Below are 55,668 nucleotides of genomic sequence, written 5' to 3' on the forward strand. Positions count from 1 at the left end.
GCAAAACCCTACCGGACTACTGGGTTATGCCTTCAACTGGTCGCCCGAGGGCGTGGTCAACGAATACCTCAACGATTGCGAGGTGATCGAGGAGGGCCAGCAAAAGACCGTCTCGGCAATGGAATGGCTTGAAACCGTCTATGTCAACGGCACCCGGCTTGAGGCCTTCACCACCTCTGGCGGGCTTGGCACCATGTGCGAAACCTATGCGGGCCGCATCGAGAACCTCGATTACAAGACCATGCGCTACCCCGGCCATGTCGAGCTGATGAACTTCTTCTTCCACGAACTCCTGATGCGCGAAAACCGCGCCGAGGCAGGCCGCATCCTCACCAACGCCAAGCCGCCGGTCGAGGATGATGTGGTTTACCTGCATGTCGCCGCCGAGGGTTGGCAGGCGGGGCAATTGCGCCGCAAGGAATATGTGCGCGCCTATCGCCCGATCTCCATCGGCGGCCGCGCGCGCACCGCGATAGCCTGGACCACATCAGCCTCGGTCGTCTCGGTGATCGAGATGGTGCGCGCAGGGGCTTTGCCGCAGCAGGGTTTCCTCAAGCAAGAGGAAATCCCCTTCGCGCCCTATCTGGCAACGCGCACCGGGGCTTTGTTCGCCTGATCGGCGCGCGCCAGCCAAAGCGCCCCCGCCAACGCATCGCCCAGCGGCTCTGCCCTTGGCCAGCGCCCGCCCAGGCGCGCGGCGAAGACCGGGCCGAGCCCGCCCATGAACACGACCGGCAGCGGCCCGGCAGGCGGCTGCAAAAGCCCGATCGCCGCAGCCACCTCGGTATCGGCCTCTCGCATCAGCGCCTGTGCGGCGGCATCATCGCTTTCCACCAGCCTTGGTGCCAGCGCCGCAAATTCGGCGGGGGTTGCCTGCGCGGCAAACTGCACCACGCCCGCTGAACTGCCAAATTCAGTCACTATTCCCGCCAAAAGCGGCGTCTGCGGTGTATGGCCATCCACCGCTCGCAGCGCGCGGGCCAATAGCGCCCGGCCCAACCACGCGCCACCACCTTCATCGCCCAGTATCAGCCCCCAACCACCTGCGGAGCGAATTTCGCCGCCCATCTGGCGCGCGAACACCGACCCGGTGCCGAGCACGGCAACGATGCCTGCGTCATCGTGAAACGCGCCCTTCACCGAGGTCAGAACATCGCTTTCAATGCGGACCCGGGCAAAGGGCAGCCGCGCTGCAAGGACTCCTGCCGCAACGTTTGCCCCCGCCAGCCCGAGAACCGCAACCACCTCGGCGGGCACGCAAACCCCCGCCATCGCTTGCGCTGACGCCACCAAAACATTGGCAAGCGCAGCCTCGGCATCGGTGCAGACATTAGCAGGCCCGGCGATGCCCCGGCCCAACACACGGCCAGACGCATCAGCCAGAACCGCGCGGCAGCCGCTGCCCCCGCCATCAATGCCCAGATAGAACAACGCGCACCTCCCCCTCACGATAGCAGCGGGCGCGCAAAAGGCTAGAGAACGCGGTTCCAGAGATTTTCGAGCCGCTCCTGCCTCCCGGACCGCGGCACCGGGTTCAGTCCCTCGGCCAGAACCCGCGCGTGGATGCTTTCAAGCGTGCCGCTTTTCAGCATCGCCTTGGCGGCGGGCGCATCCCAGCCCGCGTAGCGCGCGCGCCGGGCCGCCTCAAGCGCGTCGCCTTCCAGCATCGCCGCCGCTGCCTTGAGTGCCCGCGCGCAGACATCCATCGCGCCGACATGCGCCAATATCAGGTCTGCGGGATCAAGGCTCTGCCGCCTTATCTTGGCGTCAAAGTTGGTGCCGCCGCTGGCAAAGCCGCCCGCCCGCAATACCTCGTAATAGGCCATGGCGGTTTCGGGCACGTTGTTGGGGAACTGGTCGGTATCCCAGCCGCTCTGGTAATCGTTCCGGTTCATGTCGATCGAACCGAATATGCCAAGGCTCGCGGCGAGCGCGATTTCATGCTCGAACGAATGCCCCGCCAGAATCGCGTGGCCCTGCTCGATGTTCACCTTGACCTCTGCTTCAAGGCCGAAGCGGCGCAGAAAGCCGTAAACCGTGGCCACGTCATAGTCGTACTGGTGCTTGCTCGGCTCCTGCGGCTTCGGCTCGATCAGGATTGCGCCGTTGAAGCCGATCTTGTGCTTGTATTCCACCACCATCTGCAGGAACCGCCCCATCTGCTCCGCCTCGCGGCCAAGATCGGTGTTCAGCAGCGTTTCATAGCCCTCGCGCCCGCCCCAGAGCACATAGTTCGCCCCGCCAAGTTTCATCGTCGCGTCCATGCAGGTCTTCACCGTGGCCGCGGCATAGGCAAACACCTCGGGGTCGGGGTTGGTGGCGGCACCCGACATATAGCGGCGGTGGCTGAAAAGGTTGGCGGTGCCCCACAGAAGCCGGGTCTTTTGCCGCTCCATCTTGGCGGCGAAATATTCAACGATTTCTTCAAGATTGCGCGTCGATTCGGCGAAACTCGCGCCTTCCGGGCGCACGTCGGCATCGTGGAAACAAAAGAACGGCGCGCCGAGAATTTCGAACATCTCGAAAGCGACATCGGCCTTGCGCCTGGCGTGCTGCATCGTGTCGCCGAACCAGGGCCGCTCGAAGGTCTGCCCGCCAAAGGGGTCGCCGCCCGGCCAGGCGAAGCTGTGCCAATAGGCCACGGCAAAACGCAGATGATCTTCCATGCGCCTGCCCAGCACCACCTCGTCGGGGTTGTAGTGCCGGAATGCAAAATCGCTCTGGCTTTGCGGCCCCTCATAGCGGACCTGCGGGATACCATTGAAGAAGTCGGTCATGTCAGTCCCTTTATTGCGGCCTGCGCCGCGCGAAACCGCGCGTGGCCCTCATCAAACGCCTGAGCCAGTGCAAAAACAGGCTCTATTACATGCGAAATGGGTGGGCAGGTGGCAATTTCGGCACCCGCGCCGGTGGCGGCCATCAGCGCCAGACGGGCCGCGCCAAAGGCACCGCCAAAATCGCCCGCGACCGGCACCGAAACCGGCGTGCCAAGTGCCGTGGCAATCGCTGCAAGCCAGTAGTCCGACCGCGCACCGCCGCCCACCGCCAGAAGGCTCTCGATCCGCGTGCCGGTAGCGGCCAAGGCATCGCGGCAATCGCGCAGCGCGAAGCTCACGCCCTCCAGCACCGCCCGCGTCGCCGCCTCGCGGTTGGTCGCATGCTCAAGCCCGATGAAGGCACCGCGAATGGCAGCATCGTTCAAGGGCGTGCGCTCGCCGCCGAGATAGGGCAGAAACCGGGTCTTGCCCGGTGCCCGAAGCGGCCCGAGCGCCCCGGTCAACTGCGCCGCGTCGCTGCCGACAAAGGCCGCAAACCAGTTCAGCGCATCCGCCGCCGCCAGAATCACCCCCATCTGGTGCCACTTGCCCGGCAGGGCGTGGCAGAACGTGTGCACGGCGGTCGCCGGGTCGGGCTGATAGCTATCGTTCGCGGCGAAAAGCACGCCCGAAGTGCCGAGGCTGACAAAGGCCTGCCCCGCACGCACGACGCCAACGCCTACTGCCGAAGCGGCATTATCGCCGCCGCCGCCCGCCACAACCACGCCCGCGGGCAGGCCAAAGCGCATCGCCAGTTCGGGCCGCAAGGCAGCCGACACCGCCGAACCCTCCACCAGCCGCGGCATCTGTGCGCGGCTCATCCCGGTTGCGGCCAGCAACGTATCGGACCAGTCGCGCCCGGCGCAATCGAGCCAGCTTGTGCCCGCGGCATCCGACATATCCGCGACATGCTCGCCGGTCAGCCACAGCCTGAGATAATCCTTTGGAAGCAGCACTTTGGCGACGCGGGCAAATACTTCCGGCTCATGCCGCGCGACCCAGACGAGTTTCGGTGCGGTAAAGCCGGGAAATACGATATTGCCGGTAATCGCCCGAAAGCGCGGGTCGGCATCAAGCTCTGCCGCCTCGGCATGGGCGCGGGTGTCGTTCCAGAGGATGCAGGGCCTGAGCACATCATCCGACGCAGACAAAAGCGTTGCACCATGCATCTGGCCTGAAAGCCCGATGCCGCGCACGGCCCGCAACCCATGCGCCGAAAGCGCGCCGAGAACCGACTCCGCAGCCCCGATCCAGGATGCAGGCGATTGCTCCGACCAGCCCTCGGCAGGGCGCGAAACGCTCAGCGGCGCAGATGCCTCGGCCAGAACCCGCTGCGCATCGTCGATCAGCAGGCCCTTAAGCCCCGATGTGCCGAGATCCAGCCCGATATACATCAGCGCGCTCGATCCGGCATCTTGCCCAGAATGATCATGCCCAGAATGTCTTCGTCGGTCACATCGGCCACATTCACCGTGCCGACCAGCTGCCCGTTCTTCATCACGCTGGCGCGGTCGCAAAGTTTCATCACGTTGTGAATATCATGCTCGATAAGGAATATCCCGAGGCCCTGCGCCTTCAGTTCCTGAATGAGTTCTGCCACCATGTTCGTTTCCTGCGGGCCAAGCGCCGCAGTGGGCTCGTCCATGATCAGGATGCGCGCGTTGAAATAGACCGCCCGCGCAATGGCAACAGATTGCCGCTGCCCGCCCGAAAGCGCCTTTACCGGATCCTTGAACTTGCGGAAGTTGGGGTTTAGCCGCGCCATGATCTTGCGGGTCTCGGCCTCCATCTTCGCGTCATCGACAAAGCCCATCGGCGTCACCAGCTCGCGCCCGAGAAACAGGTTCGAGGCGGCATCGAGGTTATCCGCCAGCGCCAGTGTCTGGTAGATGGTCTCGATGTTGAACGCGCGGGCATCGCGCGGGTTATGGATCTCCACCATGTCGCCATCGATCAGAATCTCGCCGGCGTCGGCCTGATAGGCCCCCGACAGACATTTGATCAGCGTCGATTTGCCGGCGCCGTTATGGCCCAGAAGGCCGACAACCTCGCCTGCGTGCAGATCGACCGTGACGTGATCGACCGCCTTGATGCCGCCGAAGGCAATCGAGATGTCGCGCAGTTCGACAAGGGGCGCGTTCATATCTTTTCTCCCGTGCGCTTGCGATACTGGATGTCGATCCAGACCGCGAGAACCAGCACAAGGCCCACAATGATATTCTGGAAGGGCGCATCCACCCCCACCATCGCCATGCCCGATTGCAGGCTCTGCATGATCACGGCACCCAGAATGGCCCCGTAGATGGTGCCGATGCCGCCCGAAAGCGCGGTGCCACCAATCACTGCTGCCGCGATAACCCGCAATTCATCCAGCGTGCCGATGTCGTTGGTGTGGTTGGCCAGCCGTGCCTGCGCCACCACCGCCGAGAGCGCACACAAAAAGCCCATCAGCGCGAAAACCTTGACCGTGAGCATCCGGGTGTTGATGCCGGAAAGCTCGGCAGCATCAGGGTTGCCGCCGGCCGCAAAGATGTAGCGCCCAAACCGGGTGCGCCGCGCAATCACGGTCATCGCGATCGCGACCAGCACGAGGATCAGCACCGATATCGGCAGGCCAAAGGCCTCGCTGTAGCCTTCTGGCAGCGCCTCGCCGCGGGCCTCGAAGGTGCGCCGCAGGCGGCCTACAGGAATTTCGTAAGCGTTGACAACGGCCACAAAACCCATGATTGCGCTGATCGCAATTGCCGCCAGCGCAAATTCCGCCCAGACCGGCTTTACCGGAAACCCGTGCCTCAGCCTGTCGGCGCGCGCGCGCCAGAGCGCCCAGATCGCGCTTGCCACCGCCAGCCCGCCAAGCCCCCATGAGATGGTGTCGCCCAGGGTGCCTTCGACGCCCCCGAACAGCATGAATTTGTCATCAAGCGGCCCCAGCGTCTGGCCGCTCGTCAGATACCAGCCGACGTTACGCCAAACCAGCAGCCCGCCGAGCGTGACGATGAAGGCCGGAATGCGCTGATAACCGATCAGCCAGCCGTTGAAGGCACCAATCGCGGTGCCCGCCGCCAGCCCTGCCAGAATCGTGATCGGCGCGATCATCGGGTGGCCAATGCCAAGCCCCAGCGTCTTCGGCAACAGCCAGACCTGAAGCACGCCCATCACCGCCGAAGCCGTGGCCAGCACCGCGCCAACCGAAAGGTCGATGTGCCGGGTGACAATCACGAACACCATGCCGGTTGCCATGATCGCAACACTCGCGGTCTGGATCGACAGGTTGAAAAGGTTGCGCGGTGTCAGGAATCGCCCGTCCGCCAGCCAGGCCAAGGGGTTGAGCACGAATGTCGCCTGCGCGTCGCTGCCGGTCTTGAGCTGAAAGGTGAGGCAGATCACCACCAGCGCACCGATCATGCCCAAGAGCCGGGAATCGATCTCGATTTTCTGCAACAGATTGCGCTTGCCCTGCTGGGGGGCTGCGTTGGGGGCCGCGTCGGTCATAAAGCTATCCCGTTCAGTGCCGCACGGGCGGCATATGGCTGCGCCCCGGCATGAAAGCCGGGGCGCATTCTGAAACTCAAAGGATCAGTTGCAGGGTGCCGGGCCTGCGGTCACGCCCTGGCAGAGCGCTTCTTTGGTGATCCAGCCCGCATCGACAACCGCCGAAAGGTTGTCTTTTGTGATCGGCATCGGCGCGAGGAACAGCGAGTTCATCGTGGTGCCGGCCGGCGAGGTCCAGGCTGCCGCACCGGCTACGGTTGCGTTCTTGTCGCCCGCCAGTGCCACCGCAATTTCCGCGGCCGCGCGGCCAAGCTCACGCGCATCTTTCCAGACCGAAACCGTCTGGGTGCCAAGCGCCACACGGTTCAGCGCCGCATGATCGCCATCTTGCCCGGAAACCGGAACCACCATGCCCTGCGCGCTCAGCGCTGCGACCGAACCACCGGCGGTGCCGTCGTTCGAGGCAACCACGGCATCGACCTTGTTGTTCTGCGCGGTCAGGATCTGCTCCATGTTGCGCTGGGCGTTGGCGGGCAGCCAGCCATCGGTATAGGCTTCGCCGACAATCTTGATCGCGCCCGAATCGATTGCGGCTTGCAGCACTTCTTGCTGGCCGCCACGCAGGAAATCGGCGTTCGGGTCGGTCGGCGAACCTTTGATCATGACATAGTTGCCGGTCGGCGCGGCGGCCAGAACGGCGCGGGCCTGCATCCGGCCCACTTCGACGTTGTCGAAGGTAAGGTAGAAGGCGCGCGCGTCTTCGATCAGGCGGTCATAGGCAATGACCGGAATTCCTTCATCGGCGGCAGCGGTCACTGCCGGAACGATCGCCTGCGTATCTTGCGCGAGAATGATGAGCGCATCGACACCCTGCGCCATCAGGCTTTCGATGTCGGAAAGCTGCTTGGCCGAGGAAGACTGCGCGTCAGCCGAAACATAAACCGCACCCGCGGCGGCCAGCGCGGCCTTGATCGCGGCTTCGTCGGTTTTCCAGCGCTCTTCCTGGAAGTTCGACCACGAAACGCCGACGGTGATCTGCGCAAGGGCCGATGTGGTAAACCCGGCCGCAATGACTGCGGCCAGCAAAAGGGTCTTTTTCATGTCTTCCTCCCAAAGTAAGGCCATACAGGCCCCGCCCGGCGGATTCGCCGGAATAGGCGAATACTTGGAGGAATAATTTTAGTTGTCAAAATAAAAATGACAGGACACTGTGGAAATCTAGGCTCCAACGCCGGGATAATGCTGCGCAGCGGCTAAGGGCGGGCTGAGAACGTGCCGCAGGTGCATAGTTTTGTTAGGGGAGTGAACTAAAATGGCCAGCTTGTCGGTCGAGAGAAAGCGACTTGGCGGTGGCGCACCGGGGTGCGGGCCGCTGATTCCGCCACTTTCGGAAACCACGCGCCCGCTGCGCCAGCAGATATTCGATCGCGTCCGTGCCGCGGGGCTGATCGCCCGCGTGCAACTGGCCAAGGAGCTTTCGATCAGCCCGGCCTCGGTGACCACGCTCACTTCCGAGCTTATCGAGCGCGGATTTCTTGAGGAAGTGCAGGCGCGGCGCGAATCCGACACCGTGCGCGGCCGCCCGACGGTAGCGCTCGGGGTGCGGGCGGCGGCGCATTTTGTTGCGGGAATCAAGTTGTCCGACCGCGAACATACCGCCGTTGTAGTCGATTTCGCGGGTAACCTGATCGCAGGCGAGGCGATATCGCGCCAGCCGGGGGCGATGCTGCTTGCCGACATCGTCGGTGCCACCGAAACCCTGCTCGACCGGGTCTGCGCCAAGGCCGGTGTGCCGCGCGCCAACCTTTCGGCGGTGGGGCTCGGGGTGCCGGGTTTTGTCGATTGCCCGGCGGGCGTCGTGCACTGGTCGCCGGTGCTGACAGATCACCATGTGCCGCTTGCCGCGGCCGCGTCGCAGCGCCTCAACCTTCCGGTGCATATCGACAATGACGCGAACCTCGTCACGCTGGCGGAGCTTTGGTTTGGTGCCGGGCGGCGGCTTTCGGATTTTGCCGTGGTCACCATCGAGCATGGTGTCGGCATGGGTTTTGTCATCAACCACCGCATTTTTCGTGGCTCGCAGGGCATGGGCATGGAGCTTGGCCATACCAAGGTGCAGCTCGATGGCGCGCTGTGCCGCTGCGGCCAGCGCGGCTGTCTTGAAGCCTATGTCGCCGACTACGCGCTGGTGCGCGAGGCACAAACCGCGCTCAATCTGTCCCACCGCGAGAACCAGAGCGTTGGCGCGCTGCTCGAAAGCCTTTTCGACCATGCCAAGGCTGGCAACAGTGCCGCACGGTCGATCTTTCATCGCGCCGGGCGCTATCTGGCGCTGGGGCTGGCGAATGTGGTCAATCTGTTCGACCCCGAGCTCATCATCCTCTCGGGCGAGCGGATGCGGTACGATTATCTTTACGCCGAAGAAACGCTGGATGAGATGCGGGCAATGATGCTCAACACCGGCCGCCCGACCCCGCGGATCGAGACCCACGCCTGGGGCGATCTGCTCTGGGCACATGGTGCCGCCGCATTGGCGCTGCACGAGGTTTCCGACGGCCTGCTGTGCCCGCCTCGGGAAATGGCCGCACAATGAGGGCGCTTGCAGCAGTGCTTCTGGCGTTTCCGGCAGGCGCAGAGCCGCTTTTCGTCAACGATGCACCTCTTTCGCCCACCCACGTCTATGCCGGCGGATGGGAGCATTTCGTCGGTGGCGGCGTGGCGGTGTTCGACTGCAACGGCGATACGCGCCCCGACCTCTTCGTGGCGGGCGGCGAGAATCCGGCGACGCTGCTGGTCAACCTCTCAGAACCGGGGGCAAATCTGCGCTTCACTTCGGGTGAGATCGCGGCGATGACCGGCGTGACCGGTGCCTACCCGCTCGATATCGACAGCGACGGCCTGATCGATCTTGCGGTGCTGCGGGTCGGCCCGAACCTGCTGCTGCGCGGCGAGGGTGGTTGCCGATTTTCCGATGCCAGCGCTGAGTGGGGCCTTGCACCCCGTGATGCCTGGACCACGGCCTTTACCGCCACATGGGAAAATGGCGCGAAGCTGCCCACGCTGGTTTTCGGCAACTACGTTGACCGCAGCAACCCGAACGGCCCGTTCCAAGCCTGCGATGAGAACGAGGTTTATCGCCCCGAAGACCGCAAATATGGCGCGTCAGAGCCGCTTTCACCGGGATACTGCGCGCTCTCGATGCTGATTTCCGATTGGCAGCGCCGTGGCACTGCCGAGCTGCGCATCTCCAACGACCGACACTATTATGTGCGCGGCGGTTATGAGCAGATGTATCGCCTGAACCCACTGGCCGAGCGCGCCGACTGGCCGCATGTCTCGCTTTGGGGCATGGGCATAGCCAGCCGCGACATCACCGGCGATGGCCTGCCCGAAGTGATGATGACCTCGATGGGTGACCAGCTTTTGCAGTTCAATCGGGGTAGCGGATTCGAAAACGCACCCTATGCGCTGGGCACCTATGCGCAGCGCCCCTATCTGGGCGATGATGGTCGCCCCTCTACCGGCTGGCACGCCGAATTCGGCGACATCGACAATGACGGGCTTCAGGATCTGTTCATCGCCAAGGGCAACGTCGATCAGATGCCCTCGAATGCCATCCACGACCCCAACAACCTGCTGATGCAGGGACCGGACGGGATTTTCCGCGAACAGGGTGACGCGGCGGGTGTTGCCACAAGCGAGCGCTCGCGCGGCGGGGCGCTGGCCGATCTGAACGCCGACGGGCTGCTTGACCTTGTCGTGGTCAACCGCCGCGCAGCCTTGGAGATCTGGCGCAACACCAGCACAAATACCGGCAATTGGGCCGAAATAGAGCCTGTTATGGCTGGCACAAACCGCCGAGCCGTGGGTGCCTGGGTCGAGCTTCGCGCGGATGGAAAGGTGCAGGCCGCCGAGATCACGGTTGGCGGTGGCCACGCTGGCGGGCAGGCGTTGCCGGTCCATTTCGGTCTCGGCGCTGCCGCCAAGGCAGAGGCGCGGGTGATCTGGCCGGACGGAACCTTGGGCGATTGGCACGCCATCACCATGAACGCGGTCAATCGGTTGATGCGATAGCCGGGGTTTTACAGCCCCGTTTCGCCCCGAAGTGTCTTTCCACAGGGAAGCAACTAGCGGTCCACCGGCAGGCCGGAGGGAACCGACGCGGGGATGCCGAGGCGGCCCGCAATTGCCGCCGGGTCGGTCAGACTGTCGAGAAAGGCCAGAATCGAGCCGATTTCAGCGGTCGAGAGTGGTCGAAGCGGGGTTGCGGCGGCGGCGATTGCGGCAGTTTCCGTGGCGCTGTCCAGCACCGCCCAGTCGGGCTTGGAATCGGGCAGCGCGGGCAGCAGCGCGTTGCGGGCATAACCTGCAAGCGCCCCCGGCTGGCCATGGCTGGCGAGAAACTCAGCGAGTGTTCCATGCGCCCCGGCGTGCCCCCAGGGGCCGGTCCCGGTCACGTTGCGCAACGAGGGGGTGCGGAAGGCATAAAGGTCAGATGCCTGCCCGGTCACCCGAAACCTGCCCTCGTCGCGGCTGTGGCTCTCAAACCGCTCGGCCTTGCCGGGGCCGAGTTGCGGCGCGGCCATGGCGTGAAATCGGTGGTCTGTCTGGAACGGCCCGGAATGGCACTCGGCACAGCCCGCTGCGCCATAGAAAAGCTCCATCCCCGCTGCCGCCTCGACCGACAAATCCGCCGTGCCGCGCAAAAAGGCGTCAAACGGGCTTGAATCCGACCGCCACTCTTGCGCGACAAAGGCGGCGACGGCGTTCGAGATATCGGTAAAATCAATTGCGCGGCCAGCACCGATTTCGGCTGAAACAGAGCCGAATTTGGTGGCATATTCCGGGATTGCCGCAACCCGCGCCGCGATGATGTCCCATGCCCCGCCCGCGCCGGTGATGCGGCCCGAACGCACCGCCTTGGCCACATCGTTTTCGCTGTAGTGCCCGGCCATCTCATCGGATGAAAGCACCGGAAACATGGTCTGCGCCGACAGAACCGAGGCAAAGCCGGTTACCATCTCGTCATCCATCGGCGTACGAATGCCAGATCGGCGCGCCGGGTCCGCCTCGATGCGGCCATCATGAAAGAGCCGGGTGAATTCCAGCGCGCCGAGGTTGAAGAGCGCGGGCGAATTGCGCGGAATGCGCAGTTCGGGAATGTTCTCGGTGCCAATGTGGCGTTCCGGCCCAAGACCGGTCGCGCCCTCACCAAGCCCAAGCGGCAGACCGTCCGAGGTGGCAAAGCGCGGGTGGTGGCAGGTGGCGCAGGCGATATTGCGGTTGCCCGACAGGATCGGGTCGTAGAACAAAAGCCAGCCAAGCCGCGCCTCGGCGGGGTTCAGCGCGCCGTAATCGGCATCGCGCACGGGTTCAGGCAGCTCGGCAAGCGCCGGGGAGGCGAGCAGAAAAAGCGCCGCTGACCACTTCATGCCCGCTCCTCGGATGACTGTGCCCAGAGGTTGATCGCCTCGTCCTGCGCATGGCGGTCAATCTCCGCAAGCTCATCGTCGGTGAAATCGAGCCGCCCGAGCGCCCCCACACAATCGCGCACCTGTTCGGGCCGCGAGGCACCGATCAACGCCGAGGTGATGCCACCGCCGCGCAGCACCCAGGCCAGTGCCATTTGCGCCAGCGTCTGCCCGCGCGCCTCGGCAATCCGGTTCAGCGCCCGGACCTTTTCGATTGCCCTGGTCGAGAGCATGCGCTGATCGAGGCTCTTGCCCTGCGCCGCGCGGCTGTCTTCGGGCACGCCGCGCAGATATTTGCTGGTCAGTATCCCTTGCGCCAGCGGCGTGAACGCGATGGAGCCAACGCCAAGCTCGGCAAGAGTTTCGCGCAGCCCGTCGCGCTCGACCCAGCGGTTGATCATGTTGTAGCTCGGCTGGTGAATCAGCAAAGGCGTGCCAAGATCTTTCAGGATCGCCATCGCCTCCCGGGTTCGGGCGGAATTGTAGCTTGAAATCCCCGCGTAAAGCGCGCGCCCCGACCGCACGATCTGGTCAAGCGCGCCCATTGTCTCTTCCAGCGGGGTTTTCGGGTCGAAGCGGTGCGAATAGAAGATATCCACATAATCGAGCCCGAGGCGCTTCAGCGAGGCATCGCAGGACGCGATCAGGTATTTGCGGCTGCCCCATTCGCCGTAAGGCCCGTTCCACATCTGATAGCCCGCCTTGGACGAGATGATCAGCTCGTCGCGCAGCCCGGCAAAATCGGTGCGGAGAATCTCGCCAAAGGCCTCCTCGGCGCTACCGGGTGGCGGCCCGTAGTTGTTGGCAAGGTCGAAATGGGTAATGCCATGGTCAAAGGCAGTGCGGCAGATGGCCTGCTTGGTGGCGTGCGGCGTATCGTGGCCGAAGTTGTGCCAAAGCCCGAGCGAGATTGCGGGCAAGCGAAGGCCAGATGCCCCGCAGCGGTTGTAGATCATCGACTCATAACGGTTTTCGGCGGGAACGTAGCGCATCTGAACCTCCGGCTTGTTGGCGTTAGCAGACCACAGCCGCGCCGCCATCGCAAGTTGCGCCCGCGTCGCAAGCCGCTAAGCTGGCGTACGCACAGGATGGGGGCAGTTTTGCGCCGGGGCTGGGGTATTATCACGCGCATGGCGCGCCGCATCAGCGAAGCGCAGATGGGGTTGATCGCGGCCGGCGTGGCGTTTTACGCGATGTTCGCGGTGTTTCCGGCAATGACCGCGACCATCGCGCTCTGGAGCCTGGTTGCCGATCCGGCGGCGATTGCAGCCTATATGGGCGTGGCACAGGAGTTTGTGCCGCACGAAGCGTGGAAACTTCTTTCCGATCAGATCGCCGCACTTCTCGCGGGGCCTCGTGCCACAATCGGTTGGGCAAGCCTGGTGTCGCTGCTTATCGCCCTTTACGCGGCGCGCGCCGGGGTCGAGGCGCTGGTGCAGGGCCTCAATGTCATTCACGGCTCCGCCCAGCATTCAACGCTGCGAAGCTTTGCGCTCGGCTATGGGCTGACCATGGCGCTGGTCGCGGCAACATTGCTTGCCCTCGCCACCGTGGTTCTGGTGCCGCTGGCGCTGGCATTTCTGCCGTTCGGGCCGCTGCGCGCCTGGCTGCTTTCAGAGTTGCCCTGGGCGGCGGCGTTTCTGTTGGTGTTGAGCGCGCTCTGGGTGCTCTACCGCTTTGGCCCTTCGGGTGAGGCGCGCCGCGCGCGTTGGGTCAGCCCCGGCGCGGTTCTGGCGGCTCTGGCATGGTCTGGCGCGTCGCTGGCATTTTCCTATTACCTCGCGCATTTCGGAACCTACAACCGCATCTATGGATCGCTTGGGGCGGTCATCGCGCTGATGATGTGGTTCTACATCTCGGCCTATGCCGTGCTTTTGGGGGCCGCGCTCAACGCCGAAATGTCGCGGCGTCAGTAATCGCGCTCGAAATAAAGCCCAAGACCGCTGCTGCCGTCGGCACCAAGCGTGCCACGCGCGGTCAGGCTGGGGGTGAGATCGAGGTTCAGGTTCACCTCGGCCTTGCCGTCGCTGCCCAAGGTCACATCGGTATATAGGTTGTCCGAAAGATATTTGCCCAGCCGCAGTGCAGCCCCGCCCTCGGCATCGGTCGCAAGGTCAAGATCATCAAGCCCGAAGCTCTGGCGCAGGCGGCCCATCAGCCCCTCGCCGCCCTTGCCCGCAAGCTGCGCCACCGCTTGCGCCATCTGCACCGCCTGCAACGGCGAAAGCGTGTCTATTCCACGGGAAAACAGCAGCCGCGCCAGTACTTCGTCTTGCGGCAGATCGGAAGTTGAGCTGAGCCGCAGCACGGGTGCCGTCGCTTCGCCTTCAAGGGTGATCGTGGCGGTAATGCCCGCCGCTGCGGTGGTGGCGGAAAAGCGTATCCACGGGGACAGCGCGCCTTGCAACTGTACCTGCCCTTCGGTCAGCGTGAAGCGCCTGCCAAGAATGTCGAGCCTGCCCCGGATCAGGTCGAACTGCCCCGAAGTCTGTACCTCGGCACTGGTTCCGCCCATACGCAGTGCCCCGCCCAATTCTGCATCAAGCCCCCGGCCGCGCACGAAGATGCGCCGAGGTGCCGCAACCGCGATATCAAGCTGAAAGACCGCGTCACCGCCCCGCGCGCCACTGCCGCCAAGCAGCCCGGCGCGGCGGCGGGTGGTGTTGACCTCGGCGGGTGCGCCCAGATGCGTCACATCGGGCAGCGCCACCAGCGCGGCGGCCTCGGGCAGGCGCAATTCGGTCTGCGCCAGCGAAAGGGCACCTGAAATCAGCGCGCCTCCGGCCAAAGCGCCGCTGACCGAAAGATTGCCGTCAAGGCGGGTATCGTAAAGCTCGGGGTCGCGAAGTGGCACGCCTTGCAGCACCAGCGCGATCTCTGCAAGGAACGGCGGCCGAAGCGCCACCGGGCCGCTTGCCCGCAAGACCCCGCCGCCGATGGCACCGCTTGCCTCAATCTCGGCGCGCCCGGCCACCAGATCGGCAGTCAGGGCGATATCCTGCACCGCAAGCCCGGGGCCGGGGTCGGCAAAGCGCAACCCGCGCGCACTCACCCGCCCCGAGAGCGCGTTGAGCGAGGGCGTGCCGCGCAGATGCAGATCAAACCCGAGCGGACCTTGCAGGCTGCGCGGCGCAACCAAGCGGTTCAGCAGCGCCGCCTCGGCGCGCCCCGAAATCGCCAGATCGACGCTCGCAAGATCGGCGGCGACGGGCCCCGAGATTGTCGCGGCGCTGCCGCCCGGACCCTCGGCAGTAAGGATCAGCGCGTAGCCATCGGCGACCCGCTGCACCTGCCCGGAAACCGTGGCAGCCCCCGGAAATGCGGGCGCGAACAGCGCCATATCGGCAAGCCGGGCGCTCAGCCCGCGGGCCCCGCTGGTGTCGGTCGCACCAAGTTCCGCGGCAAACTGCGGGTTCGCAAGTTCGACCGCACCAAGCGCAAAGCCCGCATCACCCTCCAGCACGGTGAAGGCAAGTACGCTGTCGCCCGCCAGCAGCCGATCGGTCGTCGCGTCGCCGATGCCAAGCCCGCTGCCGACCCCCTCGACCGTCATCACCCGCGCGCCCGGGGCACCGGAAAGCCGCGCATCGGCGTTCAAGGCACCCTGCCAGCCGCGCCCGATCATGCCGAGATCGGGCATTGCAAAATGGGCGGTCGCTCTGGTCTCATGGCTTTGCAGCAAGGCCTCGGCCTGCGCCGAAAACCCGCGCGCATCAACGCCAAGCGCAAGCGTCATGCCGCCCGCATCGCGCTCTGCCACCACCCGCAGCCGCGAGCCGCCAGCCAGCAGCCGGTCAAGTTCCGCCGGCCCGGTCCTGAGGTCGATGCCCAACAGCGCGGTTTCCAGAAACAGGCTGCCATCCAGCGGCATGTACCAGCCCTCGACCACACCCTCGATCCGCCCGCCAAGCCTGCGCCCCGCCAGATCGGAAAACCGCGCCAGATCGGGGTGGCTTACGCGCGCTGAACCGCCCAGCCGGGTTTCCAGACCCGCCCCGGTCACCTCGGCAGACCCCGAAAGCACGGCCCCGCCCGCGTTCAGGCTAAGCACTGGCAGCATCAGCCCCGTACCCTGCCGCCACGAAAACTGAACCTGCCCGCGCAGCCCCTCGGCCAGCACCAGTGCAAGCGCCGGGTCGGCGGTGGCAATGCCGCTGGCGGCGAAATTGAAAGCGCCAGTGATTTCGGCAGCCGTCCCCTGCGCCACCCGCCCCGAGCCGGTCAGATCAAGCGTCGCAACCTGTCCTGCTGCGCGCCGCAGCCCGTTCAGCCTGCCCGCCGCCGACCAGGTTTCGCTTTTCTCGCGGTCATAGCCAAGCGTCAGCATGCCGCCCGCCACCCAGGTCTTTTCTCCAGCACTTGGCAGCAGCACTTCGGCCTCGTCGGGCAATCCCAGCGTCAGCACCAGTGCTGCGCGCGCGGGCAGACCGGAGGCTTGCAGATCAAGCGTGCCATCAAGCGCCAGCGCTGCCGATTGCAGGCTCAGCAGGGTCAGCCGCAAGCCGCCATCAGCACTGCGCTGGCCCTCGGCGCGAAGTTGCACATCGGGGCCGAAAAAGCCGCGGTAGTCCGGCGGCAGCAGCGGCGCAATATCGCCGCCAAGCCGGGCGGTGAAACCGCGCGTCTCTGCATCCGGGGCGGTCATGCCCACCCGCCCGGCCAACCGGCGGGCCCGGTCTGCGCTCAGCACCACATCGGCCGAGAACGTCTCAAGCGGCCCGGACCCGGCAATGGCAAGCGTCAGCGCCGGGCGGTCTGGCAGACCAAGCGCGGCGGCGGCAATGCCGCCCGCGGCTTCATCAAGCAGCAGATCAAGCATCAATTCGCGCGTTGCATTCACAAAGCTTGCGCGCAGCGCAAAGCTGCCCGCCTGCCCGTCGATCCGCTCGGCATTCAGCCGGGCACTGCCCTCGCCGCCCGCAAGGTTCAGCGTGCCTTGCAGCCGCAAAACCGCAGGCATGCCAAGCACCGATGCCGCCAGTTCTACCCGCTCCGCCGCGATCGTGCCGATTGTCACCGATACCGGAAGCTCGGGCAGCGCAAACGGCACCGCCTCGGGCACGGCGGTCTGCGATGTGGTCTGCGGCAGGCGCGCCAGCACGATTTCCTTTGCGGCCAGCTCGCCAATCTCGATCCGCCCGGACACCAGAGCCGCCCGGTTCCAGCTGATCGCGCCGCCGCTGATCCGCAGCCAGATGCCCTCGTCGTCGGCAATGGTCATTTCGCTGAAGGTCGCGCGCGAGGAAAGCGCCCCGGCGAAGCCTTCGATCCGCACCTCGCGCCCCGCGCCGGAAAGATTATCCTCCAGCAGGCGCTGAATCAGCCCCCGGTCACGCTCTGCCTCGGTCTGCGCCGCGATCGGGGCAGCAAGTGCGAGCAGCGCCAGCGCGAGGGGAAAGAGCAGCCGCCGCATCAAAACGCCTGCCCGATGCCAAGGTAAATCTGCAAGCCATCGCCCGTGCTGCCCGCCACCGGCATTGCCAGATCAAGCCGGATCGGCCCGATGCCGGTATCATAGCGCAGCCCGAGCCCGGCCCCCGCGTGCCAGCCGCCATCGGCAAAACCCCCGGTAAGGCCGACAAAACCGGCATCATAAAACGCGACCAGACCGATATTTTCGGTGATCCGGCCGCGCAATTCGCCGGAAAACGCCGCAAACGAGGCCCCGCCCATCGGCACCAGATCAAACCCGCGCAGCACCTCGACACCAAGCGACTGGTAGGGCTGCCCGCGCACGCTGCCACCGCCGCCTGAATGGAACAGGTATTCGCGCGGTGTCTCAAGTAGCGCCGAGCCTAGAACCGACCCGATCTGGGCGCGCCCCGCCAGCACCGCCCGGCCACCAAGCGCCCGGTAGCCGCGCGCCTCGCCGCGCAACTGCACCCCGGACCCGGTCGCGCCAAATCCCGCAAATGGCGTCACCCCAAGGTCGAGCCAATAGCCCCGCATCGGGTCTGCGGCGGAATCGCGGCGGTCGAAGGTCAGCGCCACAGGCAGCGAAAGCTGGCGAAAGGTCTCGGTTGCAAAGGCATCCGTCACCCGCGACCCGCTCAGCCGCAGCGCCACCGAGCCGGTAAGCGCATCGGAAAAATCATGCGCAAGCCCAAACCCGAGGCTGAGCGCCAGCGCGCGGTGGTCAACCTCATCCAGCCGCCCGATGCTGGCTTCGGCAAATGCTTGTGTGTCTGCGGTGAAGGTGGCGGGTCGATCGAGCCGCAGGCTGGCGCGCAGGTCGGCACCGCCCGCGCTGGTGCCGATGCCGGTGACCTCGCCTTCAACCCGCAGACGCTCGCCGCCGCCCCAAAGGTTGCGATGCAGCCAGAATGCAGAGACCCTGCCGCCATCGCGGGACGACAGTTCGGCACCAATGCCAAACCGGCGCAATGGTGCCTCGATCACCGCCAGCGTCATATCCATGCTGTCGCCCGGCCCCGGCAACGCGGCCTCACCTAGCACGGCGCTGCTGAAAATGCCGCTGCGCCGCAGCCGTGCCTGCACCCGCGCCACGGCGGCGGGGCTGAATACCTCGCCCGTGGGCAGACCGGCGATCTCCGCCAGCCTTTCCGGACGCAGCCTTTGCGTGCCGCTTGTGGCAAGCGCGCCAAAGCGCAGTTGCGGGCCGGGGCGGAGTGTTATTGCTGCGGCCAGCGTGGTGCTGCGGTGGTCGGCGACAATGCTTTGCGCCGCAACCTCGGCCTTGGCATGGCCCGCATCGCGCCATTCGCCGATCGCCGCGGCCGCAGCCGCGCCGATCACACCCGAAAACGCAGGCGCGCCGGGCGCAAAGCCCTCGGGCAGCGCGGTGCCGGGCGCAAGCGGTGCCACGCTTGCCGAGGAAAAGGCAAACCGCGCCCCCGGCCGCACGGTAATGCGCAGCGTATCCACCCGCCCTGGCGCATCAAGCAGCGCAATTGCCGCCGCCTCGCGCCCATCGAGCGTGATGCCGATGGTGCCGGCGTAATGGCCCTGTGCATAAAGCACCGCCAGAAGCCGCGCATAATCGGCGCGGGCGGCGGCAAGCAGGTCTTGCGGTGCGGTGCGCCCCTCGCGCTCGGCTTGCCGCGTCAGCGAAGCGGCCTCAAGCGCACGCGACAGCGCGGCACCGGCCCCCGGCACCTCGAAGACCAGATGCTCCAGCGCAGCCGCAGGCAGTCCGGCCAGCGCCAGGGCACCCGCCAGCCAGCAGCTCGTTTTCCAGCGCTTGGCAGCTTTCAACATCACCCGCCGAGTATGCCCTGCATCGCGCCGCAATGACCATAGCCATCGGCCCTCAAGGGCGGGGTTTTGCTGAACCGCTCAGGGCTGAATCAGCGCCGCCTGCCATTCCTCGAGAAACGCCCGGCGCTTCAGCACATCGAGATAGACAAGCAGCCCCGCATCAAGCCGTATCACCCGCAGATGCGGCTTTGCCGAAAGTGCCGCAGCATCAATCGGCGGCAGCCCGGCGGCGCTCGCAATCAGTTTGCGACCCTCGGCACCAAGCAGAAAATCGAGGAAAAGTGCACCGAGTTCTGGAGCGCGTGCGGTGATGGGCACCAGCGCGGTGCGCAAAAGGGTCAGCGTATGGTCCTCCAGCTCGACCATCACCAGCGCATCCGCCCCCGCAAGCCGAGGTGCCGCGTAGCTGCCGAGCACATTGTAGGCCAGCACCAGCCGCCCCGACTTGAGATCGGCAATCATTGGCGCGCTCGAATCATAAAGCTGCGGAGCCAGCCCGCCCATGACCTCGGCCAACCGCCAGAACGTATCCGAAAGCCGCGCATCCTGGGTGACAAACAGATAGCCCGCGCCCGAGGTTTCGGGGTCATAGGTGCCGATCCGGCCGATGAAGCGCTCGGGGTGGTCGCGCAAAAGCTGGGTCAGCTCGCGCCTGGTGCGCGGCACCGGCGCGCCATCAAGTGCTGCGCGCGCCATGATCAGCACCACCGGCTCCTGCGCAAAGGCAAAGAGCAGATCTTGCCAGCGCGCCCATTCCGGCAACAGGCCGGTCGCTTCGGACCGCAGCGGCAGCGCCAGCCCGTCGTTGGCGAGCTTCATCTGCAAATCCATCGCCGACGAGATGACCAGATCATAGGCCGCGCCGTCATCGTTGATCGCGGCAAAAACCTGCTGGCTGTTGGCAACCGTGTAGCGCAGGGCAATACCGGGGTTGCGGGCCTGAAATGCGGCGATCACCGGGCGCAGCACATCGGTATCGGTGGTGGAAAGCACCGAAAGCACGGCCTGCTCGGTCCCGCCGACCGCGGCAAAGCGCGTGTCCTCCTCGGTCTCGAACCCCGCCGCAGGCGCGGCAAGCGCCAGTATCAGCCCAAAGGCAACCAGAACCGCGCGCATGTGCCGCCCCCCTCGCGTTCCGTCAGTTCAAACCGCCCGCCATGCGCCGCCGCCACCTCTTCGACGATGGTCAGGCCCAGCCCCGATCCGACTACATCACCGACATTGGCACCGCGTGCGAACCGCCGTGTCAGCTCTGCCTTGGCGCTGCCGGAAAGCCCGCGGCCACGGTCGGCCACCTCAATGCAGGCCGCCTCCGCGCTGCGCGAAAGCCGCAGCGCGATGTCGGTATCGGCCGGCGAATACTTCACCGCATTGTCCAGAAGGTTGCGCAGCGCCGCCTCGATCAGCAGCCGGTCGCCCCGCACCTCGACCGCCGATTCGGTGCCAAGGGTCGCGATCTGCACATCCTTCAGCCCGGCCACCGGCCCGAAATTCTGCGCCAGCCCCTCGATCAGCCGCGCCAGATCGACCGTTTCGCGGGCCGGGCGGTCTGACCGGTACACCACCGTCGCGTGGTCCAGAAGCTGGCTGGCCGAACGCGCGCTTTCCTCAACCGCCCGGATCACCGTGCGCAGCGTTTCGCGCGCCTCCTCGGTTTCAGCCTTGCGCAAAGCGGTTTCCGCCCGCGCCCGCACCGTGGCAAGCGGTGTGCGAATGTGGTGCGCGGCTTCGGCAATGAAGGTCTCGGTGCGGGTCAACGCCGCGCGCAGCCGCGCGATCAGCCCGTTGAGCGATTCGAGCAGGGGCCGCAACTCTGCCGGGGTCGGATGATCGACGGCGCGCAGATCGCGCGGGCCACGGCGCGCCACCGCTTCGGCCAGCCGGTTGATCGGGCGCAGAACCGAGCCTGCGGTAAGGATCGACAGCGCCGCAGCCAGCGCGAACACCCCAAGCCCTATGCTCGCCGCCCGGTTTGCCACCCGCGCCGCAATTGCTGCCTGCCCCGACCGGGTCTGCGCGACCAGCACTGTTACCGGTGTTGCCAGCCTTCCCGCCAGCACCACCCGCTGCACCATCGCCACCCGCACCTCGGTATTGCGGAAAGGTGTGGTGTAGAATGTCGGCGCGGCTGGTGCGCCGGGGCCGCGCGCCGCTTCCGGCATCGGCAGGTCGGCATAGCCGGTGATCGTGGTGTCCTCGACGGCGATGCGGTAGAAGATCCGGTCTTCGCTGATCGAGCCGAGAATCGAAAAAGCCTCGTGCGGCAGATCGACCGTCACGCCATCTTCGCCACCGCGCAATTCGTCGGCGATGGCGAGGGTTGCCGCCCCCAGAACGCCGTCTAGCGTCTCCTCGGCGGCAGCGCCCGCCACCGTGCGCACCGCAACGAACAACAGCACCGCCAGCACCGCCGCCAGTACCAGCAGTTGCAGCACCAGCCGCGCCCGCAGGCTGAGGGCGGCGTTGCCGCTCATGCCGAAGTCAGCCGATAGCCAAGGCCGCGCACCGTATCGATATGCGCGCCCGAGCCTTCAAGCTTCTTGCGCAGTCGGGCCACATAGACCTCGATCGCATTGTCCGAGACGCTCTCGGCATAGGAAAACAGCCGGTCACAAAGCTGCGCCTTGGAGAAGATCCGGTCGGGTGCGGCAAGCAGAATCTCCAGCAGCCGCAACTCGCGGTTTCGCAACTCGCGCGGCTCGCCCGCGATCACCAATTGCGCGGTCAAGGGGTTGAAGGTGAAGCCCGCGAATCGCTGCACCGTCTCTGTTGCACCACCACGGCGGCGCAGAACCGCCCGGCAGCGCGCCTCCAGTTCCGCGAAATCGAAAGGCTTGGTCAGATAATCGTCGGCACCAAGGTCAAGCACATCGACCCGGTCGCTGACCGCCGCCCGCGCCGTCATCACGATGATCGGCACATCATGGCGGGCCCGGCGCTGCCGGGTCAGAAAATCGCGCCCGTCGCCATCGGGGAGTGAAAGATCCAGAAGAATCAGGTCGTAAGGCGCAGCGGAAAGGCAATCTTCCGCCTCTGAAAGGCTGCCTGCCCGGTCCACCGCATGACCATCAAGCCGAAGCCGCTCGGCCACCGACTGGGCAAGGTCTTCGCTGTCCTCGACCATCAGGAAACGCATGGCAGACCCTTTTGCAACGCATGACAGGTTGATGTCAGCTTTCGGCTGAATCGTCGCATCCTGCAAGAGGAGGATCGTACCCGCTGCGGTGCGCCTTGTCGGCAAGAACATATGTCTGGGAGGACAGCCATGAGAATGACGCTTCTGAAGGCGCTGGGCACCAGCGCCCTGATCAGCCTTGGTGCCACCACCGCGATGGCCACCGAATGCATCGCCCCCGCTGACGCCGGTGGCGGCTGGGATTTTACCTGCCGCCAGATCGGCAAACTGCTTTATGACCTGAAACTGGTTCCGAACCCGGTGCAGGTGACCAACATGGCCGGTGCCGGTGGCGGCCTCGCCTATGCCAACGTGGTGAACGAACGCAACACCGATGCCGATCTGATCGTGGCGGCCTCGTCGGCTACCACCACGCGGCTTGCGCAAAACGCCTACGGCGGTGCGACCGCCGATCAGGTCCGTTGGGTCGGCACCATCGGTGGCGATCCGGGCGTGATCGTGGTGGCCAAGGACAGCCCCTTCCAGACGCTTTCCGACCTTGTCGAAGCGATCAAGGCCGACCCGAGCAAGGTCACCTTCGCGGGCGGTTCGGCGGCGGGCGGGTTTGACCACCTCAAACCGCTGATGATAATGAAGGTCGCGGGCTTCACCGATGCCAGGTCGGTCAAGTACATCGGCCTCAACGGCGGTGCCGAAGCGATCACCCAAACGATCGGCGGCTTCACCCAGGCAATGACCGGCGACATTTCCGAAATCACCGGCTTCATCCGGTCGGGCGACGTGCGGGCGCTGGCGATTCTCACCCCCGAGCGGGTGGCGGGCTTCGAAGATATCCCGACCGCGAAAGAGCAGGGCTATGATGTGGTCGTGGTCAACTGGCGCGGCCTCTATGTGCCCAAGGGCATTTCCGACGATGCCTTCAACGCCTGGGCGACCAAACTTCAGGCGGTTGCTGACAGCGCCGAATGGAAAGCGGTGATGGAAGCGAACGGTCTCGCGCCCTTCACCCTCGTCGGTGCAGACTTCCAGGGCTGGATCGATGGCGTCGTGGCCGATACCACGGTTCTGTCGCGTGAAATCGGGGTCATTCAGTGATGTCCTCAGACCGGATCTTTGGTCTGGTCGTGCTTGGGGTGGCGCTGGCGTATATCGCCAGCGCCCTTCAGATCCAGACTTCGTTTCTGTCGGACCCGGTCGGACCCAAGGTGTTTCCGCTGATGATCGGTGGTGTTGCCGTGCTCGCCGCGCTGGTGCTGCTGCTGACCCCCGATGAAAACCCGGAATGGCCGAAGGGTGCCACCTGGCTGCATCTTGTCATCGCGCTGGTCGTGCTCATCGCCTACGCCTATTCGCTCAGGCCGATGGGCTTTCTGGTGCCCACCGCGATTGCCGCCGGGGTGGTAAGCTATCAGATCAGCCCAAATCTGAAAACCGCCGCGCTGACCGGAATCGGTCTTTCGGCCGGGCTGTTCGCCATATTCAAATACGCCCTCGGCCTCGGGCTCATCGCCCTGCCGCGCGCGATGATGGGCTGAGGGGAATACCGAATGGAAATCCTGTCGAACCTCGCGCTCGGGTTCAGCGTTGCGCTGAACCCTTTCACCCTGTTTCTGGCGGTGGTGGGTTGCTTTCTCGGCACCATCATCGGCGCGCTGCCGGGGCTTGGCCCATCGAATGGTGTCGCAATTCTGATCCCGCTGGCCTTCACCATGGGGCTTGATGCGACCTCGGCGCTGGTGCTGCTGACTTCGGTTTATTACGGAGCCATGTATGGCGGCCGCATCTCGTCGATCCTGCTCAACATCCCCGGCGATGAACCTGCCTTGATGACCACACTTGACGGCTACCCGATGGCCCGGCAGGGCCGCGCGGGCGATGCCCTCGTTATCTCGGGTGTGGCAAGCTTTGTCGGGGCCATGCTGGCCACCATCGGGCTTGTCATCTTCGCACCGATGCTGGCGCGGATAGCCTACAAGTTCGGCCCGGCAGAATACTTCGCGCTCTACCTGCTCGCCTTCGCCACGCTTGGCGGTGTCGGTTCCAAGAACCAGGCCAAGGCGGTAATCGCCACCTGCATCGGGCTGGGCATCGCGATGATCGGGCTCGACAACTCCACCGGCATGCCGCGTTTCACCTATGGCAATCTGCACATGATGGACGGGATTGACTTCCTTGTCGCCATCGTCGGCCTGTTCGCCATCACCGAAGTGTTTTTCTTCATCGAAACCCACGGCAAAGGCAGCGCCATCGGCGTGAAGCTGGAAAAGGTGACGATACCGATCAAGGATCTGATCTTCACCTCGGGTGCCATGCTGCGCGGCTCCGGCATCGGCTTCATCGCCGGTATCCTGCCGGGCGCGGGTGCCTCGCTCGGTTCGTTCCTCGCCTATATGGCCGAGAAATCGGTGGCAGGAAAATCGGGCCGTTTCGGTCAGGGCGACCCGCGCGGCATCGCCGCGCCCGAGGCCGGCAACAACGCCGCCGCCGGCGGTGCGCTGATCCCGATGCTCACACTCGGCGTGCCGGGGTCAGGGACCACGGCGGTGCTGCTGGCGCTGCTGATGACGCTCAACATCACCCCCGGCCCGACGCTGTTCAAGGACAACCCCGAGGTGGTCTGGGGGCTGATTGCCAGCCTGCTCATCGCCAACGTCGTGCTCTTGATCATGAACATTCCGATGGTCAAGATCTTCGTGAAGGTGCTGATGGTCCCGGCATGGGTGCTGCTGCCCGGCGTCACGATGATCTCCTTTGTGGGCATCTACTCGCTGACCGGCAGCTATTTCGACCTGGTGCTGATGGTTGCCTTCGGGGTGATGGGCTATTTCCTGCGCAAGCTCGATATTCCGACCGTGCCGGTGATCCTCGGCATCCTGCTGGGCAACAAGATGGAAGACAACCTGCGCAACGCCATGGTGGTTTCGAACGGCGACTGGACCTATCTGTTCAGCTCCGGCATCGCCATCGGTCTCTGGACGGCGGCAATTCTGGGCTTCGTCGCGCCGATCTTCCTGCGCCGGTTCCTGAAGCGCCCACCGCAGCCATTGGATGCGGAAGCCGATTGAAATGACCCGTGTGCTGATCCCCACCGGGGCGCTGGGGCTGGGGTATGAACGCGCGGCGCTGGCGCTGGGCGTGGCAAACCGGCCAGACATCATCGCCGTTGACGGGGGGTCCACGGACAGTGGGCCCTCCTATCTCGGGCGCGGGGTCTCGAAATACTCGCGTGGCTCGACCAAGGCCGAATGGCGAGAGCTGATGCTTGCCCGCGCCGAGGCCGGGGTGCCGCTGGTCATTGGCACCGCGGGCACCTGCGGTGCCGATGCGGCGGTGGACTGGCTTTTCCAGATCACCGAAGAGCTGGCGGCGGAACTGGGCCAGAAACTGCGCGTCGCAAGGCTCTATTCAAGCCAAAACGCCGCTGATCTGACCGCCGCGCTTGCTTCGGGCAAAATCACCCCGCTGCCCGCCGCGCCGCCGATTTCAGCTGAAATACTTGCCAGTTGCACCAATATCGTCGCCCTCGCCGGAGCCGAGCAGATCCAGGCGGCGCTGGCCACCGGTGCCGATATCGTCATTGCCGGGCGCACCACCGATACCGCCATCATCGCCGCATTGCCGCTTTTGCGCGGCGATCATGCGGGGGCGGCATGGCACGGGGCCAAGGTGGGCGAATGCGGCGCGATTGCCACCACCAACCCCGCCTCGGGAACCATCCAGATTGATTTCGACAAGACCGGCTTCACCTTCACCCCGCTTGGTGCCAGCGCCCGCGCGACGCCCTACACCGTTTCGGCGCATATGCTTTATGAAAACTCCGACCCTTTCATTCTGCACGAACCGGGCGGCCAGCTTGACGTGACGGCGGCGCGCTATCAGGCTCTGAACCAGCGCGAAGTGCGGGTTGAGGGTTCGCGCTGGGTGCCGGGACCCTACACGGTCAAGCTTGAAGGCGCGCGGGTGGCGGGTTACCAGACCGTCGCCCTGGCGCTTCTGCGCGAGCGGCGCTATGTCGAAGCCGCCCGCGCCTGGGCCGATGCAGTCATTGCCGAGACCCGCGCCCGGGTTGCCGCCCGCCTGGGGCTGGCCGCTGACACCTACGATCTCGAAATTCGGCTGATCGGCATCGACGCCACGATGGGCGCGCTGGAAAACCACCGCCCGCTGCCCGCCGAAGTGGGCGCGCTGGCAATTGTCACCGCGCCGACCGAGGCGCTTGCGTCCGAGATTGGCAAGATGGTCAACCCCTACCTTCTGCACCACGCGCTGGAGGAAAACGAGCCGATGCCGACCTTTGCCTTTCCCTTCTCGCCCGCCGAAATGAACCGCGGCGCGATTTACGAATTCTGTCTCAACCACGTCCTGCACCTCAGCGAGCCGATGTCATCCTTCCGGCTTGTGGTCACCGAGGTCGGTCATGGTTGAACTGGGCCAGATCGTCGAAAAGGTGCGCTCGAAAAACGCCGGGCCATTCTGGCTCACGATCGACGTTTTCTGCGGGAATAGTGACGTATTCGCCCGCGTCGCGGCACTTCCGACCGGCCGCGTCGCCGCCCTGTTCGGGGTTGCCGAGGCGGCGATGAAGCGATTCGATATTGCCGATCTGAACGTGGTCAAGTTTTCGGTGCCGCGTCCGGTAGTGCAGGGCACCCGCGCCGACCGCGACATGCACGGCGCTGCCTGGGGCTGCCTGCTGGCCGAAATGCCGCTCGACTAACGTCGCAGCACGGCCCCAAAAATCCGGTCCATGTGCCGCGAGAGGTAGATCGCAAGCCACTTTGTGTAATGCTCCGGGTGGCGCGCCACATCGGCGGCAAGATCGTAAACCCCCACCCAGCGCAGATCCGAAACCTCGTCGGGGTTGGGCGAAACCTCGGTTTCGGGACCGGCATAGGCAAGAAATATATCCACCACCTCATGCTCCACCATGCCCTCGCCCACATCGGCGCGGTATTCGATGCGGTCGGCGAATGCCGGGTAGAGGCCGCTGATGCCCAGCTCTTCGCGCAATCTTCTTACCGCGCAATCGGCCGATTTCTCGCCCCATGCGGGGTGCGTGCAGCAGCTGTTGGCCCAAAGCCCGGCGCTGTGATACTTGCCCGCCGCCCGTCGCTGAATCAGCACCCGGTCGCCATCAAGCACAAAGACCGAAACCGCCTTGTGCTTGATCCCCTGCAGGTGCGCTTCCATCTTTTCCACCGGGACCAGCGCGCCGTGCACCCAGGCGGGAATCATCTCTGCCATAACTGATCCGGAAAAAAAGCCGCCGCGCCTATTCTGGCGCGGCGACGCGAAATGTCACTTGGGCAGCTTGCCACTGGGTCAGCTTGCCGCGGCGATCAGGAAAGCGCCTGCGTCGGTGCCGGCTTCTGCTCGGCGCGCCGCGCCAGTTCGGCCCGGTAAAGCACCAGAAAGTCGATGGTTTCCAGATAGAACGGGGCAAAGCCACCGTCGCGTGTCACATCCGACACGATGCGGCGGATGAACGGAAACAGCATCCGCGGGCACTCGATCAGCAAAAACGGGTGCATCTGCTCTTCCGCAATGCCTTCGACATGGAAGATCCCGGCGTAATCAAGCTCGAGCAAGAACAGCGGTGCCTTTTCGGGGCCGTTGGTCGAGGTGATCTTGAACTTGGTGATGACCTCATACTGGTGCTCGGCGGCCCTCTTGCGGGCGTCGAGGCTGACCTGCACCTGGGTTTCGGGTTTCACCTCATTGGTGGCAATGCCCTTTTGCGCAACAATGTTTTCAAACGACATGTCGCGCACGAACTGCGCCAGCACGCTCATCTTGACTTGCGGCACCTGCGGCGCGGCACCATTGGTTTCATCAGCCATCGGAGTCTCCAAGAACCAGTTTCGGCAGCGGGTGTAGCACCCCGCGCGCCCTGCCTCAATGCCGTGTCCAGCCTGAAGGCGGCGGCTCTGGCGCATTTTCCGGCCCGACCTCGTAATATTCGGCGTCGATCACCCCGGCACCCTGCCTTGGGCGTATCTCGGCACCGCCGACGGTAAAGCTTGCCATCTGCACCCGCCGCGCCAGATAGCGCATCAGCGCGCGGCGCACAGCAGGCACCAGCAGCGCCAGCCCGACGGAATCGGTGAAAAACCCCGGTGTCAGCAGCATCGCCCCGGCAAACAGAATCATCGCCCCATGCGCAAGCGGCGCGGTCGGGTCGCGCAGATCGTGCAGCGCCAGACGCAGGTCGGAAAGTGCGCGCGCGCCCTGACTGCGCACCAGCGCCGTGCCCAAGGCCGCAGTTGCAAGCACCAGTCCAAGCGTCGGCCAAAGCCCGATTGCGCCGCCGACCTGAATGAACAGGCCGATCTCGACCAGCGGCACCAGCGCAAAGGCCAGAAATATCCACATCTCGCTTACCCCTTGCCTCTGCCCGCCGCAAACGCGCCGGGCGGCGGTGGACTTGACCCCGCCGCTGCCCTACATAAGTGGGGATTGCCGGGTTTACCAACCCCGCCTGCCCGAGGTTCGCACATGTCCAATGCCGTGATTCAGCTGATCGTTCTCGCCGCGATCGCGATCTTTCTGATCTTGCGGCTAAAAAACGTTCTGGGCACCCGCGACGGGTTCGAGAAATCGGATCAGCTTGAGGCCGCGCCTGCCGCCCGCAGCACGCGCCGCGGCTTTGAGGTGATCGAGGGCGGGCAAGACCGCGACATTACCGACCATGTCGCCGAAGGCACCGATGCCGCCGTGGCGCTGGCGGCGATGAAACGCGCCGAACCCTCGTTCGGCGTGACCGATTTCCTGCAAGGCGCGCGGGGTGCCTATGAGATGATCCTGATGGCGTTCGAGCGCAGCGACATTGCGCCGGTGCGCCCGTTTCTCGCACCCGAGGTTTATGCCGCCTTCGACGAGGTGGTGCAGGCGCGCGCCCGGCAGGGCCTGACCATGCAGGCAGAATTCATCGGCGTGCGCGAACTGACTCTGGCGGGGGCGGAATACGACGCGAAGTCACGCGAGGCCGAGATTTCGGTGCGGTTTCTGGGCGAGCTGATCTCGGCGGCGCGCGATAGCGCCGGGCAAATCGTCGAGGGTGATCCGAAATCTGCGCGCAAGCAGCGCGATACCTGGACCTTCGCGCGCAAGATGGGTGCCAAGGATCCGAACTGGCAGCTTGTTGCCACCAGCGCCTGAGGTGGTGCCATGCATCGCCGCCCGCGCAAGCTGAGCCCGGAAGAGCGCGAGCTTTGGGCGCAGGTCGCGGCAAGTGCTGTGGCTCTGCATGCCCCGCACCCGGCGGCGGACGAAGCCACGCTGCCGCAGGCCGCAGCGTCGCGCCCGCATCTTCCGCCACGCCTGCCACGCGCCGATCTGGCCGAATTTCGCATCGGCCAGGCGGTGACCAGGGCAGCTTTCGGGCACGACCCCGCCCCCGGTATTGCCGAGCGGCTGGCGCAGGCACCGCTCAGCATGGATATGAAGGCGCATCGCAAGATGTCGCGCGGGCGGCTCAGCCCCGAAGCGCGGATCGATCTGCATGGCATGACCCTTGCCGAGGCGCACCCCGAGCTTATCCGCTTCATCCTGCGCGCGCAGGATAGCGGCCTGCGGCTGGTGCTGGTCATCACCGGCAAGGGCCGACTTGGTGCCGATGATGGCCCGATTCCGATGCGGCACGGCATCTTGCGCCATCAGGTGCCGCACTGGCTGCATCAGGTGCCGCTGTCGGCTTCGGTGCTGCAAGTGGCGCAGGCGCATCTGCGGCATGGCGGAACCGGGGCCTATTACGTCTATCTACGCCGCGCGCGGTAGATCGCGCCGGGCGCGCGCCACCGCGACCCTCGGTGCCAGGCGCACCCCTTGCGCCCCCATGGCCGCTCGTGGCGGCAATGGAAAGGGGTCAGAGCACGTAGCGGCTGAGGTCGGTCGAGCGCGAAAGATCGCCCAGATGCTTTTCCACAAACGCCGCATCGACCACCACCGCCTCGCCGCCCCGATCCGGCGCGGTAAAGGAAAGTTCCTCGAACACCCGCTCCATCACCGTGTAAAGGCGGCGCGCGCCGATGTTTTCCACCGCGCGGTTGACCTCTGCGGCAATCCTCGCCAGTGCGGCAATGCCTTCGGGGGTGAAACTCACGGTCACCTGCTCGGTTGCCATCAGCGCCGAATATTGCAGTGTCAGCGCATTGTCTGGCTCGGTAAGAATCCGCACGAAATCGGCTTCGGTCAGCGGCTGCAACTCCACCCTGATCGGCAAACGCCCCTGCAATTCGGGCAAAAGGTCCGAAGGCTTGGCAATGTGGAATGCCCCCGAGGCGATGAACAAAATGTGGTCGGTCTTGACCGGCCCGTACTTGGTTGAAACCGTGGTGCCCTCGATCAGCGGCAAAAGGTCGCGCTGCACCCCCTCGCGGCTGACATCGGCACCGCGCGTTTCCGCCCGGCTGGCCACCTTGTCGATCTCGTCGATGAACACAATGCCCTGCTGCTGCACCGCCTCAAGCGCCGCCGCCTTCACCGCCTCGTCATCCAGAAGCTTGTCGGCCTCTTCCGAGATCAACAGCTCGTAGCTTTTCGCCACGGTCATGCGTTTGCGCGTGCGCCGCCCGCCAAAGGCCTTGCTGAGCATGTCCTGCAAGCCCTGCATCTGGCCTTCCATCCCCGGCCCGCCCAGCGGCATCATGCCCATGGTCGGCGCGGTATCGGCCACCTCCAGTTCGATCAGCGTTGCGTCCAGCTCTCCCCGTTTCAGCTTGCCGCGGAACATCTCGCGCGTCGCTTCGCGCGCGTCGGAGCCCGCCAGCGCCTCGATCACCCGCTCCTCCGCCGCCTTGTGGGCGCGGCCGCGCACCTCATCGCGCATCCGGCCCCGGGTTTCGAGCACCGCCGCATCGGTCAGATCGCGGATGATCTGTTCCACGTCGCGGCCCACATAGCCCACTTCGGTGAACTTCGTCGCCTCGACCTTGAGGAACGGCGCGCGCGCCAGCCTGGCCAGCCTTCGGCTGATCTCGGTCTTGCCCACCCCGGTCGGCCCGATCATCAGAATGTTCTTCGGGTAAACCTCTTCGCGCAGATCGTCAGCCAGTTGCTTGCGCCGCCAGCGGTTGCGCAGGGCCACGGCAACCGCGCGTTTCGCGGCATTCTGGCCGATGATGTAACGGTCAAGCTCGGAAACGATTTCGCGCGGCGTCAGGTCTGTCATCGGTCACTCCGCATAGGGCGGCAAGCGGTGCTTGCCGGGAAACTCGGGCAGGCCGCGCATCAGCCGGGCGCGCAGACCGGTCCAGAAAGCCCCGAGAGCGGTCAAGAACAGCCCCAGCACCACCAGCACCCAGGGCCAGGAAAGATCGCCCCCCTGCCGCGCCACGAGGCTGACCAGAAACGCGAGGTAGCCGATGCCTGCGGTCAGGAAGCTCCGCCGGTCGATGATCAGCGCCAGCACGGTGATCCCCGCCAGTGCCAGCGCCAGCAGCCAATAGCCCGCCCCCGGCCCCATGTTGTAAAACGTCAGCGCCACGGTGTTGACCAGCGCCGGGGCCGCCAGCAGATGCAGCCAGAATGCGCTTGCGGAATTGCGGCCCAGGCGGTGCGGGTCGCGCATGTCGAACCAGAGCCCGGCGACAAAGGCCAGCGCCCCGAAAATGAGCGTGCCCATTGCAAGCCCCGAACCGTTGCGCAGATCGAAGGCATCGGCAAGGTGCCCCAGATCGGTACCGGGGTTGACCGATCGCGTCAGCACCATGACCGCCGCAAGCCCGGTCAGCCCCAGAAGAAACATGGTGAACGGCAAGCGGAACACCCGATACCACACGATCAACCCGACGCCGATGATTGCCAGCACCGAAAGCGCCGCTCCGGTAAAGGTGCTTTCCAGATCAAGCGCCTTGCCCACCATCCAGACCCCCACCCCGGCAAGCGCCATGGCGTAGCTTGTGACCAGCACGATCGAGGGCAGCACCATCCGCCGCCGCCGGGTGAAATAGAACGCGAAAGCCCAGCAGACCGCCGCCCAGAACAGCATGATTGCGCCGGGGTCGCCCAAGAGCGCCGAAACCCCGACGATTCCGGAAATGAGGATCACCAAACCGACCGAAACGAAGATTTCGGCGAAGCCCTTGAACAGCTCGAAAGGCTCGTCCTCGGCCCCCATCGCGCCGCGCTGTCCCGCCCGGGTATCGGCCAGCACGATCAGGCGGCTCGCCTGCGCCTCGGTGACATGGCCGGCTGCCACGGCGGCGCGCAGGTCTTCGCGGGTAATCTCAGCCACTGATGCTCTCCACCGTCAGATTGCCATTGGTAAACACACAGATGTCGGCGGCAATCGCCATTGCCTTGCGTGCCACCGCCTCGGCGTCCATATCGGTTTCCATCAGCCCGCGCGCCGCCGCCAGCGCGAAGTTGCCGCCCGAGCCGATTGCGGCCACGTCATGTTCCGGTTCCAGCACATCGCCCGCGCCGGTGAGCACGAACATCAGGCTGCCATCGGTCACGATCAGCATGGCTTCGAGGTTGCGCAGGTATTTGTCCATGCGCCAATCCTTGGCAAGGTCCACACAGGCCCGCGCCAGTTGCCCCGGTGCCGCCTCAAGCTTTTTCTCCAGCCGTTCCAGCAGCGTGAAGGCATCGGCGGTAGAGCCCGCAAAGCCGCAAACCACATCATGCCCGCCGGGAGAAAGGCGGCGCACCTTGCGCGCGGCCCCTTTGATGACGGTATTGCCTAGGCTCACCTGCCCGTCGCCGGCCACCACCACGCGCCCGCCGCGCCGCACCGCCAGAATTGTCGTGCCGTGCCAGCCGGGAAAGCTTTCCTCTGCCATGAAACCCTCCAATTCGTGCGACCCAGATATGCGCCCGCCCCTTCGCGCACAAGGCGCGCTTGCCGCGAACCGCGTGCCCGCGCTAGTTTTGCGCATGTGCGCCGCGTCCTGCCTGACCATCTACCTGCCCGAAGGCATCATCGACCAGGCCCGCGAGGGTCGGCACAACTTTTTCAACCGGGTCATGGCGGCGGTGCGGGGGCAGGGCTGGCAGGTGGAGCTTCGCCCCGATGCGCTGCGCGAAAGGCTGCTCGCCGCACCCGTGCCCGGCTATGGCCTCAGCCTGATGGAGGAACCGCCTGCGGGGCGCGGCCTCGTCTGCCGCCGCACCTATGTCGGGGCCTTCTGGCATATCGAGCGCAGCACCAAGCGCTGGGAATGGCCGGTGGCCAAGGCAGAGTTTCGCCCCGACGAGATCGACCCCGACCTTGCCCGAAACTTCGCCGCGCGCTGGCGCCAACGGCTTTTCAAGGGTGCGGCCGATACGCCGCGCCGGGCGGGCTTTGTGTTCGTGCCGCTGCAGGGCCTGCTTCTGGAACGCCGCAGCTTTCAATCGCTGAGCCCGCTTGACATGCTCGAGGCTACGCTGGAGCAGATGCCGGATAGCCCCATCCTTGCCACGCTGCACCCGAAGGAAACCTATTCCTCCGTTGAAATGCGCGCGCTTGAGGCGCTGGCAGAGCGGCATCCGCGCTTCAGGCTGGCTGCGGGCGGTGCCACCGAGGCGCTTGCCGCCTGCGATCTGGTGGTTACCGAGAATTCCGCCGTCGCCTTCAACGGCTATTTCTTCGGCAAGCCGGCAGTGCTTTTTGCCGAGATCGACTTTCACCATATCGCCGCTTCGGTGCCCCGCCTTGGCGTCGTCGAGGCGTTTCGCGCCGCGCGCGAGGCGGTACCCGCCTATGACCGCTACCTGTGGTGGTTCCTTGCGGACCAGGCGATTGCCGCAGGCAGCCCGCAGGCCGAGGCGCAAATTCTTGCCGCCATGCGCCGGGGCGGCTGGCCGATATGAAAAGGGCACCCGCAGGTGCCCTTCATCCAGCTATGCCAGCGACTTCACAGCGCCGACTGAATCCAGGTTTTCAGCGCCGCTTTCGGCGCCGCGCCAACCTTGTTGGAATGCACCTGCCCATCCTTGAACAGGAACAGCGTCGGAATGCCGCGCACCCCCAGCATCGCCGGGCTGTCGGGGTTTTCATCGACGTTGAGCTTGACGATCTTCACCTTGCCTTCGAATTCCGCCGAAAGCTCTTCAAGCGACGGCCCGATCATCCGGCAGGGACCGCACCATTCGGCCCAGAAATCGACTACCACCGGAATGGCGGATTTGCGCACTTCGGCGTCGAAGGTGGCATCGGTGACGGCTGAGGTAGACATATTACAACTCCTGAATGGGTGCTTGAAGCGAAACTAAGATCGCATAGGTGCCGCGTCAAGGTGTGCGGCCCGATCAAGTGCAGCGGACAGGAGCGCCGCAGGCAGCGGCATGATCGCTGCGGTCTCGGTCCAGAGTATAGCCGAATTGACTGAGCGTCCGGGGTAAATCTGCGCCAGCGCTGCGGCATAGGCTCCCATCTGCCGCAAGATGCCCTCGGGCACGTCCTCGGGCGTGGCAGGAACCACCGCGTTTGACTTGAAATCCAGAAGCCGCAGTTCCCCCGCCGAAACCGCCAGCCGGTCAATAACCCCATGCACCCGCCGCCCGCCAAGTTCCGGCAAAGCGGCAGAAAACTCCACCTCCGCCAGCGCCTCCGGGCCAAGGTATGCGGCCATTTCCGGGGCCCGCAGAACCCGCGCGGCGGCAGCCAGAACAGTCTCTGTCTCGGCTGGTTCCGCTGCATCCTCGCCGCCGGCAAGCAACCCGGCGGCAAGCTCGGGCCACTCCGCCTCGGGCCAGTTGGGCAGGTGTTGCAACAAAAGGTGCAGCCTCCGCCCCCATTGCTTTGCCGCCTCATCGCCCAGCGCGGCATCGCCCGCAAGCGCCTTTGCCCCGCCAATATCCGAGGGCGAAAGCGGCGGCGGTGGCAGCGGCCGGGCCGGGGCCGGGCTTCGCGCCCAGGCTGGCAGCGCCTCGCGCTCATCTGCATGCGTGGTTTCGGGCGGTGCCTCTGCAGGCCAGTCGCCAAACGCCAGACGCTGCACCCGGCCAAGCGGTCCATCCGGGTCTGGCGCAAGCGAAACAGTCTCTGCACCGGCCTTTTCCATCGCTTCGCGGACAAGTGCATACCAGCTTTCGGCACCGCCGCCGACATCGCCTGCGGCGCAGGCGATCAGCCATTTTTCGGCCCGCGTCATCGCGACATACAAAAGCCGAAGCCGCTCTTCGCGCTCCTTCTCCAGCGCTGCCTCGCGCGCCGCGACGATTTCGGGCGGGCTGGCAGCAGCCGGGGTTTTCCAGGCGGTGCCGCCGGGCAGGGCCAGCATCTCGCCGCGGTGCTCCAGCTTGCGCTTGGCTGTGTCGGGCAAGATCACCACCGGCGATTCGAGGCCCTTGGCCCCGTGCACGGTCATCACCCGAACCGAGCGCCCGGCCGCCCCCGGCGCGCGCTTCACGTCTGTGTTATCGGCGGCAAGCCAGCCCAGAAACCCGGTCAGGCTTGGCACCTCGCTTTGCTCGAACGCCAGCGCTTGCGACAAAAGCTCGTCAATCCCGTCTTCCGCCTCGGGGCCAAGCCGCGCCAACAGCCGCGCGCGCCCGCCGTGCCGGGTCAAAAGTCGCTCGACGAGCTCGTAGGGCCGCAGAAAATCGGTCACGTCGCGCAGATCGTGCAGCACTGCGAGGGTTTCGGCCTCTGCCGTCTCGGCCCGCAGCGCTTCCCACAAATAGCCCCTGCGTGGTGCTGCCAGCGCGTAAAGCTGCGCCTCGGTCCAGCCGAACAGCGGCGATTTCAACGCGGCGGCAAGCGACAGATCATCTTCCGGCGTCGCCAGAAACGCCAGCAGGGCGGTAATGTCGCGCACCGCCAGCTCGGCCCCGAGCTTCAGCCTGTCGGCCCCCGCCACCGCAAGCCCGGCGGCCTTGCAGGCCCGTATCGTTTCGGCGAAGAGCGCGCTGCGGCGCTGCACCAGCACCAGAAAATCGCCCTCGTGCAATGCCCTTGCCCCGCCGGGCACCTTTGGGTCCGCAATCCGCGTGCCCGCCTCCAGCAACCGACGGATTTCGCTGGCAATGGCCCCGGCCAGCACCACCGCCTCGTGCCGTTCCCCGCGCAGGTCAAGCGGGTCGCGCCAGTCGCCGTCTTCGGCGGTGTCGGGCTTTGCCACCACCTGCCACAGATCGACCCGCCCCGGCATGTCGCCGTGGTAGGCGATGTGCTTGGCCGGGCCGCCAAGCCCGCGCGCCACACGCTCGTCAAAGGTCAGGTCCACCAGCCGCAGGATCGCGGGCGACGAGCGGAAGGAATGCGCAAGCTCCAGCGCCTGCATTGGCCGCCCGGCAGCGCTGAAACGCCCGGCAAAGCGGGCGCGCATCGCCTCGAACTCGGCCAGATCGGCACCTTGAAACGAATAGATCGACTGTTTGGCATCGCCCACCACAAACAGTGTCCGCCCGGAGCCTCGTGCGCCCTCGCCCGCCGTAAACTCGGCGGCAAGCGCGCTGATCACCTGCCACTGGCCGGGGCTCGTATCCTGCGCTTCATCGACCAGAATATGGTCGATGCCGCCATCCAGGCGAAACAGCACCCATTGCGCCACCGAAGGGTCGGAAAGCAGCGCCGAGGCGCGCGAAATCAGGTCGTCAAAATCAAGCCAGCCGCGCGCCGCCTTTTTGGCACGGTAGCGTGGCAGCCAGGCACCGGCGAACCGGTGCAGCGCCAGGGTGCGCTCTGCCGCCGCCAGCGCGATGCGCCGCGCGCGCGCCGCCTCGACCCGGTGCATCAGCGCCTCAAGCCTGGGCATCAGCGCCGCCGCGCTTTTCTGCGTGGGCTTGGTCGGAAAAGACCCTATCTTTGCGCAAAACGGTGCCGCCGCCTTTTCGCCAAAAAGCAAAACCCCCTCAAGCGCTGCACAGGCACCGCTGTCCGGATCGGCCAGGTCAAGCCGCGCCAGCTTTGCGGCTGCCTTGGCGTCGTTGCCACCCTTGGCCAGCAGAATCGGCAACAAGGCCGCCATCAGCGCCGACTCGTCGCCCAGGAAAACCTCGCGAAGCAGCGCCGCAGTGTCAAAGCCCGCAGGAAGCCCGAACAGCGCCAGCGCCTCGGCGCGAGTCAGTGGCAGGTCAAAAGCGGCACTATTCCGGCCCAATTCGGTTAGAAACCCGCGCAGATCATCGCCCGGAAAATGCCGCGCCAGGGCATCGACCGCGCCAATGTCTGCCCCCGCCGCCAGTTCCTCGACCGCTTCGGCGCGCAGCAACAGCCCGGCGCGTTCATCCATTTCGGCAAAATCATGCGGCACCCCCGCCTCCAGCGGAAAACGCCGCAACAGCCCGGCGCAAAAGGCGTGGATGGTCTGAATCTTCAGTCCGCCGGGGGTCTCGATCGCCTTGGCAAAAAGACGCCGCGCCCGCGCCAGCGCCCCGGCATCAATCGGCCCCTCGGCCCCAAGCTCCTCCAGCGCCGCACGCAATTCGCCGTCGGGCAGCATCGCCCATGCGCCAAGCCGGCCAAGCAAGCGGTTCTGCATCTCGCTTGCCGCAGCCTTGGTATAGGTCAGGCACAGCACCTTTTGCGGCTCTGTTCCTGCCAAAAGCAGCCGTGCCACGCGATCTGTCAGCACCCGGGTCTTGCCGGAACCCGCGTTCGCAGCAAGCCATGTTGAGTGCGCTGGCGCTGCCGCCTGCACCTGTTTTTCGCTGGCATCGCTGCGCCGGGTCATCGCACATCCTCCGGCACCGGGGCGTCGGTCGTGTCCCATTCGCCAAAACGCGAAAGGTGGTCGTAGTCGCCGACATCGTCGGTTTTTTGCATTGCCCGCCGCGCCATGAAGCCGGTCGCTTCGCTCAGATAGGCCGCGAGCAGCTTGTGCAGCCCCTCCCAGGTCTCGGCCACCAGCGCCGCGTTGCAGTCCATCTCGCGGGTTTCGCCGGTGCCGCCAAGCTGAATGTAGCTGTAGCCCGCCACCTGGCGCGGCCCAAGCGCCGCAAAGCCGCCCCGCTCGGCCATTGCCGCTTCCAGCAATAGCTGCTTGTCGAAGGTGGCCATTTCCTTGTCGGTGGGCGGCTTGCCGGATTTGTAATCGAAAATCCGCACCCGCCCGTCGTGCAGCAGATCAATCCGGTCGGGCTTGGCGGTCAGGGTGAAATCTGGCTCCTTGAGCCGAACAGAGCCTGTTTTTTCGATCACCACGGGGGTGCCCTCGGCGGCCCGCGTGACTTCGGATCTGGCAAAGCTGGTGCCGATCCGCTCGATCCGCGCCAGCCAGAACCGCTGCGCGGCGGGCCAGGCGACCTCGCCTGCCAGCACCCGCGCTGCGGTGGCAGTCAGCCGCGCCCGCGCAGCCTCCAGCGTCTCCGCCTCCGGACGTTCGCGCACAAATGCCTCGACCAGAAGGTGCAACACCTCGCCCCGCGCCCGCGGATCGGCCTCGGGCCGCAGCGGATCAAGCGGGCGCAGACGCAGGATCCGCTGGGCATAAACCGCATAGGGGTCGCGGATCAGGGTCTTGATCGCGGTTACCGGAAGCTCGCGCGGCCGCGCTTCGGCGGGCGGGCGGGGTGCCGGGCGCGGTGCCGCGGGCACCGATGCCCGTGGTGTGTCAAGCGCCGCGGCACGGTTTAGCCAGACCCGGCCCCGCGCCCGCATTGCCTCCAGCGCCTCGACCCCGTGCTGTTCGGGAAGCCCGGCCAGCAGGCTGGTCAGCCGGCTCAGCCAGCGCGAGGCAACGGTTTCGGCGTCGGCGCTGCGCGCCGCCCGGCTCAGCACAACCCGCGGTGCCGCAACCGCCTGCTGAAAATCATGTGCGGCGAGCCCGATCTGCCTTTCAGGCAGCAAAAGGCCAGCATCAAGCCGCATTCGTCGGCTAAGCCAGGGGTCAACCGCGGCCTGTTGCGGCCAGCTACCCTCGTTCAGGCCGCCGCAGATCACCAACCCGGCCCCCTGCACCCGCGCCTCAAGGCTGCCCAATATGGCAATATGCGGATGCGTCGGTTCCGCCAGCCGCACCGATCCGGGTTGGATCAGCCGCTCGAAAAAGCTGGCGTATTGTGCCGGGGTAAAACTGCCGCCATGCGCCGCTTCGCGCCGCGCCTCCCGCACCCGCAGCACCGCCTCGCGCCCGGCCTCGTGCTGCCAAAGCGCGCTTGCCGCCGCCACCCCTCCCGGCCCCGCCGCCAGCGTTTCGGCGCGGGCGATATGTGTATCTATGCAGGCCGAAAGCGGGGCTTCGCCCGCGTCCTGCACCGCCTCGAACGAGGTTGCAAGCCACGCCGCCCAGGCCGCGCGCTCCGGCTCGCCCAGCGCCTCTGCCCAGGCTGAAAGCGCCGCGGCATCGGGAAAGGCGGGGCCGTGGCGGCGCAGGTGCAATTCCAGATCGCGGGTAAAGCGCAAATGATTGCCGCGCGCATCGGCCCCGGTTGCGGTCAGCGGGTGCTTGAGCAGCACGAACAGCGCCTCAAGCGTCAATTTGCGCCCGGCCAAAGCCGCGACATGGCGCAGGAATCGCCCCGGCGGCGAAAGCGGCAGCGGCTGACCTGCGCTGTCATCGACACTGATCCGCCACCGCTCAAGCGCCGCCGCAACCCGACGGGTCAACAGCCGGTCGGGGCTGATCAGCGCGGCGCTGACCCCGGTCTCTGCCGTCTCACGCAGAACAAGCGCCAGCGCGGTTGCCTCGGCGCGCGGATCGGCGGCCTCGATCAGCACCAGATTGCGGGTCGCCTCGCGCAGATCGCCAAGCTTGGCGCCGTCACGCATCCAGCTGTCGGTCACCGGCGCAGGTCGCAGCGCCAGCGACAGAAGCGCGTTGCGGGTGCCGCTCGCGGGCGCGACCGGGTGCCAGTGCCGCACGGCAATTGGCGTAACCCCCAGCGCGCGGCTCAGCGCGGCAAAGCGGTACTGCGGGTGATCCTCGGCAGGCACCGGGCCGGAATCGAGACTATCCCAGCCCGATTGCGGCATTTCAAAATCAAAGCCCGGTAGCACCACCACCCCGTTCGGCAGCCGCGCGACCGCCTGCATCAATAGCGCGGTGGCCCCGCGCGACCCGGTGGAGCCCGCAACAATTACCGGATGCGGCGGCGGTGCGCTGGACCAGCGGGCAACCCGCGCCTCGACCACCCGGCGCAGCCGCGCCTCGGGGTCGGGCGGCGTGCCTGGGTCGAAATAGCGCGTCACGATGCGCAGGAAGCGCAGGCTGTGCTGCCAATGCGCGGCGTGGTCGGCCACGTCCAGTCGTTCCAGCGCGTCGGCGGCAACGCCTTCCATCTGCATTTCGGCCAGCAGATCGCTGAGCGATTCGGCCAATGCATAGGTCCCGGTTCCGGCGGCGAAATCTGGCTGCCTTTCGGTCATCCGCGCCACCAGTTGTGCCAGCTCCAGCTTGCGGCGCAGCGGCGGAACGGCGGCGGGCAGCCCCGGCACCGGTTCGGTGCCAAGCTCGGTGACCAGCCGCAGCCGCGGCAAGAACCCCGCGCCGCAGCCATCAAACGCCGCCCGAACCCGCCGCAGCATCCGCGCCGAGGGCAGGAAAACCTGCGTCCGCGCCAGTGCGTCGGGCGCATCGCCCGCCCTTCGTGCCAGCAGCCCGGCCACGAAAGCCTGGGGAAAATCGACCCCCGGCGGCAGCGCGAAAAGGTTCGGTCCGGCCATCAGCCCGCCGCCACGGCCGGGTCGGCGATGCCGGGCCAAAACCGGCGGAGCGCCGCAAGCACCTGCCCCCAACGCGAATCCTGCGCCGAAACCGTCACCTCGCGGCTCTCGCCCGCATAGGCAAAGCCAAGGTGCAGCGCGTCGGGCGGGGCATCGCGGCCCAGCCGCTCGGGCCATTCGACAAGGCAGATCGCCGCCTCGAAGGCCTCGGTCAGGCCAAGTTCATCGGCCTCGCCCGGCAGGCTGAGGCGGAACAGATCGGCGTGCCAGATCTCGGCATCGCCCGCGTCATAGGTTTGCACAAGGGTGAAACTGGGCGAGGGCACCTCTTCAAGCGGCATCCCCGCCGCCGCCTGCCGCGCCTGAATCAGGGCGCGGGCAAAATGGGTCTTTCCCGCGCCGATCGGGCCTTCGAGCAACAGCACATCGCCCGCCCGCAGCATCGGGGCCAGCAATTCGCCAAGACGGGCGGTCGCCGCTGCATCGGGCAGCGGCAAGGCAAGGGTGTCGGGCAGCGTCATGGCGGCAGCTTAGCCCGTTGCCCCGCCTCCGCAAGCCGCTTCGCGCGGCGCGGCGGCCAGCCGGTCAAGCCAGCCGCCAAGCTCTTGCCCCGGTGGTGGCAGTCGCGCCAGCGCGGGCGGCAGGGCGGCGGCGGAGGCCGGGGTCAGCAGCAGCAGGATTGCATCATCGATCTGTGGCAAACGGTCAAGCGCTGCGGCAAGATCGGCAGGCCCGAACCCGCCGGGCAGCGCGGGGGCGATGATCGCGGTGCCGAGATGCGCAATCTCGGGCGGCAGTGCAAGCGGCTGGCAGACCAGCACCCGCACCCGCCCCGCTGGCAGCCGCGCCAGAGCGGGTGCCAGGAGCGCGGTCAGGTCGGCCTCGGGCGCGCAGGGCAGTTGCACCACCAGCGCGCCGTGGCGGCCAAGATGCGCCGCGACTGCGCTGGCAATCGCCGCGTCCGCGCCAAGCTCCGTCGCCGCCATCGCCCCGCCCTTCCTGCTGCGCCCAGGGCTGATCATGGCGGCTTCGCGCCCGCTTGAAAACCCGTCTGCGCGGGCAGGTGCTCAGCCTGCCGCCTGTGTCACCGTGGCGACGGCATCGTGGCGCGTTGCGGGCGCGTGCACCGGGCGCGGCAGGGCCGTGGCTTCGACCGAAGCCCCGGCGCGGCGAAAGCCCGCCAGCATCGCCCCGGCGGCAAGCGGCACAAAGCGGCAGCCAAGCCTTTGCCCGTCAAGCAGCCGCACCTCGGCAGCCCATTCCGCGCGCGCGTCGATCTGGCTGCCGAAGGCGCGTACCGCCGACCAGATCGGGCTCGGTTGCACCTGCGCCTGCCAGAGCCGAACCGAATCAAGCAGCGTCACGCGGCCAAGCGTCGCCGCCGGGTCAACCCCCCAGAGCCGCGCATAGGCGACGTTCGAAGTAGCCAGCTCGCCCGAAGGCAGAAACACCGCCACCGCCTCGTCGATCGCGTCAAGCACCTCTTGCCCAAGCTCCAGCTCGGCCCGGAAACGCCGGGTCAGCGACACCTCCGACGAGATGTCCTCGAACAGAAAGGCCACCGCGCCATCGGGGTGCGGCCGCCCGGTCACCCGATAGGTCTGGCCCCCCGGCAGCTCCCAGGTTTCGGCATGGTGCCCTGCCGCCGCGGCCTGTTCCAGTGCGGTCATTTGCTGGCGCCAGCTTCGGTAATCCTTCGGTTCGGGCATCATCCGCGCCTCGCGCAAGCGGTCGAGCATCGCATAAAGCGTTGGCCGCGCCGAAAGGAATTCGGCACCAAGCTGGGTCAGGTCGATCAGCGCCGGGTTGAACAGCTGCAATTGCCGCTGCCGGTCGAATATCGCCAGCCCGATCGGAAGATCGGCAAAGGTCTTGGTCAGTGTCTGCACGAAATCGCGCAGCGCGCGCTCGGCGCGCACGGCCGCATCGGCGGGTAGCGCAAAGCACAGCGCGCCCTCGTCCAACGGCACGCTATGCAGATCGAACCAGGCGGGCCTGTCGCTGTCCGCGCCAAGACAGTGCCGCCGTGGAGCGCCCGCCGCCATGGCCTCGAACAGCCGGGGCAGCGGCCAGACCAGCGCGCCATCTTCCGCCGCAAGCGCATCGGTGCGAAGCATATAGCCGCGGTTCGCCCAGATCACCCCGCCCGCCGCGTTTTCGCGCCAGGCGAGCACCGGCGCGCGGTCGGCAACCGCCCGCAATTGCTCCACCTCGTCCTCCAGCGCGCGCTGGCTCAGCCCGTCCACCAGCACGCCGCTGCCCTCGGCCTCGGGGTCGATCAGCGTCAGCCGCGCCAGCCCGCCCAGATCTTCGGCCAACAGGCGCAGGCATGCCTCGCCGTCGGCGCGCGGCCGCGCGGCCAGTTCGACCCGGCCACCCTCGGCCAGCCCCGACAGGGCCGCGCCGAAGCCCTCGAACCGGGGTGCCAGAAAGGCGGAAAGCCGCGCCCAGTCGCTGTCGCCCATCGGGGCCGCATCAAGCAATGCGCGCGCCGGTTGCGTTGCATCCACCAAAAGCTCGTTATCGAAAAGGAAAACCGCCTGCTCCAGCGCGGGCTGCGCGGCGGTGACGCGCAGCGGCACTTCGGCGCGGTCACGGCGCAGCGAAATCAGCAGCAACGCAACCCATGACGACCCCACCGAGGTCGCCGCAATGATCAGCGCCAGCATCCAGCTATCCGACATGTCCCCGGCCGTCCCATGCTTGTTTTCCTCAGCATGGGTCGAATTGGTTAACGCGGTATTAAACTCAACCCCGCGTTGTTCGGGCGGCGGTGCCGGATCAGCGGATGATAGGCTGGTTTTCCCCCAGCGCGCCCTCGGCCGAGGCAATGCGCGCGGCAGGCCAGACCACCTCGACCACGGCCCCCGAACGGCCCGGATATTCCGCGCCCTGCAAGAAGGGCGCGGTGCCGTTGGCGAACTTCAGCCTTGCGCCGGTGCGTTCCAGCAAGGTCTTGGCGATGAACAGGCCCAGCCCCATGCCCTCGTATTCGGCGCGCTTGCCGCGGTCAGCCTCGCCCTTGCGCGCGCTCAGGAACGGGTCACCGATCCGCCCCAGCACTCCGGGAGGATAGCCGGGCCCATCATCGACGATGCGCACGGTGATCGTTTCGGTGCTCCATTCCGCCTCGACCCAAACGGTTTCGCGCGCAAAATCGACCGCATTCTGCACCAGATTGCGCAGCGCGTGCACCAGTTCGGGAAAGCGAATGACCGAGGGCTGGCGCTCGCTGCCGCCCGGGCCCGGTGCCGCCTCGAACAGAATCGTTTTGCCGCGGTTGAGATGTGGCTCGGCCGCCTCGCGCAGCACCGCCAACAGCGGCGCCACGCGCAGGTGTTTGTCGTCCTTGCCGGCGCGCCCCATGCTGCGCAGGATATCGCGGCAACGGTCGGCCTGCTGGCGGATCAGCAGCGCGTCCTCGCGCAGCTCGGGCCTGTCGTCAAGCTCGTCGGCCAGTTCCGTGCTGACCAGCTTGATCGTCGCCAGCGGCGTGCCAAGCTCATGCGCCGCCGCCGCCACCACGCCGCCAAGGTCGGTCAACTTCTGCTCGCGCGCCAGCGCCATCTGGGTGGCCAGCAGCGCATCGCCCATCGAATGGATTTCCGAGGAAACGCGGCGGGCGTAAATACCCAGAAACACCACGCCAATGATGATCGCCACCCAAATCCCGAACTCGAATATTTCCGGTACGGCAATCAGCGTGCCGTCATACATCATGATCGGTGCGCTGTAGATGCCCAGCAGGGAGACAAGGGTAATCGTCACCATCCCGACAATGACCGTGGGCAGGGTGTGCAGCGCGGTCGCCGCAATGGCCGTGGGTGCCAGAATCAGCAGCGCAAACGGGTTGTCGAGCCCGCCGGTGACCGCCAGCAGCAGTGCAAGCTGCGCGGTGTCGAATACCAGCGTCAGCATTGTCTCGGTTTCGCTCAGCCGCCGATTCTCGGGAAACAGGAGCATGGCGAGCAGGTTCGCCAGCACCGTCGCGCCGACGATCAGCAGGCAGAGCGCGAGGTCAAGGGCGATATCATAAACCAGCCACGCCACGCCAATTGCGACGATTTGTCCAAAAACCGCCGTCCAGCGCAAATTTACCAATGTTCGCAGGCGCACCCACTCGCTATGCGATTCGCGCGATGAGTGAACGGCTGCGGTCATGTCGGTTTTCCTTGCTCACATTCGCGTGCATTCAGTTGATAAAGGCTTGGCGTTGGAGGATCAATGCGCAAGCAGATAAGAGGAGTTGAAGATGTCGGTTTCTACGCGCACCTATGCGATTGGTGCAGTTACCATTGCCGCCGTGGCACTCGGGGCAACCTGGTGGGCGACGCAGCGCGTTTCCGCTGACGTTTTCGCCCAGTGCCGTCAGGGCGCAATCGCGGGTGGTATCGAGGCCATTGGCGGGCCGTTCACCCTGACCGATGAAAACGGCAGGCTCGTCACCGAAAAAGACATTATCACCGGCCCGACGCTGCTCTATTTCGGCTACACTTTCTGCCCCGATGTCTGCCCGCTCGACAATGCGCGCAACGCCGAAGCCATCTATCAGCTCGATGATCGTGGCTATGAGGTGACGCCGGTTTTCGTTTCGGTCGATTACATCCGCGACACGCCGGAAAACCAGAAGGAATTCACCGATGTGATGCACCCGCGGATGATCGGTCTGGTCGGCACCAAGGAACAGGTCGAGGCGGCCTCGCGCGCATACCGGACCTACTTCAAGATGAAAGAGCCTGAGAACAATCCCTATTTCCTGATCGACCATTCGACCCAATCCTACCTCTCGTTCCCCGAGCCGGTGGGCTTTGTCGAATACTTCAACCGCGACGTGGCACCCGAAGCCATGGCCGACCGGATCGCCTGTTTCGTGGATGTCTGGAAGACGTTGAAATAGACCTGCTGATACAGGCAGTTTGACCTCGCGCACCGAACCGCCTAGAACCGATGGAACCGTATCTCCTGAGGGCACCCGACAATGGCCACTGAAGACTTCGCTGAACTCGGCCCGGACCGGTCGCTTTTGCTCGTCGATGACGACGTGGCATTTCTGAACCGGCTGGCGCGGGCAATGGAAAAGCGCGGCTTCATCGTGCATGCAGCCGAAAGCGTTGCGGCCGGAAGGGCGATTGTCGAACGCGCCCCCCCGGCCTATGCGGTCATCGACCTTCGGCTGGAAGATGGCAGCGGCCTTGATGTCGTTGAACAACTTCGTGACGCGCGGCCTGAAGCGCGCATCGTGGTGCTTACCGGCTATGGCGCAATCGCCACGGCGGTTGCCGCGGTGAAAATGGGTGCCACCGATTATCTCTCGAAGCCCGCCGATGCCAACGACATTACCAGCGCGCTGCTCGCCAGGGGCGAATCGCTGCCGCCGCCACCCGAAAACCCGATGAGCGCCGACCGCGTGCGCTGGGAGCATATCCAACGCGTCTATGAACTTTGCGAGCGCAATGTTTCCGAAACTGCGCGGCGGCTGAACATGCACCGCCGCACCCTGCAGCGTATTTTAGCCAAGCGCAGCCCAAAATAAACCGATTGTATAGCGGAAATTCGCCCGGATTGCCGCCGGGCCGGTTTCGGCACCTTGCGCTCCAATAAGTCCGCCATTATTGAAATAGCGGATATCCCCAGCAGGAACCTGACCATGCAAATCGATCTCGAATCTCTCTCTCTGAAAGACCTCAAGGATCTGCGCGCACGGATTGATCGCGCCATTTCGGGCTTTGATGACCGCAAGAAAAAGGCGGCACTGGCGGAACTGGAAGAAACCGCGCGCAAACTCGGTTATACGCTCGCCGAATTGACGGCGCTGACCAGCACCCGCAAACGCAAGCCCGCCGCGCCCAAATATGCCAACCCCGCCGACAGGTCCGATACCTGGAGCGGTCGCGGTCGTCGGCCGCGCTGGGTGGTGGCAGCGCTCGCCGCAGGCCAAAGCCTCGAAGATCTGGCAATCTGACGCTTTAGGGGCGGCCCCGCACCGCCCCTAAAGCTCTGCCTTCAGCCAGGCCACGAAGGCCTGCGCCGCGGCGCTGACCGGGCCGGGGGGAAACACCGCGTAATAGCCAAGGCTCTCGTGGCTCAATTCGCAAATCTGCACCAGCCGCCCCGAGGCGATGTCCTCCTCGACCAGCGCCGCGCTTTCCAGATGCAGCCCCAGCCCTTCGCGCACCGCCGAAAGCGCCAGCTCCTCATTCGGAAACTCGGTAAAGCGCAGCGCATCCGGGCGCAGCCCGATGCTTTTCAGCCAATCCATCTGCTCCGGCCAGTCGCGCTCGCGCACCCATGGCAGGGCGGTCATTTCGGCCAGCGTCAGGGTGCGGCGACCGCCCAGCAATTCGGGCGCGCCCACCACCACCTGCAATGCGGGGGTCAGAAACTCGGCCCGCACCCCCGGCCAGTGGCCGTCGCCAAAGCGGATGCCCATGGCCGCCCCGGAATTTTGCAGGTCAAGCACCCGATGGTCGGGCAGCAGCGAAAGCGAAATGTCGGGGTGCCGCTTCCAGAACCGCGCCAGCCGCGGCATCAGCCACTCGGCAGCAAAGGCGGGCGGCAGGGTCACGGTCAGCGGCTTTTGCCCGGCCTCGGCGCTCAGCGCCGCCAGCCCTTCCTGCAAGGCGGCGAAACCGACATTGAGCGCCAGCCCCAGCTTTTCGCCCTCGGGGGTCATGCGCAGCGCGCGGCCATCGCGCCAGACAAGTTGCACGCCAAGTTCGCCTTCCAGCGCCCGCACCTGTTGCGCAACCGCCGCGTGGGTGACGTTAAGCTGCCGCGCTGCGGCGCTGAAACCGCCACAACGCGCGGTCGCCTCAAAGGCGCGCAGCGCCGCCAATGCGGGCATTCGGTGCCAGTCGATTTCAGTCATATAAAAGCCCACCTAACATATCAGCAAATTTTCTGACTCGCCTTTTTCCTGGTGTTCTGCCTAAAGCTAGCAGGTTACAGGATGAAAGGGAGGGTCAGACAATGATCCGCATCATAGCAGAGGTTATGGCGATTGCCATCGGCGGCTACACCCCGCGCCGTATGCCAGAGCCATGTCACAACGGCCGCTAAGGCTCAGGCGGCGGCCATTGCCGCTGCAAGTGCATGGTGGCGCGCGGTAAAATCCGCGCGCACCTCGGCCGGGGGGCGCAGGCGTATCGTCAACCCCCTCAGCACCCCCTCGGTGGGCCTGCCAAACAAACGGTCCGCCTCGGCCTCGCTAAACCCGGCAATCTGCACCGCCTCCGCCCAGGCCGAAAGCCTGTCGGCGGTCTTGATCGCTTTCTTGATCGCCCCCGGCAGCACCGCAGGCAGCCCGAACCGCAGATGCACCGCCGCCATGAGCCGCGCATCCATCTCGCCATACGCCGCGCCGATGGCCGATTTCACCGGGCTGATCATGTCGCCGATCACATATTCCGGCGCGTCGTGCAGCAGCGCCGCCAGTTGCCAGCGCGCGCCCAGGCCGGGGTTGGTACGGGCAAACAGCGCCTCGACCAGCAGCGAATGCTCGGCCACCGAATAGGGCCAGTCGCCGCGCGTCTGGCCGTTCCAGCGCGCCACAAACGCCAGCCCATGCGCAATATCCTCGATCTCGACATCAAGCGGCGTCGGATCCAGCAAATCGAGCCTGCGGCCCGAAAGCATCCGTTGCCAGGCGCGGGGCTGTTTCATCATCACCTCGAATTGACCCGCCAAACCTAATCCAGCCGCGCAAACATTGTCGAGACGCCCCGCGGGTGCTATCTGCCCCCCGAACACTGTCAAGGAGCGCGGCGGATGCCGAAAGATTACATCGTCAGGGATATTTCACTTGCCGCCTATGGGCGCAAGGAGCTCGATATTGCCGAAACCGAAATGCCTGGCCTGATGGCGCTGCGCGAGGAATATGGCACCACAAAGCCGCTGAAGGGCGCGCGCATCGCGGGCAGCCTGCACATGACCATCCAGACCGCCGCGCTGATCGAAACGCTGAAGGTGCTCGGGGCCGATGTGCGCTGGGCATCCTGCAACATCTTCTCCACCCAGGATCACGCGGCGGCGGCGATTGCCGCAGGCGGTACGCCGGTTTTTGCGATCAAGGGCGAAACGCTGGAGCAATACTGGGAATATACCGACCGCATCTTCCAGTTCGGCGGGGTCGGCGGCACCTGCAACATGATCCTCGACGATGGCGGCGATGCCACGCTCTACATCCTGATGGGCGCGCGCGTCGAGGCGGGCGAGGCCGACCTGATCGCGGTGCCCACCAGCGACGAAGAAGTTTGCCTGTTCAACCAGATCAGAAAACGCCTCGCGGCCAGCCCGGGCTGGTTCACCGCCCAGCGCGCCGCCATTCGCGGCGTCTCGGAAGAAACCACCACCGGCGTGCACCGGCTTTATGATCTGCACAAAAAGGGCTTGCTGCCGTTCCCGGCGATCAACGTCAACGACTCGGTCACCAAGTCGAAATTCGACAACAAATACGGCTGCAAGGAAAGCCTCGTCGATGGCATCCGCCGCGCCACCGATACGATGATGGCAGGCAAGGTCGCAGTGGTCTGCGGCTATGGCGATGTCGGCAAGGGGTCTTCCGCCAGCCTGCGCGGCGCGGGTGCCCGCGTGAAAGTCACCGAAGTTGACCCGATCTGCGCCTTGCAGGCGGCGATGGACGGCTTCGAGGTGGTGCTGCTGGAAGATGTGGTGGCCGATGCCGATATCTTCATCACCACCACCGGCAACCGCGATGTGATCCGCATCGAACACATGCGCGAAATGAAGAACATGGCCATCGTCGGCAACATCGGCCACTTCGACAACGAGATTCAGGTGGCCAGCCTGCGCAACCACAAATGGACCAACATCAAGGATCAGGTGGACATGATCGAAATGCCCTCGGGCAACAAGATCATCCTGCTCAGCGAAGGCCGCCTGCTCAACCTCGGCAACGCTACCGGCCACCCCAGCTTCGTGATGAGCGCCAGCTTCACCAATCAGGTGCTGGCGCAGATCGAGCTATGGGCCAAGGGTGCCGAATACGCGCCGGGGGTTTACATCCTGCCCAAGGCGCTCGACGAAAAGGTGGCGCGGCTGCATCTGGCCAAGGTCGGCGCGAAACTGACCGAACTTCGCCCCGAGCAGGCCGAATACATAGGCGTCGCGGTGGCGGGCCCGTTCAAGGCCGATCATTACCGCTATTGAGGGGTCTCGCCGAAAAGTCCGGTGCGGTGGTGCCAGCCTCAAACTCATGGCCAGCCAGTACATCATCACGCTCGCCCGCAGCGGTTAATCCGCACGGGGGGAAGCGGCGCGAAGTTTTCCCTTTGTGCGAAACCTGGAATGGCTTTAACTTGCCCCGGCGGTGCCGCAGGCACCCATATTTTGTCATTTAACAGATGGCTGGGAGCGGACCATGGGAAAACGCGACGATCTGATCGCAAAATACGCTGACGATCTGAAGACCAAGTGCAAGGTCATGCCCGACATGGCGTTGCTGACCAAGGTGACCATCGGCTGCGGCCCTGCCATTTACAACGCCGATTCAGCCACCGTCGCGGCGGGCCAGCCAGCCGAACTTGAAACCGTCAAGAACAACTTCCTGATCCGCAAGCTTGGCCTGAAAGACGGGCCGGAACTCATGGCGGCGATCAACGCGGCGGTCGAGATTTATGGCAAATCCGAGCGCAACAAGTACCGCGCGGTATTTTACTACCTGCTCGTCAAGCATTTCGGCAAGGAAAAGGTCTACGCCTGACCGGGCGATATGACCTCCGGCAGGGCGGCCGATCCGGCACCCCTGCCGCCTACCCGATCAGCCTCTTGATCGCGCCGGCCAGATCGGCGCGCGCCGCGCAGGCATCGGCGGCCAGCGTAGCGGCGGTCTCGGCCAGCGCCTCGGGCTCCACGATGCGGTCGATCAGTCCCCAGTCCAGCGCCGCTTCGGCCCCGATTTTTTGCCCCGCCATCAAGATCATCTTCGCCCGCGCCGGGCCGACCAGTGCGGCCAGCCGTGCCGGGTCCGAGGGTTGCGGCAGAAACCCGAGCTTCATCACCGGATAAAAGAACTTCGCCCCCGGCACCGCAAGCCGCAGATCGCAAGCCAGCGCCATGCCAAAGGCACCGCCCGCAAGCGTGCCGTTCAGCGCCGCGATGGTCAGGCAGGGGGCGGCGGCAATATGCCCCGATAGCTGCTCCCAGATGCCGTCAGTCGCCAGACCGGCGCGCGCTTCGTCAAGATCGGCACCGGCGGAAAACACCTTGCCCGCGCCGGTCAGAACCAGCGCGCGCGCGCCCTTGTTCACCGCGCGCATCACCAGCCCGTCGATCTGGCCGAGCATCTCGCGGGTCAGGGAATTGGCCTTTTCGGGCCGGCTTATGCGCAGCGTCCATATCCCGCCCGCCTGAGAAAGCCCGATCATCGCGCAGCGCCTCCGCTTCCCGCCTTGCCCGAGGTCTAGCAAGCTTGGAATCCCTTGACCACTGCGCAAAGGCGCGGGATGCTGGCTTCTGACAGTTCGGTTTTTTCATGAGGGATAATGATCATGGCACAATGGAAGACACTCGGGGCCGGTACCGCGCTTTCGCTGCTGCTGGGCAGCACGGCTGCATTGGCCGACGTGACCGCGCAGGATGTCTGGAAGGCGTGGACCGAAAGCCTTGCGGGATTCGGCTACACCTTCTTCACCACCAGCGAGACGGTGGCGGGCGATACGCTTGTGGTCAAAGACGTGGTCATGTCGATGACCCGGCCCGAGGGCACGTTCGACATGAACGTGGCCGAAATCCGCCTTCAGGAAACCGGCGATGGCAAGGTAACCGTGACGATGTCGAACGACATCCCGATCTGGGCGACCACCACCGCCGAAGGCGTGCCGCCGGTCAACACCACGATGATGCTGCGCCAGCAGGATCTCACGATGATCGTTTCGGGTGTGCCCGAGAACATGGCCTATGATGTTTCCGCCACCGAAATGATGGTCGAGGGCAGCGGAGCCGACGCAAGCGCCCCGGAAACCGAGGCCAGGGTTGCCATGACGCTGCGTGAAATCGAGGGTGCCTATACGCTCGATACCATGGACGGCAACACCATCACCTCCGAATTTGCCGCCGCCTCGCTCGATTTCACCGCCTCGGGCGTTGACCCCGAAACCAGCGGCCTGTTCGACATGACCGGCAGCATCGCCGATGTCGCATCAAGCTTTTCCGCCTTCCTGCCCGCCGATACCGACATGAACGACATGGCCGCGGCGATCGCGGCGGGGTTCTATGGCGAAGGTGAAATGACCTATGGCGCAGGCCGCTTTGCGATGAACTTTGCCGACGAATCCGGCCCCGGTTCGGTCGAATCCACCGGCGAGGGCGGCCTTTTCCACTTCTCGCTTTCCGGCGACGGGCTTGAATACGGTGCCGATGGCGGTGCGGCCACGGTCATGATGACCGCGCCCGATCTGCCCTTCCCGGTCTCGTTTTCCAAGCAAAGCTCCACTTTGCTGATGTCGATCCCGATCGCCAAAGCCGAGCGGTTGCAGAACTTTGCGGTCAAGGTCGGTATTGCCGGGCTCGCCGTTTCCGAAGAGCTTTGGGGCATGGTTGACCCGATGGCGCAACTGCCGCGCACCCCGGCCGAGTTTCTGATCGATATTTCCGGCTCGGCGAAACTGCTGGTGAACCTCTTTGATCCTGCCGAGGTCGAAGCCAACCCGATTCCCGGCGAATTGCAAGATATGGCGCTCAACGCGCTGCGCCTTGCGGCGGCGGGGGCCGATCTGAGCGGCACCGGGGCCTTTACCTTCAACAACGACATGGGTTTCCCGATGCCCAAGGGCGCGGTCGATCTGCGGCTCGTCGGTGCCTATGCGCTGATGGACAAGCTGACTGCCATGGGCCTTCTGCCCTCCGAACAATCGGCAGGCTTCAGGGCCATGCTCGGACTCTTTGCTGTACCGGTCGGGGCTGATGAGCTGACCTCGAAAATCGAGATGCGCGAAGACGGCGGCATTTACGCCAACGGCCAGCGTCTGCAATAAGGCAGGCCGAGGCAAGCTGAGGGGGGCCGCCCGGAGCCAACCGGGCGGCCCTTGGCTTGGGCCAGAAAGACAACGGGCAGGAGACGGCGCATGAATGACCGGCTGCAAGACTTGACCACCGCACTTCTGGCCGCCGCCGCGCGCGCCGGTGCCGGTGCCGCCGATGCAATCGCGGTTGATGGCCGCGCCGTTTCCATTGATGTGCGCGAGGGAAGGCTGGAACAGGCCGAACGTTCCGAAGGTGTCGAGATCGGGCTTCGGGTGCTGATCGGCGGGCGGCAGGCCTGCGTTTCCGCCTCCGATATCTCTGCAACAACGATGCAGGAAATGGCGGCTCGCGCCGTGGCAATGGCACGCGAGGCCCCGCCCGACCCCTTCGCGGGCCTTGCCGACGCCGCCGAACTGGCGCGCGGCTGGAATGTCGATGCGCTGCAAATGCAAGACCCTGCCGCCGAACCCGCCGCCGAAACGCTTCAGGAAGATGCGCGCCGCGCCGAAGCCGCTGCGCTGGCGGTGGCAGGGGTGGCACAGGTGCAATCGGCCTCGGCAAGCTACGCCCGCCGCAACCTCTTTTTCGCCGCTTCAAACGGCTTTGCCGGGGGCTACGGGCGCACCTCGCGCTCGGTCTCGGCGGTGGCGATCAGCGGCGAGGGCGCGCATATGGAGCGTGACTGGGCCGCCGAAGCCCGCACCTTTCAATCTGATCTGCCTTCGCCCGAAACCGTCGGCAGCCTCGCCGGGCAGCGCGCCGTGGCGCGTCAGGGCAGCCGCCGCCCGCCCACCGGGGCCTATCCCGTGCTTTACGACGAACGTATTGCGGGCAGTCTGATCGGCCATCTTCTCGGCGCGATCAACGGCACCTCGATTGCGCGCGGCGCGTCGTGGCTGCTTGATGCGCTTGGCACCCAGGTTCTACCCACCGGCCTGTCGATCATCGAAGACCCGCACCGACCGCGCATCTCCTCGTCGCGCCCCTTTGATGCCGAAGGTCTGGCCACCCGCCGCCGCGCCATCGTCGATGCCGGGGTGCTGACCGGCTGGACCCTCGATCTGGGCACCGCGCGCAAGCTTGGCATGGCCTCCACCGCCTCGGCCTCGCGCGGCACCTCGTCGCCGCCCTCGCCGGGCAATTCCAACATCGCGCTGACCGAAGGCAAGCAAAGCCCTGCCGAACTTCTCGCCGAAATGGGCACCGGCCTGCTCATCACCTCGCTGATCGGGGCCTCGATCAACCCGACCACCGGCGATTATTCGCGCGGCGCTTCCGGCTTCTGGGTGCAGGGTGGCGAGATTGTCTGGCCGGTCAACGAATGCACCGTGGCGGGCAACCTGCGCGAAATGCTGACCCGCATCACCCCCGCCAACGACGCCCGCAGCCATCTCAGCCATGTCGTGCCCAGCCTTCTGGTCGAAGGGCTGACACTGGCCGGTAGCTGACCCGCGCGCCTCACGCCGCCGGCCGCGCCGCGTGGTAGCGCGCCAGTTGTAGCGCATAGCTTGGTGCCCGCGCCCGAGCCGCGCGGTGCAGGCGGTGCAGCGCGGCGGGTGTTACCGCATCGCCCATCAGCAGCGCTTGCACCCGCGCGAACAGATGCGCCTCGCCCACAAGTCGCAGCGCAGGGTGCCCGCCAAACGGCATCGCCACGCTGCGCAACCCCTGAAAACGGGCCTGAATCAGCGCCGCATGGCGCGCGTCGGCAGGTTCCAACCGCGGGTCGAAGACGATGCAGCCCCGCAGCCCCGCCGCGCCCTCGGCACCAAGATCGTCAAGCCCGGGGTCAAGCCGCGCCGCGAAAAGCGCATAGCGGCTTTCAAAGGGCACCCGCTCGGGAAAGATCGAGAATTGCGGCGAGACCAGCAGCGCCCGGCGCAGATGCAGCGCCTGCGCCATGAGCAGCGCGCCATAGCCGCCAAACGAGAACCCGATGGCCGCCACATCATCGAACCCTGCGGTAAAACTGCCAAGCGCCGCCCGCAGCGCCGCCAGATCGGGGTTGAGGAACCAGTCGTTCTGCGCGGTTTCCACCATCAGATGCGCCACCCCCGCCTGCATCATCTGCGGCGGCGGCGCGCGCCCGGGAAACCCCGCGCGACCGGGGCGCAGGTAATCGAAGCTCACCACCAACCGGCTCCGGTGCGGCGCATGGCAGACCGCGCGCAACCGTTCGGATGCAAACACCACAAGCGGCGCTTCGGCACCCCCGGAGGGCAGGTCGCGCGGCGGCGCGCGACACATGGCAGCGGCGCATTGCATGGCAGAAACCCCGATCAGGGGGCCGATCCTGCCGCACCGATGCTAAGCAGCGGTTGAGGCTGCCACCGCCAAATGCCGAAAATGCAATGAAAAAGCCCGGGGTTGCGCCCGGGCCGTTCAGGTGATGGTGAGCCCGACGGGGTTCGAACCCGTGACCTACTGATTAAAAGTCAGTTGCTCTACCAGCTGAGCTACAGGCCCATCACAGGGCGCTTCTGTAGTAATCCCTCCGGGGCGGGTCAAGGCCTTATTTGCCGGAAATCCAGCCACTGGCCGAATCTGCCCGCATTGCGTAGAAAGCACTCCATGATGCAAAACCAGCGCGCTTCCGGCCTGCCCTTTCTGAAAATGCACGGGGCTGGCAACGACTTCGTGGTGATCGACGCCCGCGCGGGTGGCGTTGCGATTACGCCTGCGCTGGCACGCGCGCTGGGCGACAGGCACCGCGGCATCGGCTTTGACCAGTTGGTGCTGATCGAGCCTGACCCGCAAGCCGCCGCGCGGCTGACCTTTTTCAACGCCGATGGCAGCACCGCCGGGGCCTGCGGCAATGCCACCCGCTGCGTTGCGCGGTTGATCCTCGATGAAACCGGCGCTCCCCGGCTGACGCTGCGCACCGAGCGCGGCCTGCTTGATGCCGAGGATGCGGGCGGCGGGCTGACCCGCGTCAACATGGGGCAGCCGCAGCTTGACTGGGCGGAACTGCCGCTTTCCCGGCCGATCGATACGCTGCACCTGCCGCTGCCGGGCGATCCG

At 65.7% G+C, this 55,668-nt stretch carries 50 protein-coding genes and 1 tRNA gene (2 of these 51 cut by a window edge); 20 read left to right on the forward strand and 31 right to left on the reverse strand.

The window, feature by feature from the left end; genetic code table 11:
* Nucleotides 1–616: the 3' portion of a saccharopine dehydrogenase family protein gene (locus tag Q8J98_RS03430; protein ID WP_305184653.1), read on the forward strand. Its footprint begins 440 nt before the window's first position; the window shows 616 of its 1,056 coding nt (coding positions 441–1,056); the start codon falls outside the window, past its left edge; it ends in the stop codon at nt 614–616.
* Here Q8J98_RS03430 and Q8J98_RS03435 read toward each other — a convergent pair.
* The 6 genes from Q8J98_RS03435 to xylF all read right to left on the reverse strand — a co-directional run bounded on the left by Q8J98_RS03435 (nt 580) and on the right by xylF (nt 7,409).
* Nucleotides 580–1,431, reverse strand: coding sequence for a BadF/BadG/BcrA/BcrD ATPase family protein (locus Q8J98_RS03435; protein WP_305293155.1), 852 nt, complete (start codon nt 1,429–1,431; stop codon nt 580–582). The two genes, Q8J98_RS03430 and Q8J98_RS03435, sit on opposite strands and share 37 nt — an antisense overlap.
* Before the next feature lie 41 nt (nt 1,432–1,472).
* Nucleotides 1,473–2,777 carry a xylose isomerase gene (gene xylA, locus Q8J98_RS03440; RefSeq protein WP_305293156.1) on the reverse strand — a complete coding sequence of 435 codons (1,305 nt, stop codon included), beginning with the start codon at nt 2,775–2,777 and terminating at the stop codon, nt 1,473–1,475.
* On the reverse strand, nt 2,774–4,210 hold the full coding sequence (xylB, locus tag Q8J98_RS03445) for a xylulokinase (protein ID WP_305293157.1): 1,437 nt from the start codon (nt 4,208–4,210) through the stop codon (nt 2,774–2,776). Before xylB ends, xylA begins: the two co-directional genes overlap by 4 nt.
* Complete coding sequence (locus Q8J98_RS03450) at nt 4,210–4,959, reverse strand: ATP-binding cassette domain-containing protein (protein WP_305293158.1); 750 nt, start codon at nt 4,957–4,959, stop codon at nt 4,210–4,212. Before Q8J98_RS03450 ends, xylB begins: the two co-directional genes overlap by 1 nt.
* Complete coding sequence (locus Q8J98_RS03455) at nt 4,956–6,308, reverse strand: sugar ABC transporter permease (RefSeq protein ID WP_305293159.1); 1,353 nt, start codon at nt 6,306–6,308, stop codon at nt 4,956–4,958. The genes Q8J98_RS03450 and Q8J98_RS03455 overlap by 4 nt, the downstream gene beginning before the upstream one ends.
* A gap of 84 nt (nt 6,309–6,392) precedes the next feature.
* Entirely contained in the window at nt 6,393–7,409 is a 1,017-nt protein-coding gene (gene xylF / locus Q8J98_RS03460) for a D-xylose ABC transporter substrate-binding protein (RefSeq protein ID WP_305184659.1), read from the reverse strand.
* A gap of 211 nt (nt 7,410–7,620) precedes the next feature.
* Here xylF and Q8J98_RS03465 point away from each other — a divergent pair, with 211 nt between their 5' ends.
* Both Q8J98_RS03465 and Q8J98_RS03470 read left to right on the forward strand, forming a co-directional pair.
* Nucleotides 7,621–8,901: an ROK family protein gene (locus tag Q8J98_RS03465; protein ID WP_305293160.1), complete on the forward strand. Its 1,281-nt coding sequence runs from the start codon at nt 7,621–7,623 to the stop codon at nt 8,899–8,901.
* Nucleotides 8,898–10,382: a CRTAC1 family protein gene (locus tag Q8J98_RS03470; RefSeq protein ID WP_305293161.1), complete on the forward strand. Its 1,485-nt coding sequence runs from the start codon at nt 8,898–8,900 to the stop codon at nt 10,380–10,382. Before Q8J98_RS03465 ends, Q8J98_RS03470 begins: the two co-directional genes overlap by 4 nt.
* Before the next feature lie 53 nt (nt 10,383–10,435).
* Here Q8J98_RS03470 and Q8J98_RS03475 read toward each other — a convergent pair whose 3' ends face one another.
* Both Q8J98_RS03475 and mgrA read right to left on the reverse strand, forming a co-directional pair.
* Nucleotides 10,436–11,740 (reverse strand): cytochrome-c peroxidase, encoded by a 1,305-nt coding sequence (locus Q8J98_RS03475; protein WP_305293162.1) that lies wholly within the window; start codon nt 11,738–11,740, stop codon nt 10,436–10,438.
* Nucleotides 11,737–12,771: an L-glyceraldehyde 3-phosphate reductase gene (gene mgrA, locus Q8J98_RS03480; protein WP_305184664.1), complete on the reverse strand. Its 1,035-nt coding sequence runs from the start codon at nt 12,769–12,771 to the stop codon at nt 11,737–11,739. The genes Q8J98_RS03475 and mgrA overlap by 4 nt, the downstream gene beginning before the upstream one ends.
* A 138-nt stretch (nt 12,772–12,909) precedes the next feature.
* On the opposite strand from mgrA, the gene Q8J98_RS03485 reads away from it, so the two are divergent.
* On the forward strand, nt 12,910–13,695 hold the full coding sequence (locus tag Q8J98_RS03485; RefSeq protein WP_305293163.1) for a YihY/virulence factor BrkB family protein: 786 nt from the start codon (nt 12,910–12,912) through the stop codon (nt 13,693–13,695).
* Here Q8J98_RS03485 and Q8J98_RS03490 read toward each other — a convergent pair.
* The 5 genes from Q8J98_RS03490 to Q8J98_RS03510 form a co-directional block, all read right to left on the reverse strand.
* The gene (locus tag Q8J98_RS03490) at nt 13,689–17,192 is read right to left on the reverse strand and encodes a translocation/assembly module TamB domain-containing protein (RefSeq protein WP_305293164.1); all 3,504 of its coding nucleotides are present in this window, start codon (nt 17,190–17,192) and stop codon (nt 13,689–13,691) included. The genes Q8J98_RS03485 and Q8J98_RS03490 overlap by 7 nt on opposite strands.
* The gene (locus Q8J98_RS03495; protein ID WP_305293165.1) at nt 17,192–18,997 is read right to left on the reverse strand and encodes an autotransporter assembly complex family protein; all 1,806 of its coding nucleotides are present in this window, start codon (nt 18,995–18,997) and stop codon (nt 17,192–17,194) included. The genes Q8J98_RS03490 and Q8J98_RS03495 overlap by 1 nt, the downstream gene beginning before the upstream one ends.
* Before the next feature lie 78 nt (nt 18,998–19,075).
* Nucleotides 19,076–20,113 carry an ABC transporter substrate-binding protein gene (locus Q8J98_RS03500; RefSeq protein WP_305293166.1) on the reverse strand — a complete coding sequence of 346 codons (1,038 nt, stop codon included), beginning with the start codon at nt 20,111–20,113 and terminating at the stop codon, nt 19,076–19,078.
* Nucleotides 20,083–21,471, reverse strand: a complete 1,389-nt coding sequence (locus tag Q8J98_RS03505; protein ID WP_305293167.1) for a sensor histidine kinase — start codon at nt 21,469–21,471, stop codon at nt 20,083–20,085. Before Q8J98_RS03505 ends, Q8J98_RS03500 begins: the two co-directional genes overlap by 31 nt.
* A complete protein-coding gene (locus tag Q8J98_RS03510; RefSeq protein WP_305293168.1) occupies nt 21,468–22,133 on the reverse strand; it encodes a response regulator transcription factor in 666 nt (221 codons plus the stop codon). The genes Q8J98_RS03505 and Q8J98_RS03510 overlap by 4 nt, the downstream gene beginning before the upstream one ends.
* Before the next feature lie 129 nt (nt 22,134–22,262).
* Here Q8J98_RS03510 and Q8J98_RS03515 point away from each other — a divergent pair, with 129 nt between their 5' ends.
* The 5 genes from Q8J98_RS03515 to Q8J98_RS03535 are packed head-to-tail and all read left to right on the forward strand — an operon-like array spanning nt 22,263 to nt 26,850.
* Nucleotides 22,263–23,228 (forward strand): tripartite tricarboxylate transporter substrate binding protein, encoded by a 966-nt coding sequence (locus Q8J98_RS03515; RefSeq protein ID WP_305293169.1) that lies wholly within the window; start codon nt 22,263–22,265, stop codon nt 23,226–23,228.
* Nucleotides 23,228–23,668: a tripartite tricarboxylate transporter TctB family protein gene (locus Q8J98_RS03520; protein WP_305293170.1), complete on the forward strand. Its 441-nt coding sequence runs from the start codon at nt 23,228–23,230 to the stop codon at nt 23,666–23,668. The genes Q8J98_RS03515 and Q8J98_RS03520 overlap by 1 nt, the downstream gene beginning before the upstream one ends.
* 12 nt (nt 23,669–23,680) lie before the next feature.
* On the forward strand, nt 23,681–25,198 hold the full coding sequence (locus tag Q8J98_RS03525; RefSeq protein WP_305293171.1) for a tripartite tricarboxylate transporter permease: 1,518 nt from the start codon (nt 23,681–23,683) through the stop codon (nt 25,196–25,198).
* A complete protein-coding gene (locus Q8J98_RS03530; RefSeq protein ID WP_305293172.1) occupies nt 25,182–26,558 on the forward strand; it encodes an acyclic terpene utilization AtuA family protein in 1,377 nt (458 codons plus the stop codon). Before Q8J98_RS03525 ends, Q8J98_RS03530 begins: the two co-directional genes overlap by 17 nt.
* Nucleotides 26,551–26,850, forward strand: a complete 300-nt coding sequence (locus Q8J98_RS03535; RefSeq protein ID WP_305293173.1) for a DUF4387 family protein — start codon at nt 26,551–26,553, stop codon at nt 26,848–26,850. Before Q8J98_RS03530 ends, Q8J98_RS03535 begins: the two co-directional genes overlap by 8 nt.
* Here the strand turns inward: Q8J98_RS03535 and idi are convergent.
* From idi to Q8J98_RS03550, 3 genes are all read right to left on the reverse strand, one after another.
* Nucleotides 26,847–27,377: an isopentenyl-diphosphate Delta-isomerase gene (idi, locus tag Q8J98_RS03540; protein ID WP_305293174.1), complete on the reverse strand. Its 531-nt coding sequence runs from the start codon at nt 27,375–27,377 to the stop codon at nt 26,847–26,849. The two genes, Q8J98_RS03535 and idi, sit on opposite strands and share 4 nt — an antisense overlap.
* A gap of 95 nt (nt 27,378–27,472) precedes the next feature.
* Nucleotides 27,473–27,973, reverse strand: a complete 501-nt coding sequence (gene secB, locus Q8J98_RS03545; RefSeq protein ID WP_305293175.1) for a protein-export chaperone SecB — start codon at nt 27,971–27,973, stop codon at nt 27,473–27,475.
* 55 nt (nt 27,974–28,028) lie between these two features.
* Nucleotides 28,029–28,505, reverse strand: a complete 477-nt coding sequence (locus tag Q8J98_RS03550; RefSeq protein WP_305293176.1) for an FxsA family protein — start codon at nt 28,503–28,505, stop codon at nt 28,029–28,031.
* A 123-nt stretch (nt 28,506–28,628) separates the two neighbouring features.
* Between Q8J98_RS03550 and Q8J98_RS03555 the strand changes: the two genes are divergently transcribed.
* Both Q8J98_RS03555 and Q8J98_RS03560 read left to right on the forward strand, forming a co-directional pair.
* Entirely contained in the window at nt 28,629–29,291 is a 663-nt protein-coding gene (locus Q8J98_RS03555; protein ID WP_305293177.1) for a Tim44/TimA family putative adaptor protein, read from the forward strand.
* Between the two features lie 9 nt (nt 29,292–29,300).
* Nucleotides 29,301–29,909, forward strand: coding sequence for a Smr/MutS family protein (locus tag Q8J98_RS03560; protein WP_305293178.1), 609 nt, complete (start codon nt 29,301–29,303; stop codon nt 29,907–29,909).
* A gap of 88 nt (nt 29,910–29,997) precedes the next feature.
* Here Q8J98_RS03560 and hslU read toward each other — a convergent pair whose 3' ends face one another.
* From hslU to hslV, 3 genes are read right to left on the reverse strand one after another with little or no spacing between them, the layout of a single operon-like run.
* Nucleotides 29,998–31,302, reverse strand: a complete 1,305-nt coding sequence (gene hslU, locus Q8J98_RS03565; RefSeq protein ID WP_305293179.1) for an ATP-dependent protease ATPase subunit HslU — start codon at nt 31,300–31,302, stop codon at nt 29,998–30,000.
* A 3-nt stretch (nt 31,303–31,305) separates the two neighbouring features.
* Nucleotides 31,306–32,367, reverse strand: coding sequence for a hypothetical protein (locus Q8J98_RS03570; RefSeq protein WP_305293180.1), 1,062 nt, complete (start codon nt 32,365–32,367; stop codon nt 31,306–31,308).
* Entirely contained in the window at nt 32,360–32,917 is a 558-nt protein-coding gene (gene hslV / locus Q8J98_RS03575; protein WP_305293181.1) for an ATP-dependent protease subunit HslV, read from the reverse strand. The genes Q8J98_RS03570 and hslV overlap by 8 nt, the downstream gene beginning before the upstream one ends.
* A 73-nt stretch (nt 32,918–32,990) precedes the next feature.
* Here hslV and Q8J98_RS03580 point away from each other — a divergent pair, with 73 nt between their 5' ends.
* A complete protein-coding gene (locus tag Q8J98_RS03580) occupies nt 32,991–33,929 on the forward strand; it encodes a hypothetical protein (protein ID WP_305293182.1) in 939 nt (312 codons plus the stop codon).
* A gap of 44 nt (nt 33,930–33,973) precedes the next feature.
* Here Q8J98_RS03580 and trxA read toward each other — a convergent pair whose 3' ends face one another.
* The 7 genes from trxA to regB all read right to left on the reverse strand — a co-directional run bounded on the left by trxA (nt 33,974) and on the right by regB (nt 44,826).
* Nucleotides 33,974–34,294, reverse strand: a complete 321-nt coding sequence (gene trxA / locus Q8J98_RS03585) for a thioredoxin (protein ID WP_305184686.1) — start codon at nt 34,292–34,294, stop codon at nt 33,974–33,976.
* A 33-nt stretch (nt 34,295–34,327) separates the two neighbouring features.
* Nucleotides 34,328–37,735 (reverse strand): double-strand break repair helicase AddA, encoded by a 3,408-nt coding sequence (gene addA, locus Q8J98_RS03590; RefSeq protein WP_305293183.1) that lies wholly within the window; start codon nt 37,733–37,735, stop codon nt 34,328–34,330.
* Nucleotides 37,732–40,665 (reverse strand): double-strand break repair protein AddB, encoded by a 2,934-nt coding sequence (gene addB / locus Q8J98_RS03595; RefSeq protein ID WP_305293184.1) that lies wholly within the window; start codon nt 40,663–40,665, stop codon nt 37,732–37,734. The genes addA and addB overlap by 4 nt, the downstream gene beginning before the upstream one ends.
* Complete coding sequence (gene tsaE / locus Q8J98_RS03600; RefSeq protein ID WP_305184689.1) at nt 40,665–41,186, reverse strand: tRNA (adenosine(37)-N6)-threonylcarbamoyltransferase complex ATPase subunit type 1 TsaE; 522 nt, start codon at nt 41,184–41,186, stop codon at nt 40,665–40,667. Before tsaE ends, addB begins: the two co-directional genes overlap by 1 nt.
* A gap of 9 nt (nt 41,187–41,195) precedes the next feature.
* Nucleotides 41,196–41,651, reverse strand: coding sequence for a hypothetical protein (locus Q8J98_RS03605; protein WP_305293185.1), 456 nt, complete (start codon nt 41,649–41,651; stop codon nt 41,196–41,198).
* Between the two features lie 81 nt (nt 41,652–41,732).
* Entirely contained in the window at nt 41,733–43,334 is a 1,602-nt protein-coding gene (locus tag Q8J98_RS03610; RefSeq protein WP_305293186.1) for a PAS-domain containing protein, read from the reverse strand.
* Between the two features lie 112 nt (nt 43,335–43,446).
* The gene (gene regB / locus Q8J98_RS03615) at nt 43,447–44,826 is read right to left on the reverse strand and encodes a sensor histidine kinase RegB (RefSeq protein WP_305293187.1); all 1,380 of its coding nucleotides are present in this window, start codon (nt 44,824–44,826) and stop codon (nt 43,447–43,449) included.
* A 91-nt stretch (nt 44,827–44,917) separates the two neighbouring features.
* On the opposite strand from regB, the gene Q8J98_RS03620 reads away from it, so the two are divergent.
* The 3 genes from Q8J98_RS03620 (at nt 44,918) to Q8J98_RS03630 (ending at nt 46,627) form a co-directional block, all read left to right on the forward strand.
* Entirely contained in the window at nt 44,918–45,562 is a 645-nt protein-coding gene (locus tag Q8J98_RS03620) for an SCO family protein (protein ID WP_305293188.1), read from the forward strand.
* 81 nt (nt 45,563–45,643) lie between these two features.
* Nucleotides 45,644–46,198, forward strand: coding sequence for an ActR/PrrA/RegA family redox response regulator transcription factor (locus Q8J98_RS03625; protein WP_305293189.1), 555 nt, complete (start codon nt 45,644–45,646; stop codon nt 46,196–46,198).
* Nucleotides 46,199–46,312: 114 nt separating this feature from the next.
* Entirely contained in the window at nt 46,313–46,627 is a 315-nt protein-coding gene (locus Q8J98_RS03630; RefSeq protein ID WP_305184695.1) for an H-NS histone family protein, read from the forward strand.
* Between the two features lie 27 nt (nt 46,628–46,654).
* On the opposite strand, the gene Q8J98_RS03635 is transcribed toward Q8J98_RS03630, so the two are convergent.
* Both Q8J98_RS03635 and Q8J98_RS03640 read right to left on the reverse strand, forming a co-directional pair.
* On the reverse strand, nt 46,655–47,533 hold the full coding sequence (locus Q8J98_RS03635) for a LysR family transcriptional regulator (protein ID WP_305293190.1): 879 nt from the start codon (nt 47,531–47,533) through the stop codon (nt 46,655–46,657).
* Nucleotides 47,534–47,727: 194 nt separating this feature from the next.
* Nucleotides 47,728–48,330 carry an HD family hydrolase gene (locus tag Q8J98_RS03640; protein WP_305293258.1) on the reverse strand — a complete coding sequence of 201 codons (603 nt, stop codon included), beginning with the start codon at nt 48,328–48,330 and terminating at the stop codon, nt 47,728–47,730.
* Nucleotides 48,331–48,432: 102 nt separating this feature from the next.
* On the opposite strand from Q8J98_RS03640, the gene ahcY reads away from it, so the two are divergent.
* Nucleotides 48,433–49,833, forward strand: a complete 1,401-nt coding sequence (gene ahcY / locus Q8J98_RS03645) for an adenosylhomocysteinase (RefSeq protein WP_305293191.1) — start codon at nt 48,433–48,435, stop codon at nt 49,831–49,833.
* 211 nt (nt 49,834–50,044) lie between these two features.
* A complete protein-coding gene (locus Q8J98_RS03650) occupies nt 50,045–50,386 on the forward strand; it encodes a DUF2853 family protein (RefSeq protein WP_305293192.1) in 342 nt (113 codons plus the stop codon).
* 49 nt (nt 50,387–50,435) lie between these two features.
* On the opposite strand, the gene Q8J98_RS03655 is transcribed toward Q8J98_RS03650, so the two are convergent.
* Entirely contained in the window at nt 50,436–51,050 is a 615-nt protein-coding gene (locus Q8J98_RS03655) for an enoyl-CoA hydratase/isomerase family protein (protein WP_305293193.1), read from the reverse strand.
* Nucleotides 51,051–51,173: 123 nt separating this feature from the next.
* On the opposite strand from Q8J98_RS03655, the gene Q8J98_RS03660 reads away from it, so the two are divergent.
* Together Q8J98_RS03660 and Q8J98_RS03665 are read left to right on the forward strand one after the other, a co-directional pair.
* Nucleotides 51,174–52,658, forward strand: a complete 1,485-nt coding sequence (locus tag Q8J98_RS03660; RefSeq protein WP_305293194.1) for a DUF2125 domain-containing protein — start codon at nt 51,174–51,176, stop codon at nt 52,656–52,658.
* A 90-nt stretch (nt 52,659–52,748) separates the two neighbouring features.
* The gene (locus tag Q8J98_RS03665; protein WP_305293195.1) at nt 52,749–54,095 is read left to right on the forward strand and encodes a TldD/PmbA family protein; all 1,347 of its coding nucleotides are present in this window, start codon (nt 52,749–52,751) and stop codon (nt 54,093–54,095) included.
* Between the two features lie 10 nt (nt 54,096–54,105).
* Here the strand turns inward: Q8J98_RS03665 and Q8J98_RS03670 are convergent, their stop codons facing one another.
* Both Q8J98_RS03670 and Q8J98_RS03675 read right to left on the reverse strand, forming a co-directional pair.
* A complete protein-coding gene (locus Q8J98_RS03670; protein ID WP_305293196.1) occupies nt 54,106–54,894 on the reverse strand; it encodes an alpha/beta hydrolase in 789 nt (262 codons plus the stop codon).
* A 143-nt stretch (nt 54,895–55,037) separates the two neighbouring features.
* A tRNA-Lys gene (locus tag Q8J98_RS03675) sits at nt 55,038–55,113 on the reverse strand.
* Between the two features lie 105 nt (nt 55,114–55,218).
* On the opposite strand from Q8J98_RS03675, the gene dapF reads away from it, so the two are divergent.
* On the forward strand, nt 55,219–55,668 hold the 5' portion of the coding sequence (gene dapF, locus Q8J98_RS03680) for a diaminopimelate epimerase (protein ID WP_305293197.1). The gene runs 390 nt beyond the window's last position; 450 of the gene's 840 nt are visible here — the first part of the coding sequence; it begins with the start codon at nt 55,219–55,221; its stop codon lies beyond the right edge, outside the window.

Source organism: Phaeovulum sp. (genome assembly GCF_030684035.1).
GTDB lineage: Bacteria > Pseudomonadota > Alphaproteobacteria > Rhodobacterales > Rhodobacteraceae > UBA6213.

Bases quoted from the DNA above. Each gene is read 5' to 3' on its own strand.
- Q8J98_RS03665 (WP_305293195.1), top strand. From the start codon at position 52,749: ATGAATGACCGGCTGCAAGACTTGACCACCGCACTTCTGGCCGCCGCC.
- xylA (WP_305293156.1), bottom strand. From the start codon at position 2,777: ATGACCGACTTCTTCAATGGTATCCCGCAGGTCCGCTATGAGGGGCCG.
- regB (WP_305293187.1), bottom strand. From the start codon at position 44,826: ATGACCGCAGCCGTTCACTCATCGCGCGAATCGCATAGCGAGTGGGTG.
- Q8J98_RS03555 (WP_305293177.1), top strand. From the start codon at position 28,629: ATGTCCAATGCCGTGATTCAGCTGATCGTTCTCGCCGCGATCGCGATC.
- Q8J98_RS03470 (WP_305293161.1), top strand. From the start codon at position 8,898: ATGAGGGCGCTTGCAGCAGTGCTTCTGGCGTTTCCGGCAGGCGCAGAG.
- addA (WP_305293183.1), bottom strand. From the start codon at position 37,735: ATGACCCGGCGCAGCGATGCCAGCGAAAAACAGGTGCAGGCGGCAGCG.
- Q8J98_RS03495 (WP_305293165.1), bottom strand. From the start codon at position 18,997: ATGTTGAAAGCTGCCAAGCGCTGGAAAACGAGCTGCTGGCTGGCGGGT.
- Q8J98_RS03640 (WP_305293258.1), bottom strand. From the start codon at position 48,330: ATGATGAAACAGCCCCGCGCCTGGCAACGGATGCTTTCGGGCCGCAGG.
- Q8J98_RS03505 (WP_305293167.1), bottom strand. From the start codon at position 21,471: ATGAGCGGCAACGCCGCCCTCAGCCTGCGGGCGCGGCTGGTGCTGCAA.
- Q8J98_RS03465 (WP_305293160.1), top strand. From the start codon at position 7,621: ATGGCCAGCTTGTCGGTCGAGAGAAAGCGACTTGGCGGTGGCGCACCG.
- Q8J98_RS03610 (WP_305293186.1), bottom strand. From the start codon at position 43,334: ATGCTGGCGCTGATCATTGCGGCGACCTCGGTGGGGTCGTCATGGGTT.
- Q8J98_RS03485 (WP_305293163.1), top strand. From the start codon at position 12,910: ATGGCGCGCCGCATCAGCGAAGCGCAGATGGGGTTGATCGCGGCCGGC.
- Q8J98_RS03605 (WP_305293185.1), bottom strand. From the start codon at position 41,651: ATGGCGGCGACGGAGCTTGGCGCGGACGCGGCGATTGCCAGCGCAGTC.
- Q8J98_RS03450 (WP_305293158.1), bottom strand. From the start codon at position 4,959: ATGAACGCGCCCCTTGTCGAACTGCGCGACATCTCGATTGCCTTCGGC.
- Q8J98_RS03475 (WP_305293162.1), bottom strand. From the start codon at position 11,740: ATGAAGTGGTCAGCGGCGCTTTTTCTGCTCGCCTCCCCGGCGCTTGCC.
- Q8J98_RS03630 (WP_305184695.1), top strand. From the start codon at position 46,313: ATGCAAATCGATCTCGAATCTCTCTCTCTGAAAGACCTCAAGGATCTG.
- hslV (WP_305293181.1), bottom strand. From the start codon at position 32,917: ATGGCAGAGGAAAGCTTTCCCGGCTGGCACGGCACGACAATTCTGGCG.
- Q8J98_RS03560 (WP_305293178.1), top strand. From the start codon at position 29,301: ATGCATCGCCGCCCGCGCAAGCTGAGCCCGGAAGAGCGCGAGCTTTGG.
- trxA (WP_305184686.1), bottom strand. From the start codon at position 34,294: ATGTCTACCTCAGCCGTCACCGATGCCACCTTCGACGCCGAAGTGCGC.
- Q8J98_RS03535 (WP_305293173.1), top strand. From the start codon at position 26,551: ATGGTTGAACTGGGCCAGATCGTCGAAAAGGTGCGCTCGAAAAACGCC.
- xylB (WP_305293157.1), bottom strand. From the start codon at position 4,210: ATGTATATCGGGCTGGATCTCGGCACATCGGGGCTTAAGGGCCTGCTG.
- Q8J98_RS03620 (WP_305293188.1), top strand. From the start codon at position 44,918: ATGTCGGTTTCTACGCGCACCTATGCGATTGGTGCAGTTACCATTGCC.
- Q8J98_RS03490 (WP_305293164.1), bottom strand. From the start codon at position 17,192: ATGCGGCGGCTGCTCTTTCCCCTCGCGCTGGCGCTGCTCGCACTTGCT.
- Q8J98_RS03530 (WP_305293172.1), top strand. From the start codon at position 25,182: ATGCGGAAGCCGATTGAAATGACCCGTGTGCTGATCCCCACCGGGGCG.
- Q8J98_RS03650 (WP_305293192.1), top strand. From the start codon at position 50,045: ATGGGAAAACGCGACGATCTGATCGCAAAATACGCTGACGATCTGAAG.
- ahcY (WP_305293191.1), top strand. From the start codon at position 48,433: ATGCCGAAAGATTACATCGTCAGGGATATTTCACTTGCCGCCTATGGG.
- Q8J98_RS03520 (WP_305293170.1), top strand. From the start codon at position 23,228: ATGTCCTCAGACCGGATCTTTGGTCTGGTCGTGCTTGGGGTGGCGCTG.
- Q8J98_RS03510 (WP_305293168.1), bottom strand. From the start codon at position 22,133: ATGCGTTTCCTGATGGTCGAGGACAGCGAAGACCTTGCCCAGTCGGTG.
- secB (WP_305293175.1), bottom strand. From the start codon at position 27,973: ATGGCTGATGAAACCAATGGTGCCGCGCCGCAGGTGCCGCAAGTCAAG.
- Q8J98_RS03525 (WP_305293171.1), top strand. From the start codon at position 23,681: ATGGAAATCCTGTCGAACCTCGCGCTCGGGTTCAGCGTTGCGCTGAAC.
- Q8J98_RS03670 (WP_305293196.1), bottom strand. From the start codon at position 54,894: ATGTGTCGCGCGCCGCCGCGCGACCTGCCCTCCGGGGGTGCCGAAGCG.
- Q8J98_RS03550 (WP_305293176.1), bottom strand. From the start codon at position 28,505: ATGTGGATATTTCTGGCCTTTGCGCTGGTGCCGCTGGTCGAGATCGGC.
- tsaE (WP_305184689.1), bottom strand. From the start codon at position 41,186: ATGACGCTGCCCGACACCCTTGCCTTGCCGCTGCCCGATGCAGCGGCG.
- Q8J98_RS03455 (WP_305293159.1), bottom strand. From the start codon at position 6,308: ATGACCGACGCGGCCCCCAACGCAGCCCCCCAGCAGGGCAAGCGCAAT.
- Q8J98_RS03500 (WP_305293166.1), bottom strand. From the start codon at position 20,113: ATGCGCGCGGTTCTGGTTGCCTTTGGGCTGATACTGGCGCTTGCCGCG.
- mgrA (WP_305184664.1), bottom strand. From the start codon at position 12,771: ATGCGCTACGTTCCCGCCGAAAACCGTTATGAGTCGATGATCTACAAC.
- Q8J98_RS03635 (WP_305293190.1), bottom strand. From the start codon at position 47,533: ATGACTGAAATCGACTGGCACCGAATGCCCGCATTGGCGGCGCTGCGC.
- hslU (WP_305293179.1), bottom strand. From the start codon at position 31,302: ATGACAGACCTGACGCCGCGCGAAATCGTTTCCGAGCTTGACCGTTAC.
- Q8J98_RS03660 (WP_305293194.1), top strand. From the start codon at position 51,174: ATGGCACAATGGAAGACACTCGGGGCCGGTACCGCGCTTTCGCTGCTG.
- xylF (WP_305184659.1), bottom strand. From the start codon at position 7,409: ATGAAAAAGACCCTTTTGCTGGCCGCAGTCATTGCGGCCGGGTTTACC.
- Q8J98_RS03515 (WP_305293169.1), top strand. From the start codon at position 22,263: ATGAGAATGACGCTTCTGAAGGCGCTGGGCACCAGCGCCCTGATCAGC.
- addB (WP_305293184.1), bottom strand. From the start codon at position 40,665: ATGGCCGGACCGAACCTTTTCGCGCTGCCGCCGGGGGTCGATTTTCCC.
- Q8J98_RS03655 (WP_305293193.1), bottom strand. From the start codon at position 51,050: ATGATCGGGCTTTCTCAGGCGGGCGGGATATGGACGCTGCGCATAAGC.
- Q8J98_RS03625 (WP_305293189.1), top strand. From the start codon at position 45,644: ATGGCCACTGAAGACTTCGCTGAACTCGGCCCGGACCGGTCGCTTTTG.
- idi (WP_305293174.1), bottom strand. From the start codon at position 27,377: ATGGCAGAGATGATTCCCGCCTGGGTGCACGGCGCGCTGGTCCCGGTG.